The sequence below is a fragment of the Sanguibacter sp. 25GB23B1 genome, assembly GCF_040012415.1.
Classification (GTDB): domain Bacteria; phylum Actinomycetota; class Actinomycetes; order Actinomycetales; family Cellulomonadaceae; genus Sanguibacter.
Genome location: NZ_JBDYKL010000011.1, coordinates 1 through 57671 on the forward strand (window position 1 = coordinate 1; position 57671 = coordinate 57671).

The 57671-nt window shown below is 70.6% G+C and carries 39 protein-coding genes (1 of these 39 running past the window's edge); 13 read left to right on the forward strand and 26 right to left on the reverse strand.

From position 1 onward, the window contains the following. Positions 1-388: 388 nt before the first annotated feature. Complete coding sequence (ligA, locus tag ABKW26_RS08370; protein WP_348592760.1) at positions 389-2575, reverse strand: NAD-dependent DNA ligase LigA; 2187 nt, start codon at positions 2573-2575, stop codon at positions 389-391. Between the two features lie 216 nt (positions 2576-2791). Here ligA and ABKW26_RS08375 point away from each other — a divergent pair, with 216 nt between their 5' ends. Further along, positions 2792-4915, forward strand: a complete 2124-nt coding sequence (locus ABKW26_RS08375; RefSeq protein WP_348592631.1) for a prolyl oligopeptidase family serine peptidase — start codon at positions 2792-2794, stop codon at positions 4913-4915. 54 nt (positions 4916-4969) lie between these two features. On the opposite strand, the gene ABKW26_RS08380 is transcribed toward ABKW26_RS08375, so the two are convergent. From ABKW26_RS08380 to ABKW26_RS08410, 7 genes are all read right to left on the reverse strand, one after another. Beyond that, positions 4970-6331: an MFS transporter gene (locus tag ABKW26_RS08380; protein ID WP_348592633.1), complete on the reverse strand. Its 1362-nt coding sequence runs from the start codon at positions 6329-6331 to the stop codon at positions 4970-4972. Positions 6332-6421: 90 nt separating this feature from the next. Beyond that, positions 6422-7462 carry a hypothetical protein gene (locus ABKW26_RS08385; RefSeq protein ID WP_348592635.1) on the reverse strand — a complete coding sequence of 347 codons (1041 nt, stop codon included), beginning with the start codon at positions 7460-7462 and terminating at the stop codon, positions 6422-6424. After that, a complete protein-coding gene (gene mnmA / locus ABKW26_RS08390; RefSeq protein ID WP_348592637.1) occupies positions 7459-8619 on the reverse strand; it encodes a tRNA 2-thiouridine(34) synthase MnmA in 1161 nt (386 codons plus the stop codon). Before mnmA ends, ABKW26_RS08385 begins: the two co-directional genes overlap by 4 nt. Continuing rightward, complete coding sequence (locus ABKW26_RS08395) at positions 8616-9902, reverse strand: cysteine desulfurase family protein (protein ID WP_348592762.1); 1287 nt, start codon at positions 9900-9902, stop codon at positions 8616-8618. Before ABKW26_RS08395 ends, mnmA begins: the two co-directional genes overlap by 4 nt. Positions 9903-9958: 56 nt before the next feature. After that, positions 9959-12136, reverse strand: coding sequence for a PhoX family phosphatase (locus tag ABKW26_RS08400; RefSeq protein ID WP_348592639.1), 2178 nt, complete (start codon positions 12134-12136; stop codon positions 9959-9961). A 140-nt stretch (positions 12137-12276) separates the two neighbouring features. Further along, positions 12277-13284 carry an electron transfer flavoprotein subunit alpha/FixB family protein gene (locus ABKW26_RS08405; protein WP_348592641.1) on the reverse strand — a complete coding sequence of 336 codons (1008 nt, stop codon included), beginning with the start codon at positions 13282-13284 and terminating at the stop codon, positions 12277-12279. A gap of 34 nt (positions 13285-13318) precedes the next feature. After that, positions 13319-14125 carry an electron transfer flavoprotein subunit beta/FixA family protein gene (locus ABKW26_RS08410; RefSeq protein WP_348592642.1) on the reverse strand — a complete coding sequence of 269 codons (807 nt, stop codon included), beginning with the start codon at positions 14123-14125 and terminating at the stop codon, positions 13319-13321. Positions 14126-14245: 120 nt separating this feature from the next. On the opposite strand from ABKW26_RS08410, the gene glgX reads away from it, so the two are divergent. Together glgX and ABKW26_RS08420 are read left to right on the forward strand one after the other, a co-directional pair. After that, complete coding sequence (glgX, locus tag ABKW26_RS08415; protein WP_348592644.1) at positions 14246-16567, forward strand: glycogen debranching protein GlgX; 2322 nt, start codon at positions 14246-14248, stop codon at positions 16565-16567. A gap of 82 nt (positions 16568-16649) precedes the next feature. Further along, on the forward strand, positions 16650-19625 hold the full coding sequence (locus ABKW26_RS08420) for an AAA family ATPase (protein ID WP_348592646.1): 2976 nt from the start codon (positions 16650-16652) through the stop codon (positions 19623-19625). A 98-nt stretch (positions 19626-19723) separates the two neighbouring features. On the opposite strand, the gene ABKW26_RS08425 is transcribed toward ABKW26_RS08420, so the two are convergent. After that, positions 19724-20269 carry an aromatic ring-opening dioxygenase LigA gene (locus tag ABKW26_RS08425; protein WP_348592648.1) on the reverse strand — a complete coding sequence of 182 codons (546 nt, stop codon included), beginning with the start codon at positions 20267-20269 and terminating at the stop codon, positions 19724-19726. 236 nt (positions 20270-20505) lie between these two features. After that, the gene (glgP, locus tag ABKW26_RS08430; protein ID WP_348592650.1) at positions 20506-23073 is read right to left on the reverse strand and encodes an alpha-glucan family phosphorylase; all 2568 of its coding nucleotides are present in this window, start codon (positions 23071-23073) and stop codon (positions 20506-20508) included. A gap of 306 nt (positions 23074-23379) precedes the next feature. On the opposite strand from glgP, the gene ABKW26_RS08435 reads away from it, so the two are divergent. The 4 genes from ABKW26_RS08435 to glgB all read left to right on the forward strand — a co-directional run bounded on the left by ABKW26_RS08435 (position 23380) and on the right by glgB (position 30925). After that, a complete protein-coding gene (locus ABKW26_RS08435) occupies positions 23380-25395 on the forward strand; it encodes an alpha-1,4-glucan--maltose-1-phosphate maltosyltransferase (protein ID WP_348592764.1) in 2016 nt (671 codons plus the stop codon). After that, entirely contained in the window at positions 25392-27164 is a 1773-nt protein-coding gene (gene treS, locus ABKW26_RS08440) for a maltose alpha-D-glucosyltransferase (protein WP_348592652.1), read from the forward strand. Before ABKW26_RS08435 ends, treS begins: the two co-directional genes overlap by 4 nt. Before the next feature lie 27 nt (positions 27165-27191). Further along, positions 27192-28622: an aminoglycoside phosphotransferase gene (locus ABKW26_RS08445; RefSeq protein WP_348592654.1), complete on the forward strand. Its 1431-nt coding sequence runs from the start codon at positions 27192-27194 to the stop codon at positions 28620-28622. An 89-nt stretch (positions 28623-28711) separates the two neighbouring features. Further along, positions 28712-30925: a 1,4-alpha-glucan branching protein GlgB gene (glgB, locus tag ABKW26_RS08450; protein ID WP_348592656.1), complete on the forward strand. Its 2214-nt coding sequence runs from the start codon at positions 28712-28714 to the stop codon at positions 30923-30925. A 90-nt stretch (positions 30926-31015) separates the two neighbouring features. On the opposite strand, the gene ABKW26_RS08455 is transcribed toward glgB, so the two are convergent. The 3 genes from ABKW26_RS08455 to ABKW26_RS08465 are packed head-to-tail and all read right to left on the reverse strand — an operon-like array spanning position 31016 to position 34462. Further along, the gene (locus ABKW26_RS08455; protein ID WP_348592657.1) at positions 31016-31954 is read right to left on the reverse strand and encodes a tetratricopeptide repeat protein; all 939 of its coding nucleotides are present in this window, start codon (positions 31952-31954) and stop codon (positions 31016-31018) included. A gap of 43 nt (positions 31955-31997) precedes the next feature. After that, positions 31998-32990: a hypothetical protein gene (locus ABKW26_RS08460; RefSeq protein WP_348592659.1), complete on the reverse strand. Its 993-nt coding sequence runs from the start codon at positions 32988-32990 to the stop codon at positions 31998-32000. Continuing rightward, positions 32987-34462, reverse strand: a complete 1476-nt coding sequence (locus ABKW26_RS08465; RefSeq protein WP_348592661.1) for a hypothetical protein — start codon at positions 34460-34462, stop codon at positions 32987-32989. Before ABKW26_RS08465 ends, ABKW26_RS08460 begins: the two co-directional genes overlap by 4 nt. 252 nt (positions 34463-34714) lie before the next feature. Here ABKW26_RS08465 and ABKW26_RS08470 point away from each other — a divergent pair, with 252 nt between their 5' ends. Both ABKW26_RS08470 and ABKW26_RS08475 read left to right on the forward strand, forming a co-directional pair. Further along, complete coding sequence (locus ABKW26_RS08470) at positions 34715-36901, forward strand: hypothetical protein (RefSeq protein ID WP_348592663.1); 2187 nt, start codon at positions 34715-34717, stop codon at positions 36899-36901. Between the two features lie 124 nt (positions 36902-37025). After that, the gene (locus tag ABKW26_RS08475) at positions 37026-37346 is read left to right on the forward strand and encodes a hypothetical protein (protein ID WP_348592665.1); all 321 of its coding nucleotides are present in this window, start codon (positions 37026-37028) and stop codon (positions 37344-37346) included. 28 nt (positions 37347-37374) lie between these two features. Here ABKW26_RS08475 and ABKW26_RS08480 read toward each other — a convergent pair whose 3' ends face one another. Together ABKW26_RS08480 and ABKW26_RS08485 are read right to left on the reverse strand one after the other, a co-directional pair. After that, positions 37375-38175, reverse strand: coding sequence for an alpha/beta fold hydrolase (locus ABKW26_RS08480; protein ID WP_348592667.1), 801 nt, complete (start codon positions 38173-38175; stop codon positions 37375-37377). Between the two features lie 38 nt (positions 38176-38213). After that, entirely contained in the window at positions 38214-38504 is a 291-nt protein-coding gene (locus ABKW26_RS08485) for a hypothetical protein (RefSeq protein WP_348592668.1), read from the reverse strand. Between the two features lie 290 nt (positions 38505-38794). Here ABKW26_RS08485 and ABKW26_RS08490 point away from each other — a divergent pair, with 290 nt between their 5' ends. Next, a complete protein-coding gene (locus tag ABKW26_RS08490) occupies positions 38795-39724 on the forward strand; it encodes an FKBP-type peptidyl-prolyl cis-trans isomerase (protein ID WP_348592670.1) in 930 nt (309 codons plus the stop codon). Positions 39725-39867: 143 nt separating this feature from the next. Here the strand turns inward: ABKW26_RS08490 and nrdF are convergent, their stop codons facing one another. The 10 genes from nrdF to ABKW26_RS08540 form a co-directional block, all read right to left on the reverse strand. Continuing rightward, complete coding sequence (nrdF, locus tag ABKW26_RS08495; RefSeq protein WP_348592672.1) at positions 39868-40848, reverse strand: class 1b ribonucleoside-diphosphate reductase subunit beta; 981 nt, start codon at positions 40846-40848, stop codon at positions 39868-39870. A 58-nt stretch (positions 40849-40906) separates the two neighbouring features. After that, positions 40907-43051, reverse strand: a complete 2145-nt coding sequence (gene nrdE / locus ABKW26_RS08500) for a class 1b ribonucleoside-diphosphate reductase subunit alpha (protein ID WP_348592674.1) — start codon at positions 43049-43051, stop codon at positions 40907-40909. After that, the gene (gene nrdI / locus ABKW26_RS08505) at positions 43021-43437 is read right to left on the reverse strand and encodes a class Ib ribonucleoside-diphosphate reductase assembly flavoprotein NrdI (protein ID WP_348592676.1); all 417 of its coding nucleotides are present in this window, start codon (positions 43435-43437) and stop codon (positions 43021-43023) included. Before nrdI ends, nrdE begins: the two co-directional genes overlap by 31 nt. Before the next feature lie 45 nt (positions 43438-43482). Continuing rightward, on the reverse strand, positions 43483-43728 hold the full coding sequence (gene nrdH, locus ABKW26_RS08510) for a glutaredoxin-like protein NrdH (RefSeq protein ID WP_348592678.1): 246 nt from the start codon (positions 43726-43728) through the stop codon (positions 43483-43485). A 632-nt stretch (positions 43729-44360) separates the two neighbouring features. After that, a complete protein-coding gene (locus tag ABKW26_RS08515; RefSeq protein ID WP_348592766.1) occupies positions 44361-45824 on the reverse strand; it encodes a GH1 family beta-glucosidase in 1464 nt (487 codons plus the stop codon). A 55-nt stretch (positions 45825-45879) separates the two neighbouring features. After that, on the reverse strand, positions 45880-46764 hold the full coding sequence (locus tag ABKW26_RS08520) for a substrate-binding domain-containing protein (RefSeq protein WP_348592680.1): 885 nt from the start codon (positions 46762-46764) through the stop codon (positions 45880-45882). A gap of 51 nt (positions 46765-46815) precedes the next feature. Continuing rightward, positions 46816-49365 carry a sugar-binding domain-containing protein gene (locus ABKW26_RS08525; protein ID WP_348592682.1) on the reverse strand — a complete coding sequence of 850 codons (2550 nt, stop codon included), beginning with the start codon at positions 49363-49365 and terminating at the stop codon, positions 46816-46818. A gap of 46 nt (positions 49366-49411) precedes the next feature. Then, positions 49412-50233 carry a carbohydrate ABC transporter permease gene (locus ABKW26_RS08530; RefSeq protein ID WP_348592684.1) on the reverse strand — a complete coding sequence of 274 codons (822 nt, stop codon included), beginning with the start codon at positions 50231-50233 and terminating at the stop codon, positions 49412-49414. Next, positions 50230-51186, reverse strand: coding sequence for a sugar ABC transporter permease (locus ABKW26_RS08535; RefSeq protein WP_348592686.1), 957 nt, complete (start codon positions 51184-51186; stop codon positions 50230-50232). The genes ABKW26_RS08530 and ABKW26_RS08535 overlap by 4 nt, the downstream gene beginning before the upstream one ends. Positions 51187-51257: 71 nt before the next feature. Next, positions 51258-52571, reverse strand: coding sequence for an ABC transporter substrate-binding protein (locus ABKW26_RS08540; protein ID WP_348592687.1), 1314 nt, complete (start codon positions 52569-52571; stop codon positions 51258-51260). A 291-nt stretch (positions 52572-52862) separates the two neighbouring features. On the opposite strand from ABKW26_RS08540, the gene ABKW26_RS08545 reads away from it, so the two are divergent. The 3 genes from ABKW26_RS08545 (at position 52863) to ABKW26_RS08555 (ending at position 56558) form a co-directional block, all read left to right on the forward strand. Continuing rightward, entirely contained in the window at positions 52863-54140 is a 1278-nt protein-coding gene (locus ABKW26_RS08545; protein WP_348592688.1) for an ROK family transcriptional regulator, read from the forward strand. 85 nt (positions 54141-54225) lie between these two features. Next, positions 54226-55263, forward strand: coding sequence for an acetylxylan esterase (locus ABKW26_RS08550; RefSeq protein ID WP_348592690.1), 1038 nt, complete (start codon positions 54226-54228; stop codon positions 55261-55263). Continuing rightward, the gene (locus tag ABKW26_RS08555; RefSeq protein ID WP_348592692.1) at positions 55260-56558 is read left to right on the forward strand and encodes an AGE family epimerase/isomerase; all 1299 of its coding nucleotides are present in this window, start codon (positions 55260-55262) and stop codon (positions 56556-56558) included. Before ABKW26_RS08550 ends, ABKW26_RS08555 begins: the two co-directional genes overlap by 4 nt. Positions 56559-56595: 37 nt before the next feature. Here the strand turns inward: ABKW26_RS08555 and yicI are convergent, their stop codons facing one another. Then, positions 56596-57671, reverse strand: partial view of an alpha-xylosidase gene (yicI, locus tag ABKW26_RS08560; RefSeq protein WP_348592694.1) — the final stretch only. The gene runs 1219 nt beyond the window's last position; only the last 1076 of its 2295 coding nucleotides appear in the window; the start codon falls outside the window, past its right edge; its stop codon occupies positions 56596-56598.

Consider the following 57671-nt stretch of genomic DNA (forward strand, 5'->3'; position numbering starts at 1 on the left):
TATTAAGCACACTGTTGAGTTCTCAAAGAACGGACGCTCACCATTCCAGACCTTCCAGCCTGTACTCGGGGCAACCTCTCTAGCCTAACCTGCCCGATCCCGCCTGTCCAACCACCCTCACAGGCAACCGAACCACCAGAACCAAACCGGCCCCCCACGCTACACCGACAACCGGACACAGTCCGACCACCAACAACAAGCATGGGAACCAACCCCGGGACCAGCCACTTCGCGGCGGCTCTTGCGAGCTTCGCAGTGGTGTCTGTGCCTCCCTGTCGGGCTGACTTCCAGAACATTACGGGGACATGAACGCAGCCGTCAACTCGCTCGCGCGTGACCGCGGTCACGCGCGAGGCACGGAGCCCCTCCCTCCGTCCCTGGCGAGGCGTCAGACCGCGGACGGCCCTCGTTCGAGCAGCCGCACGAAGCCTGCCTCGTCAAGGATGACGAGTCCGAGCTCGCGCGCCTTCGTCTCCTTGGTCCCCGCGTTGTCCCCCACGACCACGTAGTCGGTTCTCTTCGAGACGGAACCGGAGGCACGTCCACCCCGCGCGATGATCGCCTCCTTGGCGCCGTCGCGGCTGAGCCCGTCGAGAGAGCCCGTCACGACGACGGTGAGCCCCTCCAGCGTCCGCGTGATCGACGGGTCGCGCTCGTCGCGCATCTGCACACCGGCCGAGCGCCAGGCGTCGACCACCCCGCGCCGCCAGCTCCCCTTCTCGCCGAACCACTCGGTCACGGCGGCGGCGATGGCTGGTCCCACACCCTCCGTGGCTGAGAGCTCCTCGCGCGTCGCAGCCTCGATGGCATCCATCGAGCCGAAGGCTGTCGCGAGCGCACGCGCCGCGGTGGGTCCCACGTGCCGGATGGACAGCGCGACGAGCGCCCGCCACAGCGGCTGCGTCTTGGCCTTCTCACGCTGGTCGAAGAACTTGGTCGTGGTCGCCGTGGGCTTCGGGGGGACCTTGGCGCTCCCCCTGGTCCAGAAGAACGGCACCTGCTCCCAGACCCCGGTCCCCTCGCCCGCCTTCCTCTTCTCGCGCCACACGAGCACGTCTCGGAGGTCGTCCACCGTGATGGCGAAGAATCGCGCCTCGTTCTCCAGGACGGGGACCTGCAGCGGAACGTCCGCACCCGCCGGCCGGTTCTGATCCGGGTTCACGAGCGCGACCGCCGCCTCCCAGCCGAGCGCCTCGATGTCGAAGGCACCTCGACCAGCGAGGTGGAAGATCCGCTCGCGGAGCTGGGAGGGACACGACCGCTGGTTGGGGCACCGGATATCGACGTCCCCCTCCTTGGCCGGCGCGAGCACCGTCCCGCACGAGGGGCACTCACCCGGCATGACGAACGCGCGCTCGGTCCCGTCACGGAGCTCGACGACCGGTCCGACGATCTCCGGGATGACGTCGCCCGCCTTGCGCAGGACGACCGTGTCACCGATGAGGACACCCTTGCGTCGCACCTCGCTCGCATTGTGGAGGGTGGCGAGCTCGACCGTCGAGCCGGCGACGAGTGCGGGCTGCATGAACCCGAACGGCGTCACTCGACCGGTCCGGCCCACGTTGACCCGGATGTCCAGGAGCTTCGTCGTGACTTCCTCCGGCGGGTACTTGAAGGCGATCGCCCAGCGCGGCGCGCGGCTCGTCGAGCCCAGGCGCCGCTGCACCGAGACCTCGTCCACCTTGACGACGATCCCGTCCAGCTCGTGCTCGATGTCGTGCCGTCGCTCGGCGAAGTGCGCGATCATCGCGTGCACCTCGTCGAGCGTGCCGACCACCAGGTTGTGACCCGACACGGGTACACCCCACGTGGCGAGGAGCGCATAGGCGTCGGACTGCCGTTCGAGGCGCGCGCCCGAACCCGCCGGCGCATCCGGCCAGCGCAGTGCGCCGACCCCGTGGGCGTACATGCGCAACGGCCGACCTGCCGTGACGCGTGGATCCTTCTGTCTGAGCGACCCGGCCGCCGCGTTGCGCGGGTTGGCAAACGGAGCCTTGCCGGCCTCGACCTGGGCCGCGTTGAGCGCGTCGAACTGGTCGACGAGCATGAAGACCTCGCCGCGCACCTCGATGAGCTCCGGGTGCGTCGCCGGATCACCGCCCAGCACGCTCGGGATGCTCACGATCGTCCGGGCGTTGAGGATGACGTCCTCCCCGGTGCGACCGTCGCCACGCGTCACAGCGCGGACGAGGCGCCCGCGCTCGTAGACGAGCGAGATGGCGAGCCCGTCGATCTTCACCTCGCAGAGGTAGTGCACCTCCGCATCGCCGACCTCCTTGTGGATGCGCTCCGCCCACGCAGCGAGCTCTGCCTCGTCGAAGGCGTTGTCCAGGCTGAGCATGCGCTCCACGTGGTCGACCGCGGTGAAGTCGGTCGAGAACGTCCCGCCCACTCGCTGGGTCGGCGACTCCGGGACACGCAGCTCCGGGTGCTCTGCCTCCACAGCCTCGATCTCGCGCAGGAGCATGTCGTACTCGGCGTCAGGGACGGTGGGGGCGTCCCGGACGTAGTAGGCGAACTGGTGCGCCTCGATCTTCTCCGCGAGGTCCTTCCACCGGGACCGCGCGTCGCTCACGCTGCCGTGCGCGAGGCCGGCCGAGCCGGTCTCGGCCGTCAGGATCGGAGGTGTCGTCTCGCTCACGTCCCCATCTTGCGTGCACGTAGCGTGTCGTGCTCGGTGAGGACGCCCGCCGAGAAGTCCCGGCGCGCCAGGGGTCCACGCCCGTAGGGTGGGTCCGCGCCGGCGCGGACGATCGCGCACGACCCGGCGCACCACGAGGAGGACCAGCCCATGAGCACCGACCGCCCGCACCGACCCGAGACCGGCTCCGCGAGCGTCACCTCGGCCGACGACCCGTTCCTCTGGCTCGAGGAGGTCGAGGGCGAGGACGCGCTCGGGTGGGTTCGCGAGCGCAACGCCGAGACCGCAGCGACCCTCGCAGCGACCACCGCGTTCGAGCGGACCACGGAACAGGTCCGGACGGTCCTCGACTCCGACGCGAAGATCCCTGGCGTCTCGAAGATCGGCGAGCTCTACTACAACTTCTGGAAGGACGCCGAGCACGTGCGAGGCCTGTGGCGCCGCACGACCCTCGACGAGTACCGCAAGCCCGAGCCCACGTGGGAGACGGTCCTCGACCTCGACGCCCTCGCCGAGGCCGAGGGCGAGAGCTGGGTGTGGCACGGCGCGAGCGTCCTGCGGCCGGAGTACCGGCGCGCGCTCGTCGACCTGTCGCGCGGTGGCTCCGACGCGGACGTCACCCGCGAGCTCGACCTCGTGACCCTGACCTTTGTCGAACCTGAGGACGGCGGATTCTACCGACCGGAGTCGAAGGGTGGTCTGGGCTGGGTCGACGACGACACGGTCTACGTCTACACCGACTTCGGCCCCGGCACGATGACCCCCTCGGGCTATCCGAGAGTCGTCAAGCGGTGGCACCGCGGCACTCCTCTCGAGACCGCAGAGACCCTCTTCGAAGGGCAGCCGGACGACATGTACATCCACGCCTTCCGCAGCCACACCCCCGGGTACGTCCGCGACTTCGTCGCGCGGGCAATCGAGTTCTACAGCTCGGAGCTCTACCTCCTGCGCGGCGACGAGCTCGTGAAGATCGACGTCCCGGCGTCCGCCGAGGTCGGCATCAAGCGCGAGTGGTTGCTCGTCGAGCTGCGGGACGACTGGACGGTCGGCGGGTGCACCTACGCCGCAGGCTCTCTGCTGGTCACCGGTCTCGACGCCTTCGTCGACGGGTCACGTGCGTTCGAGGTCCTGCTCGAGCCCACCGCGACCACGAGCCTCGCGGGCTCCGCGTGGACCGAGAACCACCTCGTGCTCAACGTGCTCGACGACGTGCGCAACCGTCTCCGCGTCCTCACCCCGCCCTCCACGGCACAGGGCACAGGTAGCGGCGATCGCGACGACGAGGACGGAGGCCCTCGCTGGTCGAGCCGACCACTGACAGGCGTGCCCACGATGGGCACCGTGGACGTCTCCGCGGTGGACAGCGACGAGTCCGACGACGTCTGGCTCGTGACCACCGACTACCTCACCCCGACGACCCTCTCGCTCCTGCCTCTCGGCTCGACGCCCGAGGAGCTCAAGTCGATGCCCGCGTTCTTCGACACCGACGGGCTGACGATCGACCAGCACTTCGCGGTCTCCGAGGACGGGACACGGATTCCCTACTTCGAGGTGCGTCGGGCGGACCTGCCGCTCGACGGGACCTCGCCCACGCTCCTCTACGGCTACGGCGGCTTCGAGATCTCTCTCACGCCCTCCTACTCCGGCGGCCTCGGTCGAGCGTGGCTCGAGCAGGGCGGCGTGTACGTCGTCGCGAACATCCGGGGCGGCGGCGAGTACGGTCCCCGCTGGCACCAGCTCGCGCTCAAGCAGCACCGGCACCGCGCCTACGAGGACTTCGTCGCAGTCGCGCGGGACCTCGTCGCGCGCGGTGTGACCTCGACGCCGCACCTCGGCGTGCAGGGTGGCTCGAACGGTGGTCTGCTCACCGGGAACATGCTCACGCAGCACCCCGACCTCTTCGGCGCCGTCGTCGTCCAGGTCCCCCTCCTCGACATGCGGCGCTACTCCCACCTGCTGGCCGGCGCGTCATGGACGGCCGAGTACGGCGACCCGGACGACCCGGAGCAGTGGGAGTTCATCAAAACCTTCTCGCCGTACCACCTCTTCGACCCTGAGCGCACCTACCCGCCGGTCCTGTTCACCACGTCGACCAAGGACGACCGCGTGCACCCAGGGCACGCCCGCAAGCTCGCCGCGGCGATGCTCGCGGCCGGGAAGGACGTCACGTACTACGAGAACATCGAAGGCGGCCACGGAGGCGCGGCGAACAACGCTCAGGCGGCGTACATGTCCGCTCTCGCGTACCGGTTCCTCTGGGAACGGCTCGCATAGCTCCGCTGGCCACTCTCGCTCGCCCGGCACCCGACGCCCCGCACCGGATCCCGGTCAGGGTTCGGGGTGCCGAGCGTCGTAGGAGAGCAGGCGGGGCTGCCAGCGCACGAGAGCGAGCAGCACGACGATGCACAGCAGCCCACCGACGACCGCGGCCCACCCCTCGCCCCACCACGTCGCCTGCGCACCGAGCACGAGATCCCCGAGTCGCGGCCCGCCCGCGACGACGACGATGAAGACGCCCTGCAGGCGACCACGCATGTCGTCCGGTGTCGCTGACTGGAGGATCGTCTGGCGGAACACCGAGCTCACCGCGTCCGACGCCCCGCACAGCACGAGCATGACGAGCGCCGCGACGAGCCCGACGACGAGGACGTCGCCCGGGTACGAGCGGCCGGCGAGGACGAGCACGACGCCGAAGCCGGCGACCGACAGTCCCCAGCAGATGATCGCCCACATGATGACGAGACCCTGGCGGTGCAGCCGGGTGAGGCCGCCCGAGAAGACTCCGGCGAGGAGCCCGCCCACCGCGAGCGCGGCCGTGAGCGCTCCCGTGGTCCCCTCCCCTCCGCCGAGCACGACCACGCCGACGGCGGGGAACAGCACCCGTGGCATCGCGAAGATCATGGCGGCGAGATCGACGAGGAAGGTCATACGGACGTTCGGGCGGGTCGCGAGATACCGCAGCCCCTCGACGACGGAGCCCAGGCCGACGACCCGGCGTCGAGCGCCGCCACCACGGCTGACCGAGCCAGGTCCCCCGTCGACGACCGGTCCGTCGGCAGGCTCCCCTGGCGCCTCCGCTGCCCCGGACGGCTCCGGCGGCATCCCCGGCAGCTGGACGAGGGCCCACAACGCAGCCGTGAAGCAGAGGACGTCGAGCGTGTAGACGGCTCCGTACCCCCACCGGGCGACGACGAGCGCCGCCGAGAGGGGACCCAGCGTGAGCGCGATGTTCCACGTGATCGTCATGAGCGTGTTCGCCGCGGGGAGGAGTCGGGGTTCGACGAGCCGCGGGATGATCGCCGACCGGGCGGGGTTGTTCACGGCGAACGCCGCGGACTGCAGCGCGACGAGGCCGTAGAGCACCGGCACGGAGTCGAGGCCGGCCCACGCCTGGGCCGCGAGCGCGATCGTCACGACCCAGAGCACGACGGATGCGCTGAGCGCCACCGTGCGGCGGTCGTACGCGTCGACGAGCGCGCCGCCGTAGAGGCCGAGCACGACGAGCGGGACGAGCGCGAACACCCCGAGGAGGCCGACGGAGAACGTCGACCCGGTGAGGGCGTAGACCTGGAGGCCGACGGCGACGACCGTGAGCTGTGCGCCGAGGTTCGACACCCCGAGCCCCCACCACAGGCGCCGGAAGGCCGGCGACGCACGGAGGGGCGTGGTGTCGACGAAGAGGCTGGGCACCTCGGGGATGCTACTCCGCACACCCGCGCCGCTCGGGCACCCACGCGACGTCCGCCGCCCGAGGTGTGCTCGTCGACCAGGGGCGACGAGTCAGTCGGCCGCGCGCTCCGCGAGGATCGCGGCAGCCCGCACGATCGTGCCGAGCGCACCACGTGCATGGTCGGGGCTGCCGGACGGGACACCTCGGGAGTCGACACCAGCGCCGGTGAGGACGACGTCCGCGAGATCAGAGGCCGGGAGGCCCATCCTCCGCCACGGCACACTCACCACGTCGGCGAGACCACGGACGTCCGTCCCGGCACACTGAGAGACCTTCGCCGGCGGCAGGCCGGCCCAGAAGGTCGTGCCGCGCTCGACGGCGCGGGCCACGAGCTCCCACCCGGTCGCGTTCCAGCCCTGGTCGACGGGGCCGAGGTCCATCCCGAAGCCGTCGGCGCCGGCCAGGACGACCGGGGCGATGCCCGCCCACGCCTGGCCGACGTGCACGACGCTCGTCACCCCGTCCGCGCGGGCCGTGTCGAGGACGGGTCGCAGACCACCGACGAGATCGGGGCCGTCGACCGGGCGCAGCCGCGACATGCCGGAGAAGGTCGGCAGGACCCCCGCGGCCACCTGGCCGAGGAGCGGCTCGTGGACCTGCACCGTGAGGTCGGCGCCGGGCACCTGGGCACGGATGTCACGGACGTGCTCGGCCAGGCCTCCGGCGAGCGACTCGGCGAGGGCCCGGACCGCACCGCGGTCCGACAGGACGCGGTCGCCCCGCGCGAGGTAGAGGGTCGCCGCGAGGGTCCACGGCCCGACCACCTGGAGCGTCAGCGGCCCCACGTACTCGTACGCCGCGATCGCGAGAGCGCCGAGGTCCTCCCGGAGGAAAGACCTCGCCCGGTCGCTGTCCATGCCGTCGTGGTCAGCGAGCTTCCACCCGTGCGGGCCGAGCTCGACCGGCATCTCGAGCAGCAGCGCCGCCGTGCGGGCGACCGGCTCCGCTCCTGGCCCACGCCCCGAGAGCTGCGTGAGGAACGGTAGACCTGTCACTCCCTCGGGCGCCTCGGAGAGGTCACCGAGCACAACCATCTGCGCCTCGAGCGGCTCGTGCCCGGGCCACGCTCCGGGACCGCTCGCACCCGTCACGGCGTGGAGGCCCGTCCCGCGTGCGCCGCGAGGCGTGCGGAGCTCGTCACCGTCGCCTGACCGAGCACGCGCGTGCCCGAGTATGCGACGAGGGACTGGCCGGCTGCGACGCCACGGAGCGTCGTCCCGACGAGGTCCACCTCCATGCCCGCCGCCCCGACGGCCCGCACCCGGGCGGGAACCGGCTCGCCGTGCGCACGGACCTGGACCGTCGCGTCGAACCAGCCGGAGCCCTGCGCCTCGAGACCCGCGGCGACGAGGACGTCCTCGGCGAGCCAGATCGTCTTCTCACCCTCGACGTGGTCGACCGAGAGGAGCTCGGCCGGACCCACGACGACCGTGTTCGTCACCGGCTGGACGTCGAGGACGTAGCGCGGCCTCCCGTCGGCTGCCGGGCGCCCGAGAGCCAGCCCCTTGCGCTGGCCGACGGTGTACGAGTACGCGCCGTCGTGCTCACCGACCTGGCGCCCGTCCGCATCGACGATCGCGCCGGGCTTGGAGCCGAGGTGGTCGCGGAGGAAGCCCTGCGTGTCGCCGTCCGCGACGAAGCAGATGTCGTACGAGTCCGGCTTGGTCGAGACGCTCAGTCCCCGCGCGGCCGCCTCGGCACGCACCTCGTCCTTCGTGGCGAAGTGTCCGAGCGGGAACATCGCCCGGCGCAACCGCTCTGGTCCCATGACCGCGAGCACGTAGGACTGGTCCTTGGGGGTGTTCGGTGAGCGGTGCAGCTCGCGGACCTCCTCGCCGTCGGCCGTCTGGCGCGTGACCACCTGGGCGTAGTGGCCCGTCGCGACCGCGTCGAAGCCGAGCGCCGTCGCCTTGTCGAGCAGCGCCTCGAACTTGATGTGCTCGTTGCACCGCACGCACGGGTTCGGTGTCCGCCCGGCCGCGTACTCGGACAGGAAGTCCGCCACGACGGTGTCCTCGAACTTTTCCGAGAGGTCCCACACGTAGTACGGGATGCCGAGGATGTCGGCGGCACGGCGCGCGTCGCCCGCGTCCTCGATGGAGCAGCACCCGCGCGACCCGCTGCGGAACTGGTCGCGGTTGCGCGACAACGCCATGTGGACGCCCACGACGTCGTGGCCCGCCTCGACCGCCAGAGCGGCCGCCACGGCAGAGTCGACTCCGCCGGACATCGCTGCGAGAACCCTCATGGGTGCACCTCCTGAGAACTACGGTTGCGGCTGGTCCCGAGACCTGCCGACGCGAGACCCGCCGCCGACGCCCGCGCGACCACGTCCGGGAGGACCTCCAGCAGGAGGTCGACGTCCGCGTCCGTCGACGTCTCGCCGAGAGAGAAGCGCAGCGCGCCGCGGGCGTCGTCCTCGCCCACGCCCATGGCCAGCAGGACGTGGGACGGCTGCGGGACGCCCGCCTGGCACGCCGAGCCGGTCGACGACTGGACCCCGGCGGAGTCCAGCAGGTAGAGCAAGGAGTCGCCCTCGCACCCGGCGAAGGTGAAGTGCGCGTTCCCCGGAAGACGGTGCTCGTCGCCGTCGCCCGACGGTTCAGGACCCCGCAGCGTCGCTGTCGGGACGGCGGCACGGACACCTGCCACGAGTCGGTCACGCAAGCGCGTCAGCCGCTCGGAGGTCTCCGGGACGGCGGCGACGGCCTCGCTCACCGCGACCGCGAAGGAGCGGATGCCGGCCGCGTCGAGCGTCCCCGAGCGCACCCCGCGCTCCTGGCCGCCGCCGTGGAGCACGGGCGTGAGGTCGAGCGTCCGCTTCGCGACCAGAGCCCCCACACCGACCGGGCCCCCGAGCTTGTGTGCGCTGACCGTCAACGCGTCGAGACCGCTCGCCGCGAAGTCCACCGGGACGTGGCCCACCGCCTGGACGGCGTCCGAGTGCACGGGGATGCCGTGGCTGCGAGCGGCGGCGACCACCTCGCCCACGGGCTGGATCGTCCCCACCTCGTTGTTCGCCCACATGATGCTGATGAGCGCCGTCTCGTCCGCGTGCGCCGCGAGCTCTGCGCGCAGTGCAGCGACGTCGACCACGCCGGCCGCGTCCACCGCGAGGAGGACGATCTCCGCTCCCGCGTGCTCGGCCATCCAGAACGCCGGGTCCAGCACGGCGTGGTGCTCGACGGCAGAGATGAGGATGCGGCGCCGTTCCGGGTGCGCGACCCTGCGCGCCCAGAACAACCCCTTGATCGCGAGGTTGTCCGCCTCCGTACCCCCACCCGTGAAGATGACCTCGCTGGGCCGGGCGCCGATCGCCGCCGCGAGCTGCTCCCGGGACTCCTCGACCACACGTCGGGCACCTCGCCCGGCCGCGTGCAGAGAGGACGGGTTCCCGGTGACAGCCAGCTGCTCTGTGTACGCCTCGATCGCGGCCGACGACATGGGGGTCGTCGCAGCGTGGTCGAGATAGGCGGAGCGGGGAGGAGTCACGATGACCCAGTCTACGAGCCGTGCCGGGTGACGACGCATCGTCGTGTCGCACGCCACCCGGCACCTCTCGACCCCTCACACCGCGGAGCCCGGGCTCAGGCCTTCCACACCTGGACGACCGACGGCCGCGGACCGGACGACTGGCCCGGTCCCGGCGTCACGCCAGCGGGGACATAGTCCGGGAAGAACGACCGCGGCGCGGCCACCGTCCCGTCCTCACCCGGGTGCTGCACGGCGACGAAGACCATCTCGTCGTCCTCGTGGATCACCGGCCCGCAGGTCTCTGCGTCGACCGGCACCGCGAGGAACTGCTGGACCCGCCCACGGTCCTTCCCCTCGAGCGGGACCTTGAAGAGACCGTCCGCGTACCCGATCGTCCCGGGCTGACCGTCCGTGGAGATCCACAGGTTGCCCGAGTCGTCGAACGCGACGTTGTCCGGGCACGAGATGGGTGAGACCTTCTCGCGCGGAAACCCTGCGAAGTACGTCGAGACGTTCTTCGCCGGGTCGCCGCACACGAGCAGGAGATTCCAGGAGAACGTCGTCGCCGTCGCATCGTCGCCGGTCTCCGCGATCTCTACCACGTGACCGTCACGGTTGCTCAGGCGCGGGTTGACCTCGGTCGCCCCCTCCTTGCCCGCCTTGCCACGGTCCGTGTTGTTCGTGCACTCCACGTACACGCGACCAGTCGTCGGGCTCGGCTCGACGTCCTCGCAGCGGTCCATCTTCGTGGCGCCGAGCGCGTCGGCCGCGAGGCGCGCGTTCACGAGCACGGAGGCGTCGTCGAAGCCCGGGACCTGGCTCACACCGTCGATCGTCAGCGCCAGCCACTCCCCCGTGCCGTCGAACGCACCGTCGGACGGGAGCGAACCCGTTCCGTCGATCTCTGCCGCCGGCGAGTCACCGGTGAAGCGCGCGACGTACAGCGAGCCCTGGCTGAGGAGCGTCCGGTTGAACGCGCGGTCCTTCTTCGACGCACCGTTGCGCATGGTGCTCGTCGAGACGAACTTGTACAGGTAGTCGAAGCGCTCGTCGTCACCCATGTAGGCGACGGCCTGGCCCGAGGGCGCGAGGAGGACGTTCGCGCCCTCGTGCTTGAAGCGACCGAGAGCGGTGTGCTTGACCGGTGGCGTCTCGGGCTCGTAGGGGTCGACCTCGACGATCCAGCCGAAGCGGTTCGGCTCGTTCTCGTAGCCGGGGTTGCGGGCGTCGAAGCGCGGGTCGAGGTGCTCCCAACCACCGGACGTCTCCGCGTCCCGCAGGCCGTAGCGCTTGTCCGCGTCCGACGTCCCGGCGGTGCGGAAGTAGCCGTTGAAGTTCTCCTCGCCGGACAGGACGGTGCCCCACGGCGTGGTGCCGCCGGCACAGTTGCCGAGCGTGCCGAGGACAGTGCGACCGGCGGGGTCCGCGACCGTCGTCATGAGGGGCGAGCCCGCAGCCGGGCCGTCGACCTCGAAGGCCGTCCCCGTGTGGATCCGACGGTTGTACCTGCTCACCGGGGAGTACACCCACGGCTTCGTCTTGCGCTTGCGGGTGAGCTCCACGACGGCCATCCCCTGCGCCGCCATCTGGATCCGCCGCTGCTCGGCGAGGGCTGCCGGGTCGCTCGTGGGCTCGAACATGATCGCCGGGTTGACGTACTCGTGGTTCGCGACGAGCAGCGCCTTGCGCGCCGCGTCGCGTCCCTTCGGGTCGCTGTTGCGGCCACGACCCTTCTGACGCGTCCGCCCGAACTCCTGGCCCGTGCCGTTCCAGAAGGCCACACCACGGGTGTCGTCGAGCGGGAGAATGTCGAGATAGTCGTTGTTGTAGCCGAACTGCAGGAGCTGCTGCTCGGCGCTCTGGGCTGCGGCGTCGAACGCTGCACCGCCGGCGAGGACCGGGTCGCCCCAGCGGATGATCGGGCTCCACCGGTAGCCGGCCGGGACGGTGAACGCGTCGACCGTCGCCGCCTGGGCGGGGATGGCGCCGAACGCCAGGCCGCGGCCGCTGCCGCCACCCTTCGCGTCGAGCGGAGCGGCGACCGCAGCGCCGGGAACCACCGACGGTCCGACCGCGATGGCCACCGCGCCGACGGCCGCCCCTCCGAGGACCGCCCGACGGCTGAGCGCGCGTTCCGCGACGTCACGGAAGTACTCGTTCGCGCTGCGGTTGGGGACGGGGTGGAAGCAGGCGTCGGCGCACTTGAGGTGGCAGGTGACGGCGCTGCGCTTCCCCTGCGTGTGGGATGCCATCGGCAGGAGCGAGCGGGCAGGGGGTGACGAGATCGTCATGGCGTTCTCCAGTCGAGGAGCGGGACGGACCTCGCGAACGCTATGCGCCGATCGTTATCACTCGTCCGTCCCATGGTGGACGGAAGGTGAACACCGGATGAAACCACCCAAACCCGTCGGATGCTCCCCCCTCGGGCCGGTCACCCCTTGTGACGGCGGATCTCCTCTGCAGCCTGCGGGAGCACGTCGGCGAGGTCGCCGACGACGCCGAAGTCGGCGATCTCGAAGATGGGCGAGTCCGGGTCGTTGTTCACCGCGATGATGACTCCCGAGGCCTGCATGCCACCGCGGTGGTGCGGTGCGCCAGAGATCCCAGCACCGATGTACACCCGCGGGGCGATCGTCACACCCGTCTGACCGATCTGCGCGTCGTGTCCCACCCAGCCCTCGTCCACGGCGTCGCGCGTCGCGCCGACCGCTGCCCCGAGCGCGTCCGCCAGGTCCTCGACGGGACCGAAGTCTCCCAGGGTGCCTCGACCGCCGGCGACGACGTACGCCGCCTCGGCGAGCGCAGGACGACCCGCGCCTCCGGGCGGCGCCTCGTGCTGCACCCGCGCGACGAGCGACGCGGCGGTGGCCGCAGGGCCGGGCGAGACCGCGAAGCGCTCGACCTGCACCTCGCTCGGCTCCGCAGCCACGGCGGGGACCACGGCGTTCGGACGCACGGTGAAGACCGCCACGGGCGTCGTCACGGCGCAGGACACGTCCCACGAACCGGCGAAGACACGCTTCGACCCGACGAGGCCGCCGGCCTCCGTCGCCTCGGACACCTCGGCGACGTCGAGCACGAGACCAGACCGTGTCGCGCGGGCGAGCCGGGCCGCGACCTCCCTGTTGACGAAGGACGACGAGAGAAGGACGACGTCGGCACCGGCCGCAACGAGCGCCACCTCGAGCGCCTCGGCGGCGACCGGCGTCAGGTGGACGACGGACGGGTCCAGCGTGCCGAGGTCGGCGACGAGCACCCGGTCGACGCCGTGGGCGGAGAGGTCCGACAGCGTCTCGCTGCTCGGGTCGCTCAGTGCGACCGCCGTCGTCGGGCCGAGCGTCCGGGCGAGCGTCAGCAGCTCGAGCGCCGGTGAGCGCAGGCCCTCCGCCGGGGTGTCGAGCAGGACGAGGACGCTTCGAGCGCCACGCGGATCAGCCATTTCAGTCCCGTTTCGTGGTTCAGGCACGGTGGATTCAGACAAGGTCGTTGCGGATGAGGTAGTCGGCGAGGGCGCGACCGCCCTCGCCCTTGTCCACCACGAGCTCGGCGGGCTCACGTGGCGGCCGCGGCGCGCTGGAGACGACGCGCGCGCGAGCCCCGGCCTCCCCCACGGTGCCGGCGGCGAGGCCGACAGCGGCGAGGTCCCAGGCCACGATCTCCTTCGACCGCGCCGCCATGATGAGCTTGAAGTTCGGGTAGCGGGGGGTGTTCACGTGGTCGGTGACGCTCACCACGGCCGGGAGAGGCGCTGTGAGCGTCTCTGTCACGCCATCGAGGTCGCGGTCGATCTCGACCTGGCCGTCGGCGACCGACAGGCGCGACGCGAGGGTGAGCTGCGGGAGCTCGAGCTCGGCGGAGAGCAACGCCGGCACCACGGAACCGAGGCCGTCGAGCGCAGCCATCCCGGTGATGACGAGGTCCACGGGTCCGGTCTGCGCGAGGGTGCGCACCGCAGCCGCGATCGCGGCCGCCGTCCCGAAGACGTCCGAGCCTGCGAGCGCGTCGTCCGTCAGCCGGACCGCGCTGTCGACGCCCAGCTGGTACGCCTTGCGCAGCGCGGCGTCGGCCTCGACCGGCCCGACGGTGAGCGCGACGACCTCGCTCGCCGCACGACCCTCCTCGCCGAGCGCCTCGACGAGCTGCAGCGCAGCCTCGATCGCGTTCTCGTCGAGCTCGTTGAGGGTGCCCTCGTCGGCTCCGCGCGCGACGCGGCCGTCGGCGCTGAACTGACGATTCGAGTGGATGTCCGGGACATGCTTCACCGGAACGACGATCCTCATGGCAAGCAGCTCTCTCTTCCATCGCGACACGACCGCATGCAGCCTACAACGCCGCCACGACGATCCCTCGACCGGTCCACGTGTGCACGAGCAGGACGGAGACGAGCGAGAATTGTCTCCATGACCGAACCATCAGGCGGATCCGCACACAGTCCCGTCCCTCCGTTCGGAGTCCATCTCGAGGGCGACGGAGTGCGTGTCGCCGTGCTCGCCTCGCACGCCACGGGCGTCGACCTCTGCCTCGTCGACCCCGCTCCGCCGACCGGGGCGGACGACGCGCCGTCGTACACGGAGCGCCGCATCCCGCTCGTGGAGAAGAGCTACGGGGTGTGGCACGGGTTCGTGCCCGGCGTCCGCGAGGGTCAGCGGTACGGGTTCCGCACCCACGGCGCCTGGGACCCGCACGCGGGGCTGCGGCACAACCCGGCCAAGCTCCTCGTCGACCCCTACGCGCGCGGCCTCGTCGGCGAGCTCGACTTCGGGCCCGTCACGTACGGGCACGTCGCCGACGGCCATCCCTCCACGGGCGGCGTGACCGGAGACCCGTGCGGTCCGGCAGACGACCGGGACTCGCTCGCGCACGTGCCGCACTCCGTCGTCGTCGCGCCGCGCGTCGGCCACCCGCCGGTGTCCCGTCCGCACGTCCCGTGGCGGGACACCGTCATCTACGAGGCGCACGTCCGTGGTCTCACGCGCCAGCTCGACGCCGTCCCCGAGCACCTCCGCGGCACCTATGCAGGACTGGCTCACCCCGCGACCATCCAGCACCTCCGCGATCTCGGGATCACCACCGTCGAGCTCCTGCCGATCCACGCGTTCGCCGACGAGCCGCACCTCGTGGCCAAGGGGCTGACCAACTACTGGGGCTACAACACCCTCGGCTTCTTCGCCCCGCACGCCGACTACGCCACCCGCGCCGCCCAGGAGGCCGGGCCGGGCGCCGTCCTCGACGAGGTCAAGGGCATGGTCCACCTGCTCCACGCGGCAGGCATCGAGGTCATCCTCGACGTCGTGTACAACCACACCTCCGAGGGTGGCGCGCCCGGACAGCACGTCTCCTGGCGAGGACTCGACAGCTCGGCCTACTACCTGCACGACGGCGGCTCCCCCGCCATGCTCGTCGACGTCACGGGCTGCGGGAACTCGCTCGACTTCCGCCGACCGCGCGTCGTCCAGATGGCGCTCGACTCGCTGCGCTACTGGGCGCAGGAGATCGGCGTGGACGGCTTCCGGTTCGACCTCGCCGTGACGCTCGGGCGCGACAGCGCCGGGTTCACGACGAACCACCCGTTCCTCGTCGCCCTCCAGACAGACCCGCTCCTCAGCCGGCTCAAGCTCGTCGCCGAGCCGTGGGACGTCGGGATGGGCGGCTGGCAGACAGGCCACTTCCCACCGCCGATGGCCGAGTGGAACGACCGGTTCCGCAACGCGGTGCGGTCCTTCTGGCTCTCCGACCCTGCACAGGCCGCGCACGGCCGCCCCGGTCACGGCATCCGGGAGCTCGCGACCCGGCTCGCCGGTTCCGCCGACCTCTTCGGCCACAGCGACCCACCCCACGTCCGCGGGCCGGTCGCCTCGATCAACTACATCACCGCGCACGACGGCTTCACCCTCGCCGACCTCGTCGCCTACGAGCACAAGCACAACCAGGCGAACGGCGAGAACGGACAGGACGGCAGCAACGACAACAGGTCGTGGAACCACGGGATCGAGGGACCCGTCCAGGCCGACTCCGTGGGGATGGAGATCGCCCCGATGCGCCGCCGGTCCGTCCGCAACCTCCTCGGGACGCTCCTGCTCTCCGCCGGAACCCCGATGATCACCGCCGGGGACGAGATGGGACGCACCCAGCGCGGCAACAACAATGCCTACTGCCAGGACAACGAGATCTCGTGGGTCAGCTGGGACCTGTCGCCGTGGCGCAAGGACCTTCTCGACACCACGCGCTACCTGCTGGCGCTGCGCCGGGAGCACGCGGCCCTGCGAGCCGACGAGTTCTTCCTCGGGAGCCCTGCGCCCCTCGACGGCCCCGACCAGCCGGACCTGGCGTGGTACGACAGCCGCGGGCAGCACGTCACCCACGCGCTGTGGCACGACCGTGAGGTCCGTACCCTCCAGATGCTGCGTCGCGGACGCCGGGCGCCCGGCGCTCCGCGCGACGAGGCGCACGTCCTCCTCGTGGTCAACGGCACGCTCGACGACGCCCACGTCCACCTCGCGGGAGACGGCAACAGCACCCGCACCTGGACGCTGGCGTGGGACAGCGCGTGGGAGAACCCTGCGGACGGCGACGGGGACGACGAGAACGGGCAGTCGGCTGACGGTGCGAGCCAGGGGACGGGCGAGCTCGCTGCCGGAGCCCTCGTCCAGCTCCAGCCGCTCTCGACGCAGGTCTACCTCGCCTTCCCTCCGCAGGACGCTCCGGGCGTCGCCGACGCCTGAGGTCCTGCACCTGAGGTGCCACGTGCGGCGTTGCCCCAGACATCCCGGTGACGATGTCGGTGGACCGGTCCATCATGGTGAGATGCTGCCCCACGACGCGCCGCCGCGATCGCTCGTCGGGCGCGCCGACGAGCTCGCACACCTCGAGGCGCTGCTCGGCCTCGAGGGTGCGCCGCGCACGGCGGACGCGGTGCTCCTCGCCGGCGACGCCGGCGTCGGCAAGACCCGCCTGCTCACCGAGCTGCACGCCCACGCGCGCGCGGAGGGCTGGCGCGTCCTCGTGGGCCACTGCGTCGACCTCGGCGACAGCGCGTTGCCCTACCTCCCGTTCACGGAGATCCTCGGCCAGCGCGAGCCTGGGCTGGACGCTCCCGGGTCACCGGGCGCCGGTGCCGACGGTCCCGTCGGCACCGGCGGCGCCCGCACCTCGCTCGAGCGTCTGCACCCGGCGCGCCGCATCCTCTCCCACCTGGCGGCCGGCGAGTCGGTGAACACCGACCGTGTCGCCCTCTTCGACGCGGTGCACGCTGCGCTCGACGGCCTCGCCCAGGACGTTCCCGTCCTCCTCACCGTCGAGGACCTCCACTGGGCCGACCGCTCGACGTGCGAGCTCCTCGGGTACCTCTTCACCCGGGGCTTCGCTCACCACGTCTCGATCGTCGTCTCCTACCGGGGCGAGGACCTGCACCGCAAGCACCCGCTGCGCCCCACGGTCGCCGAGTGGTCGCGGCTCCCCCGCCTGGTCCGCTGCACGCTCGACCCCCTCCCGGACGCCGCGGTCCGCGCGATCGTCCGGTCGCTCGCCCCCGCGCCGCTCACGGAGCACCGGATGCACGCCATCGTCACGCGCGCGGAAGGGAACGCCTTCTTCGCCGAAGAGCTCGTCGCAGCCGCCCCCACGAGCACAGACCGGCTCCCGGACGACCTCGCGAGCCTGCTCCTCGTCCATCTCGACCAGCTCGAGGGGGCAGCCCGCGAGGTGACGCGGGCCGTGGCGTGCGGTGGGCGCCGCGTCCCGCACGCGCTCCTGGCCGAGGTAGCGGGACTCGACCCCGCGACCCTCGACGCAGCTCTGCGCGCCGCCGTGGACGCCCACGTCCTGGTCGCGATCGGCCACGACGGATACGGGTTCCGGCACGCACTCCTGGCCGAGGCCATCTACGACGACCTCCTGCCGGGCGAGCGGTCACGCCTGCACGGCGCGTACGCCGCAGCACTGACCCGGCACGGAGCCAACGGCACGGCGGCCGAGCTCGCCCGCCACGCTCGGAACGCCCACGACACCGAGACGGCTCTCGCCGCGAGCATCGTCGCGGGCGACGACGCCATGCGTGTCGGTGGGCCCGACGAGGCCGCGCAGCACTACCAGACCGCCCTCGACCTGCTGCGCGCCAGGCCACAGGACGCCTCGGCCGTCGATGCGGTGGCACTGACGACGAAGGCCTGCGACGCGCTCGTCGCCGCCGGGAACCTGCACCGTGCCCTCGCCCTCGTCGAGGACGCCCTCACCAGCCTCCCCGCGGACGCTGAGCCGAGCGACCGCACCGCGCTCCTCGTCGCCCTCGCGGGCGCGGCGCTCCTCACCGACAGCACCGTCCACGCCGTCGACGCGACGACCGAGGCGATGGCCCTGCTCCCTGCGGGCGACACACCGCTGCGCGCACGGCTGCTGAGCATCCACGCGCGCGCGACCGCCGACTGGCAGCGGAGCGACGAGGCCCGCCGGTGGGCGAGCGAAGCGCGCCGCCTCGGCGCGCAGCTGGGGTTGTCGCAGGTCGTCACCGACGCCACCACCACCCTCGCACGGCTCGACGAGTGGGCGGGCGACCCGTCGAGCGCCCGGACGGTGTTCGAGCAGACCGTCGCCCAGGCCCGCGCCGAGGGCGACAGCCTGGCCGAGCTGCGCGGGCTGCACCACCTCGGCGGGCTGCACTTCGAGGCGGGCCGGTACGACGAGGCCCTCGACGCCTACCGGTTCGCCACCCGACGCGCGCACGAGACGGCCCGCCCCTGGGCCCCCTTCGGGCTCGACTCACGGCTGCTCGCCGGCATCAGCGCCCACATCCTCGGCCGGTGGGACCTCGCTCTCCGGATCGTCGACGTGACCGGCGAGTCCCCACCCCCGATCGCCGAGGCGCTGCTCGCCGCCGTCGGGCTCCAGGTCGCCGCGGGTCGCGGCGACGCAACCGCCCTCGACCTCGTCCCTCACCTGCGTCCGTGGTGGGAGCGCGACGGTCTCGTCGCGGTCCTCGCCGCAGCCGCAGCGATCGACCTGCACGGTGCCGCCGGTGACCTCGAGGGGGCCGTCGAGGTCCACGACGACGCGGTCCGCACCCTGAGAGTCCTGTGGCAGGTCGACGCGTTCCATGCGCAGATCCGGCTCGGAGCACTCCTCCTCGGCCAGATCTCCGCCGCCGCCCGACGGCCGGGGGCGGACCTGGCGGTGCTGACGACAGTGCGGGACGCTGTCCTCGTCGACGCACAGGCCGTCATGGCCGACGTGGCGTCGCGCCCCCAGCCGTTCGGCCCGGAAGGGCTGGCCTGGTGGGACCGGCTCGTCGCCGAGCACACCCAGGCGCGGCGGCGGACCGAGCGCGACGGGCCGGACGAGGCGACCCTCGTGACGACGTGGGAAGCCTCGGTCGCCGCCTTCGACGCCATGGGGAACGTCTTCGAGTCGGCGAGGTCGCGGGCACGCCTGGGCTCCGCCCTCCAGGACGCCGGTCGGATCGAGGAGGCGGGGCGCGTCCTCTCCGAGGCCTACGACACCGCTCGGCGCCTCCAGGCCCGTCCCCTTCTCCGCGAGCTCGCGGAGCTCGGCACCCGCAGGGGCTCCGCCGGCAGCACGAGCCCCTACCGCCCCGCCCTCACCTCCCGCGAGGTCGAGATCCTCACGCTCGTCGGCACCGGCCGGTCGAACACGGACATCGCCCGGCTCCTGTCGATCAGCCCGAAGACCGTCAGCGTGCACGTGTCGAACATCCTCGCCAAGCTCGGCGCGAGCAACCGCACCGAGGCGGTAGCCATCGCTCGGGCCGACGCCCTCCTCCCCCTCTGACGCACGGTCGACCTCCCACGGTCGATGGCGCACGCACGACGAGGGCCCCGCCGTCCGGCGGGGCCCTCGTCGTGCGTGTCGTGCGAGCTGCTGGTCGGTCAGACCGCAGCGGCCACGGGCTCGCGGGTCGCGGTAGCGACGTTCTCGGAGCGGGCCTGGGCGAGGAGCCACTGGCTCCAGCCGAGGAGGATGAACATGACGCCCAGTCCCATGACCAGCGCGGAGACTCCGTAGGCGACGACCGAGGTGAAGAGCGACGCCCGGAGGAAGGAGCCGTTCATCACGGTGGTGCGCTGCTCGCCGAGCGCCTCGATCTCGTCAGCGTTGCCCTCGGCGTCGGCGGCCTTGAGTGCGGCGACCTCTGCACCGATCTCCGCGTACGTCTTGCCGTCGCTGCCGGCGAGTGCGTGCTCGTTGATGGCGTTGGCCTGGGCGAAGGCGGTGAACGGGCCGGCGACGGGCTTGCCGGCGAGTGCGCCGGGCTCCTCGTCGCTGACGGCGGAGACGGTGATCTCTTCGGCCTTGAGCTGCGACGAGATCATTCCCCAGACCACGCCACCGGCGATGACGAGGACGAGGCCGGCGACCATGGAGAGGATCGCGATGATGGCGATGGGCTTGCGGGACGTAACGGTGCTCGACATTTCAATACCCCTCAGTATTTTCCGGGCTTTCGGTATCCCGGTTCGCTGTGCGGCGATGAGACAACCGTATGGGCACTGAGGTGCAGTTCTCCGGGACTTAAGACTCACTCTGTCAGATCCCTGCGGGTGACTCTGGCGGGCCTCCAGCCAGGGACGGCCCCGGCGCGCGCGGGCCTCCAGCCACCACGCACGTGTGGCCCGTGCCCCACGGGGACACGGGCCACACGCAGCCGCGATCAGGCGTTCGCGACGAGCCCCAGCTCGGCGACGTTCGCGAGGCCGTCGTGCTTGGGCACGATGCGGACGGTGTACCCGAACGGTCCGGAGGAGTCGAGGACGACCTCGCCACCGAAGGAGTAGCGCCCGCCCTCCAGGGTCTCCAGCACGCTCAGAGGCTCCGCGACGAACGACGACATCTCGTCCGACTCGGAGACCTTGCCGTGCACGACCTGCACGTCGACGTCTGCCGGGGTCAGGGCGCCGAGGGAGACGTACGCGTGGACCGCGAGGCGGTCACCCACCTGCGGCGCCTCGCCGAGGCCCGCCGACTCGACGTGGTCGACCCGGACGTGCGCCCAGTCACCTCGGATCGTCTGCTTCCACTGCGCCAGCTGGCGTGCACCCGAGAAGTCTGAGCCGTGCAGCGTGCGGCCCGCACGAGCAGCCGGTGCGTACAGACCCTTGACGTAGTCCGCGACCATCCGCGTCGCCTGGACCTTCGGCCCGAGCGTCGCGAGCGTGTGCCGCACCTGCTGCATCCAGTGCTGCGGCACGCCGTCGGCGCCACGGTCGTAGAAGCGCGCAGCGACCTGCGACTCGATGAGGTCGTAGAGCGCGGCGGCCTCGAGGTCGTCACGACGATCCGCGTCCTCGACACCGTCGGCCGTCGGGATGGCCCACCCGTTCTCGCCGTCGAACCACTCGTCCCACCAGCCGTCGAGGATGGAGAGGTTGAGACCACCGTTGAGGGCCGCCTTCATGCCCGAGGTACCGCACGCCTCGAGCGGGCGGAGCGGGTTGTTGAGCCACACGTCGCACCCGGGGTACAGCGTCTGCGCCATGCCGATGTCGTAGTTCGGGAGGAACACGATGCGGTGCCGCACAGCGGGGTCGTCGGTGAACTTCACGAGCTGCTGGATGAGGCGCTTGCCCTGGTCGTCGGCAGGGTGGGACTTGCCGGCGATGATGAGCTGGACGGGGCGCTCGGGGTCGAGCAGCAGCGAGCGCAGGCGGTCCGGGTCGCGGAGCATGAGCGTGAGCCGCTTGTAGGTCGGGACGCGCCGGGCGAAGCCGATGGTCAGGACATCGGGCGAGAGCGCCTCGTCGATCCAGCCCAGCTCGGCGGGGCTGGCGCCGCGCTTGCGCCACGACTTGCGCAGGCGGAGCCGCGCGTCGTCCACGGTCTGCGAGCGCAGCGCGCGGCGGACGTCCCACAGCTCGGCGTCGCTCACGGCGTCCGTGCGGAGCCATCCGTCGGCCGACTCCAGCTCGTCGACGCTGAACCGGGACTCGGCCAGCTCGCTGATGCGGCGGTCGACCCAGGTCGGGGCGTGGACGCCGTTCGTGACGGATCCGATGGGGACCTCGGTCTCGTCGAAGCCCGGCCAGAGCCCGTTGAACATCCCGCGGGAGACCTCGCCGTGGAGGAGGGAGACGCCGTTGGCGCGACCGCCCAGGCGCAAGCCCATCAGTGCCATGTTGAAGACGGTGGGGTCGCCGCCCTCGAAGTCCTCGGCACCGAGAGAGAGGATCCGGTCGAGCGGTACGCCGTGGATCTCGTTGGCACCGCCGAAGTACTGGCTGATCGTGTCCACGCCGAAGCGGTCGATCCCGGCGGGCACAGGCGTGTGCGTCGTGAAGACGGTGGCGGAGCGCACGGCTTCGAGAGCCTCGTCGTAGGACAGCCCGTGGTGGTTGACGAGCTCGGCGATGCGCTCGACGCCGAGGAACCCGGCGTGGCCCTCGTTCGTGTGGTAGACCTCGGGCTCGGGTGCCCCGGTCAGCCGGGACCACAGACGCAGCGCGCGCACACCGCCGACGCCGAGGAGGAGCTCCTGCTGGAGGCGGTGCTCCCCGCCGCCGCCGTAGAGGCGGTCGGTGACCTTGCGAGCGAGGTCGTCGTTCTCGGGGATGTTCGAGTCGAGGAGGAGCAGCGGGACACGACCGACGGCCGCCATCCACACGTGGGCGTGCAGCGTCCGGCCGCCTGGCAGCGCGATGCTCACCGTCGCAGGGAGCCCGTCGTCCTCGCGGATGAGGGTGATGGGGAGCCCGTCCGGGTCGAGCAGAGGGTAGTCCTCGACCTGCCAGCCGTCGCGCGTGAGGGACTGGACGAAGTAGCCGGCGCCGTAGAGGAGGCCGACGCCGACGATGGGGACGCCGAGGTCGGAGGCGCTCTTGAGGTGGTCGCCCGCGAGGATCCCGAGCCCTCCGGAGTACTGCGGCAGGACCTTCGTGATGCCGAACTCGGGCGAGAAGTACGCGATGGCTGCGGGGAGGTCTTCTCCGGCGCTCTGGTACCAGCGCGGGCTCGTCATGTAGTCGCGCAGGTCCGATGCTGCGGCGCGGACGGCACCGACGAGGTCCTCGTCGCGGGCGAGCGTCGCCAGCTTGTCCGGCGTCAGCGCACCGAGGAGGGCGACCGGATCGCCCTTGACCTCGTGCCAGACCTCCGGGTCGAGGGCCGCGAAGAGATCGCGGGTCGGAGCGTGCCACGACCACCGAAGATTGTGGGCCAGCTCGTCCAGATCCTGGAGAGCGGCGGGCAGGACGGTGCGGACGGTGAATCTACGGATGGCTTTCACGGTCCGACAGTACCGAGCAAAAGTGGATTGCACACCTATTTCTGAGAACGCGTCTGAAACGGGTGCAAGAACTTTCCGGATCGTCGTCGCGGCGCGCCCGGCGAACACGTTCGAGTGTCCGGACACCCCCTGAGTAGGTAGGTTCGGACAGTGACCTCCAAGCGCACCTCCAAGACCTCGGGCCGGACCGCCCCCGCGGCCGACCTTCCCACAGCGCCCCCGACCGCCAGCACCACGAAGGCGCCCCCCGCCGCAAAGGCACGAACAGCACCCAGGAGCACGAAGCGCTCCGCGCAGCAGCCCGCCGTGCCGACCCCGTCCTCGTCCCCCGTCCTCATCGGCCGTATCCCCGTGCTCGACGTCGGTCCCGCGATCAACGAGGGCCGCTGGCCGACCAAGGCGACCGTCGGCGAGGTCGTGCCGATCGAGGCGACCGTGTTCCGCGAGGGCCACGACGCCGTCGCGGCGACCGCGGTGCTCGTGGCTCCTGACGGCCGCGAGATCACCTCTCCGATGGTCGACGTCGCACCCGGTCTCGACCGCTTCCGCGCCCACCTCGTCCCCGACACCGAAGGCCCGTGGGGCGTCCGGGTCGAAGGATGGTCCGACCCCTACGCGACGTGGGAGCACGACGCGACGATCAAGATCCACGCCGGCATCGACGTGGACCTCATGCTCCAGGAGGGGGCGGCGTTCTTCACCCGCGCTGCAGCCCGGCCAGACCTGCGACCCGACGAGGCCACCACGTTGCGCGACGTCATCGTCGCGCTCGGCGACGCGGCCCGGCCTCCGCTCGCCCGGCTCGCAGCGGCGACCTCGCCCGAGGTGCAGGCCGTCCTCGCGGCTCGCCCGGTGCGTGACATGGTCTCGGCGTCGGTCACCTACCCGCTGGTGGTGGACCGTCCCCTCGCCCTCACCGGTGCCTGGTACGAGTTCTTCCCCCGCTCCGAGGGCGCGCTCCTCGACGAGGAGACCGGCGAGTGGACCTCGGGCACGTTCGCCACCGCGGCCGAGCGTCTTCCCGGCATCGCCGCGATGGGCTTCGACGTCGTCTACCTCACTCCCATCCACCCGATCGGGACGACCAACCGCAAGGGCCGCAACAACACCCTCACGGTCGCGCCCGGAGACCCGGGCTCGCCGTACGGGATCGGGTCCGCCGACGGTGGGCACGACGCCATCCACCCCGAGCTCGGGACGTTCGACGACTTCGACCGGTTCGTCCACACCTCCCGCGAGCTCGGCATGGAGGTGGCGCTCGACCTCGCGCTCCAGTGCTCGCCCGACCACCCCTGGGTCACCGAGCACCCCGAGTGGTTCACGACCCGGGCCGACGGATCGATCGCCTACGCGGAGAACCCCCCGAAGAAGTACCAGGACATCTACCCGCTGAACTTCGACAACGACCCCGAGGGCATCTACCAGGAGATCCTGCGCGTCCTGCACGTCTGGATCACCCACGGCGTCACCGCGTTCCGCGTCGACAACCCGCACACGAAGCCCCTGCCGTTCTGGGAGCGCCTCCTCACAGAGATCCGCTCGACGAACCCGGAGGTGATCTTCCTCTCGGAGGCGTTCACCAAGCCGGCGATGATGCACGCGCTCGCGAAGATCGGCTTCCACCAGTCGTACACGTACTTCACGTGGCGCAACACGAAGGAGGAGCTCGCCGAGTACCTCGAGGAGGTCTCCGGTCCGTCAGGGGCGTACATGCGCCCGAGCTTCTGGCCGACGACCCACGACATCCTCCCGCCCTTCCTCCAGCACGGTGGGATCGCAGGCTTCGCGATCCGGGCGGTGCTCGCTGCGACCGCCTCGCCCACCTGGGGCATCTACGCGGGCTACGAGCTCGGCGAGAACGTGCCGAGGCCCGGGGTCGAAGAGCAGATCGACAACGAGAAGTACGAGTTCAAGCCACGCGACTGGTCCCGTGCGAGCGAGGTCGGCATCGCGCTCCTCCTCACCCGGCTCAACGAGATCCGGCGTGCGCACCCCTCCCTGCGGCAGCTGCGCAACCTCACGGTCCACCCGACGAGCGACGACCAGATCCTCGCCTTCTCGTCGCACCTGGCGGCCGAGCACTCCCCGACCGGGGAGGCCGACACGGTCATCACCGTCGTCAACCTCGACCCCCACAGCACGCGCTCCGCGACAGTCTCCTTCGACCTCGCCGCGCTCGGCCTCGGGGAGGCCGGCGAGCACCACTCCTTCGCCGCGCACGATCTCCTCACCGGAGCCACCTACCCTTGGGGTAGCCAGGCATTCGTCCAGCTCGATCCGTTCGCCAACAGCGCGCACATCATCCACGTGAGGCCTCTTTGACGACCCGCCCGACCCCCAGCCCGATCACCGCGCCCATCCCCATCGCCGCGCTCCCCCCACGACGCCAGCCGACCGCTCCGGGTGGTGGCACCAGCGACCACCCGGACGAGCGGAGCACCAAGCAGCTCGGCCTGACGGAGGACCCCGAGTGGTTCAAGACGGCCGTGTTCTACGAGGTCATCGTCCGTGCGTTCTCGGACTCCACGGGGGCTGGCTCCGGCGACATCCGCGGGCTCATCCAGCGCCTTGACTACCTCCAGTGGCTCGGCATCGACTGCCTGTGGCTCCCGCCGTTCTACCCGAGCCCGCTCCGTGACGGCGGCTACGACGTCGCCGACTACACGGCGATCGCACCCCAGTACGGGTCGATGGCGGACTTCACCGAGCTCATCGAGGAGGCCCACCGGCGCGACATCCGCGTCGTCATCGACCTCGTCATGAACCACACGAGCGACGAGCACCCGTGGTTCCAGGCGTCCCGCTCGGACCCCGAGGGGCCGTACGGCGACTTCTACGTGTGGAGCGACGACAACACCAAGTACCCCGACGCACGCATCATCTTCGTCGACACCGAGACGTCCAACTGGACGTTCGACCCTGTGCGCAGGCAGTACTTCTGGCACCGGTTCTTCTCGCACCAGCCGGACCTCAACTTCGAGAACCCGAAGGTCGTCGACGCGATGCTCGACGTCGCGCGGTACTGGTGCCAGGTGGGTGTCGACGGGTTCCGTCTCGACGCCGTGCCGTACCTGTTCGAGTCCGAGGGCACCAACTGCGAGAACCTCCCGGAGACTCACCAGTTCCTTCGGCGCGTCCGCACGATGATCGACCAGGAGTTCCCCGGGACGATCATGCTCGCCGAGGCGAACCAGTGGCCGGAAGAGGTCGTCCAGTACTACGGCACCGAGGAGGACCCGGAGTGCCACATGTGCTTCCACTTCCCGGTCATGCCGCGGATCTTCTTCGCGATCAAGGACCAGCGGGCGAAGCAGATCCTCGACATCCTGGCCGACACGCCGGAGATCCCGGCGGGGGCACAGTGGGGCACGTTCCTCCGCAACCACGACGAGCTCACGCTCGAGATGGTCTCCACGGAAGAGCGCGCCTCGATGTACGGGTGGTATGCACCGGACCCGCGCATGCGTGCCAACATCGGTATCCGCCGCCGGCTCGCCCCCTTGCTCGACAACTCGCGCAAGGAGATCGAGCTCGCGCACGCCCTGCTCCTGTCGCTGCCGGGCAGCCCCTGCCTGTACTACGGCGACGAGATCGGGATGGGCGACAACATCTGGTTGCCCGACCGCGACGCGGTCCGCACACCGATGCAGTGGACGCCCGACCGCAACGCCGGGTTCTCCACGGCCGACCCGGGCAAGCTGTACCTCCCGCTCATCCAGTCGCTCGCGCACAACTTCCAGTACGCGAACGTCGAGGCGCAGTGGGCACAGCCCACGTCCCTCCTGCACTGGGTCCACGGGATGCTCAAGGTGCGCAAGCAGCACCCCACGTTCGGGACGGGCACCTTCGTCCCGCTCGTCGCCGACAACGAGTCGGTCCTCGCGTTCCTGCGAGTCTCGCCGGAGGAGACGATCTTCTGCGTGACCAACCTCGCAGCGACCGCGCGGTCCGCCTCGGTGACGATCCCCGGACACGCTGGTGGGACGCTCACGGACGTCTTCGGCGGTGCGACCATCGCGTCGCTCAGCGCCGACGGTGAAGTCGTGATGACATTGGGCTCGCGGGAGTTCTTCTGGCTCAAGGTCACCTGAGCTCCCATCGACGAGAGACGGACGGGTGTGGCACTGGTGGTTCCGGAGACGAAGCACGACGGCGTGACGATCGACCTCGACGAGGGCGAGCTCCTCAGCCTGCTCGAGAGGTGGTTGCCCTCCCGCAGGTGGTTCCCCGCCAAGGGGGTCGACGTCACGTTGTCGAGCACGGCCCGCATCCCCCTGTCCTCCGAGGACGGCGGGCGACGCCAGTCGTTCGTCGAGCTCGTCCGGGCCCGGCGCGAGGGGGCCGGCGGCGTCGACGTGACGCTCCAGGTCCCGCTCGTGCTCGAGCGGGACCTGCCTGGGGCTGCCGCCCTGTCGGCGGGAGCCGTCGACGAGGCCTCGGCGCTCGTCGGTCGGACCTCGGACGGTCGTCTCTACGACGGCGCCCAGCACCCCGCGTTCTGGGCGGCGTGGCTGGACGCCGCGTCTTGGGTGGACGGCGACCGGCCCGCCCGCGCGCCGTACGACTTCACGGGCGCCCACATCCTGTCCGTGGAGCAGTCGAACAGCTCCGTGCTCCTGCCCCGCATCGCGGGCGGCACGATGCTCAAGGTGCTCCGCACCCTCGCGCCGGGTGACAACCCGGACGTCGTGGTCCCGCTCGCCCTGACGCGCGAGGGCTGGCACGGCGTCCCCACCCCGTACGCGTGGCACGAGATCGCCGTCGACGACGCCGACGGCGCGTGGCGTGCGCACGCGGGCGTCCTTGCCGAGTTCGTCCCCGACGCCAAGGACGGCTTCGAGCTCGCCTGCGCCCACGCGGCCGACGGGCGCCCCTTCAACAGCCCGGCACGCGAGCTCGGGACCCAGGTCGCGCAGATGCACAGCGCCCTGCGCCGCGCATTCGCGGCCGAGGTCCACGACGCCGACCCTGCGTGGCTCCTCGACGCGCTCCGTCGACGGGTCCGTTCCGCGGCGTCCGCGAGCGCTGCCGTCCGCGAGCGCGCGGCGGACATCGAAGCCTTCCTCACGCACATGAGCACCGTCACGGACGAAGCGGTCCAGCAGGGACGGCCCCTCCCCCCGCTCCAGCGCATCCATGGCGACCTCCACCTCGGTCAGGCCCTCTACAGCCCTCAGACGGGGTGGCGCATCCTCGACTTCGAGGGTGAGCCGCTGCGACCGCTCAGCGAGCGCACACGGCCCGATCTCGGCGAGCGCGACGTGACCGGCATGCTGCGGTCCTTCGACTATGCTGCGGCCGTCGGCGGCGCGACCTCGACCGAGTGGGCCCGTGCCGCCCGCCGTGCGTTCCTCGAGGGCTACAACGGATACCTCAGCGTCCCGGGCGCTCTCGGGTTCGGTCAGCCACCCTCGCTCGCGGACCGACGGCTCATCCTCGACTCCTTCGAGCTCGACAAGGCCCTCTACGAGGTCGTCTACGAGGAGCGAAACCGGCCCGACTGGATCGGGATCCCGCTCGCTGCGATCGACCGCATCCTCGGCCGGTAGGCCCGGCCGCACGCGTGTGACGACGAGGAACGCGCCGTGTCCGGGCCCGTGTCCATGCGCAGCGACCCAAGGCGTGGAATGGTAGGGCCATGACGGATCCGACCCTGACCCCGCTCGACTCTCCCCTGCCGCTGCCCGTCTCGGCCGACACGCTCTCTGCGGTCGCGCACGGCACCTTCCACGACCCCCACGGCGTCCTGGGGGCGCACGTCCACCCCTCGGCCGACGCCGTCACCCTCCGAGCGTTGCGCCCGCTCGCCGACGAGGTCTCCTTCGTCACGGCGACCGGGGAGCACCCCGCAGCCCACGAGCAGGACGGCATCTGGGTCGTCACGCTGTCGGCACCCGACGGAACGGTGCCCGACTACCGGATCGGCGTGCGCTACGGCGACGTGTCGTCGATCGCGGACGACCCGTACCGGTTCCTCCCCACGGTCGGCGAGGTCGACCAGCACCTCATCCGCGAGGGACGGCACGAGCAGCTGTGGAAGACGCTCGGCGCCAACACCAAGACCTACCCCAGCGTCCTCGGCGACGTCCACGGGACCGCGTTCGCGGTCTGGGCCCCGAGCGCACGGGCAGTGCGCCTGCTCGGCGACTTCAACAGCTGGGGCGGCTCGTCGCACTCGATGCGGTCGATCGGGTCCACGGGAATCTGGGAGCTCTTCCTTCCCGGTCACGGCGCCGGCACCCGCTACAAGTTCGAGATCCTCGGCCCGGACGGCTCGTGGCGCCAGAAGGCCGACCCGATGGCGAAGGGCACGGAGATCCCGCCCGCGACCGCGTCCGTCGTCGTCGAGTCCGACTACACCTGGCAGGACGACGAGTGGATCGCCCGCCGCGCAGCCACCGACCCGCACAACGGCCCCATGAGCATCTACGAGGTGCACCTCGGGTCGTGGCGCCAGTCGCTCAGCTACCGGGAGCTCGCGACCCAGCTCACCGAGTACGTCCTCGAGATGGGCTTCACGCACGTCGAGCTCATGCCCGTGGCCGAGCACCCGTTCGGTGGGTCGTGGGGCTACCAGGTCACGTCGTACTACGCGCCGACCTCCCGGTTCGGTCACGCCGACGACTTCCGCCACCTCGTCGACACTCTCCACACGGCGGGGATCGGCGTGATCGTCGACTGGGTGCCCGCCCACTTCCCCAAGGACGAGTGGGCGCTCGCCCGCTTCGACGGCACACCGCTCTACGAGCACCCGGACCCGCTGCTCGGTGAGCACGCCGACTGGGGCACGTACGTCTTCAACTTCGGTCGGCCAGAGGTCCGCAACTTCCTCGTCGCGAACGCCACGTACTGGCTCGAGGAGTTCCACGTCGACGCGCTGCGCGTCGACGCCGTCGCGTCGATGCTCTACCTCGACTACTCGCGCGACCCCGGCCAGTGGCGACCGAACATCCACGGCGGCCGCGAGAACCTCGAGGCGATCGGCTTCCTCCAGGAGACCAACGCGACGGCCTACCGGCGCAACCCGGGCGTCATGCTCATCGCCGAGGAGTCGACCGCGTGGCCCGGTGTCACCCGTCCGACGAGCTCCGGCGGGCTCGGCTTCGGCCTCAAGTGGAACATGGGCTGGATGAACGACACGCTCCGGTACCTCGCGGAGGCCCCGATCAACCGGCGCTACCACCATCACGAGGCGACGTTCTCGATGGTCTACGCGTACTCGGAGCAGTTCGTGCTGCCGATCAGCCACGACGAGGTCGTGCACGGCAAGGGCTCCCTCCTGCACAAGATGCCTGGGGACGAGTGGCAGCAGCGCGCCGGTGTCCGCGTCCTCTTCGCCTACCAGTGGGCGCACCCGGGCAAGAAGCTCACGTTCATGGGCAACGAGATCGCCCAGCCGGCCGAGTGGGCAGAGTCCGGGACGCTCGACTGGGGCGTCCTCGCCGACGAGGGCCACGCCGGGGTCCAGCGCCTCGTGCGCGACCTCAACGCCGTGTACCGCGAGCACCCTGCGCTGTGGGCGCTCGACCACCACCCCTCCGGGTTCGAGTGGCTCGACGAGAACGACGCCGACCACAACGTCCTCTCGTTCCTGCGCAAGGACTCGAGCGGGAACGTCGTCGCGGTCGTCGTGAACTTCGCCGGAACTCCCCACGAGGGCTACCAGGTACCGCTCCCGTCCGGCGGGGTGTGGCGCGAGGTGCTCAACACCGATGCGACCGCGTACGGCGGGTCCGGAGTCGGGAACCTCGGCTCGGTGACCGCAGAGAAGGCCCCCGCTGCTGGCCGCCCGTACTCCGCGCGCCTCCGGGTTCCGCCTCTGGGTGCGGTGTACCTCACCCCGGAGGCCTGACCACCGGTCGACGCCCACACGCCGGTACAACTCGAGGCCGGACCCCACAGGGTCCGGCCTCGAGTCGTACGTGCTGTGGGGCAGAGCGGGTCAGTAGAGCGCGTTGGTCAGCGCACGGCGTGCCGGCCCCACCCGAGGGTCCTGCGGCCCGAGCAGGTTGAAGTACTCGACGAGGCGCAGGCGCAGGACCTCGCGGTCGGGCGCCTCCGGGACGAGAGCGATGAGACGGCCGAGCGCATCCTCCACCTTCCCGCCCAGGAGGTCGAGGTCGGCGACCGCGAGCTGCGCCTCGATGTCGGAGGGCGCGTCCGCCGCGGCGGCGCGGACGGCGGCGAGGTCAGCGTCCCTCGTCCGCTGGAGGAGCCGCACCTGCGCGAGCCCCGCCGTCGCGAGGTCGTCCCGCGGGTTCTCCCGCAGCGCCTGCTCGTAGGCGGAGACCGCCGTGTCGAGGTCGTCCGCGTCGATCGCGTCGAAGGCCTTCTGGTGCAGGGGCGGCAGGTCCGGCTCCGGTGGTGCCTCCGGCGGTGCCGCCGGGTCGGTGCCGTCGGCCGAGAGCACGCCCGTCACACCGTTCTGCTGAGCGGCCTCGAGGAGCTGGTCGAGCACGCCACGGACCTGCTCACGCTCCGCCGTCCCCTGGAACAGGGGCACGGGCTGCTGGGCGAGGATCGCGACGACTGTCGGGAACGACTGGACCTGGAAGGCCTGCGCGACCTGGGGAAAGTCGACGACGTTGATGCGCGCGAGCAGGAAGCGCCCTGCATACTCCTGCGTCAGGGCCGCGAGGTCGGTCGCGAGACGCACGGACTCCGCGTCCGTCGGCATCCACAGCAGTGCGACGACCGGCACCTGGGCGGACTGCTGCACGAGCGACGGGAACATCTCGTCGGTGACGTCCACGACGAAACCACCCGCGGGTGGCGCTCCACCGGGCGCACCGGGCGGCGGGGCGGTCGGCTTGCCGAACGCAGAGAGGTCGACGGCTCCACGCACGTCGAACTGTGAACCGGAGGGACCAGGAAGACTCATGCACTCATCTTTCCATCAGTCGGGGGTCCTGCAGGTCGGGCCGCTACGGGACCGAGGCGGACGTGGTGAGCAGCTCGCTCCCGACCACGGAGATCGGTTCGGTGGAGCCGGCAGCGGGGACGTAGATCCCGACGAGGGCCGTCCGGCCCACTGTGAGGGAGTTGGACGGGGCGGCACCCGCTGTGAACGCGCTCTCGGTCGCCGTCGGGTTGATCACCGCGCCCGGCTCCCCCGCCAAGGTCTCCGACGACGTCAGCTGGGCGATGACGAGCGCTCCGCCCTCGGCAGTGCGCAGCGACCGCACCGCGCCCTCTGTCGGAGTGAAGACGAGCGTGTAGGTGCCCGCGCCGGTGGCTGCGAGGGCCGTCCGGTCAGCGCGTCGGGCGTTCATCTGGTCGCGGAGCGGGTCGGCCGCGAACTCGGCCGCGAACGCGGACGCGTCCCCGGAGTTGAGCACGTCCGCATAGTGCGCGACAGCGTCGACGGGCGAGAGCACGAGCGACGCATCGTCGGGAGCGATCTCCTCGGTGCCGATCGCCGCCGAGGGGAAGGCAGGGAGCGTCACCCCGGGGAAGAGCCTGAGCCAGCCCCAGAGCTTGTACTGCTCGCGCGGTGCGGCCTGCTCGGTGACGAGCAGGCGCTCCGTCTGGAGGTTCTGGGGCCGCTCGCTCACGGCGAAGGTCCAGCGCGGCCACGTGTCGGTCGCCGGGATGACCTCCGACTGGACGGCCATCGGCACCTCGGTGATCGCGTCCTTGACCCCGGTCGCTGCCGCGACCGTCAGCTCGGCCGTCCGGAGCGCCAGCGCAGGGCCGGTGAGGCGAGGGGCGAGGACGGCCGGATCGAGGGTCTCGGTCCCCGCAGCGAGCACCTCGGCGATCGAGGCGTGGATCTCCTCGTTCTGTGACGGGGACACGACGGGGGCTACGACGGTCTCGGCATCGACGGTGACCGTCGGCAGCTCGGGCGCGCACGCAGACAGGAGGAGCGCACCCGCGGAAGCGAGGACGGCCGCGCGGCGCAGTGGGCGCTTCATCGGTCCTCCTCGTGGTTCTCGGCGGGTGTGCGGTCGGGCTGGACCGGAGGACGGCGGCGGACGCCGCCCCCACGGGGTGGTGGTCCCTGGACCCGTCCTGGGTCCGGCGCGGGCCAGGGCTCGTGGGGATCGCGGGGCGTGGTCTCCGGCCGAGCCGGGGGAAGCCCGTGGGGTTGGGTCGCGGGTCGCGGGTCGAGCACGCGGGGCGCCTGGCCACCAGGGTTCTCGCCCGCCGTCGGGAACGCGACGGCGGGGTTCGCAGCCGTCGGGTCCGCGGCGTCGGCGGCAGATCCGGGCCGGACACCCCACGCCTGCCGCCAGCCGGAACCGGACGCGGAGGCCGTCCCCTCGCTCAACCAGCCGGGCCGGTGAGCCTCCGGCTCGGTCGGCACGACCGGTACGGCGGCAGTCTTCGGCCGTCCCTCGCCGCGGGGCGAGACCGCCGGGATGGCCCCGGTCCACGGCCAGGACCGGCGCGGCTTCGACGTGGCCTGCTGCACGTCGGGATCCTGCTGGAGGTGTGCACGCTCCGCCTGCTCACGCAGCTCGCGTCGGGTCAGACCCGACGCGCTGGCCGCCGGCGCGAGGTCGGCGTCACGCCCTGCGCCGTTGGCGTCGTGGAGCGCAGACGACGAGGACCCTGGAGACCCGTCGGCAGCGGGGGACGCAGCACGCGCCGTGCGGGACGTCGACGCAGCCCCGGTGCGTCGCTTGTCACGCCGTGGACCTGCCACGAACCAGAGGTACCCGAGCACGACCCCGACGAGGACGAGGAGGCCGCCGAGAGCGACGCCAGGGAGGACCCACGGGGTCGTCACCTCGCGTGGCCACGTGAGTGTGACGACCGGTGCCTGGGTCGTCTCGCCGACGGTCGCCGCCAGCAGGACCTGGTCGCTCGACGAGGCGGACCACTCGAGCTCGGCCGATCCTTCGCCCACAGCCTCGACCATCCACATGTCGGAGCCGGCTGGGTCAGGCGACACCACGACCGGGACCTCCCCGGGAGCAGCGTCCTCCGGGACCGCGGGGTCTGCCGGTACCGCTGGGTCAGCGGGAGCCGCAGGTTCAGCGGGAGCCGCAGGCTCCGTCGCGTCTTCCGGTGGAGCTGGATCGGTCGGTGCCGCGGTGTCGGTCTCGGCCGGCACCGGCTCGTCGACGGACAACGTCTCCCAGTCGGTCGCGCCGGTCACGACGACAGCCGGGTCGGCGCCGATCCAGCCTTGGACGTCCGACGCCCGACCGATCGCGAGCACGACTGTGGCTCCCTCGGGCCCCGACGCACCGATGGTCACGGACTCGTCCACGAGACCGAGCACACCCGGCTCGGTCATGAGCAGCGTCGCGGAGTCGTGCTCACCGCTGCTGAGGGTCACGGTGTCGCTGGGACGCCATACCGTCCCCGAGGCGACTCCTAGCCCGGCGAGGACGAGCCCCGTCAGCACCAGGGCGACCGTCACGATCTTCTGCAGCACCTATCGATCCCTTCGACAAAGAGATTCCAGCCTAACGCGCCGAGCACAGGCCGAATCCTGCACAGACGGACGAAACGTACCCTTCCGGATCATCTCGCCGCTCGTTCCCCACCTTGGCCAGACCCGATAGGCTGGGCCAGAACGCGCGCTCGAACGCGCAGCACTGCGACGTATCCACGCTCATCAGGCCCGGTACGGGCGAGCATGTGAAGGTTCAGTGCAGCATGTCCACCCCGATCCCGGAGGCCTGTTGTGTCCGACGAACGCCCGATCTTTCCCGTAGTGATGCGCGGCTACGACCGCGCTCAGGTCGACGGACGTGTCCAGGCGCTCGAGTCGAGCCTCGCCGAGACCCGGACCAGGCTGACGACGCTCGACTCCCAGGCCGCCCAGATGGCCGCGGCGCTGGCCGACGCGCAGGAGAAGCTCCGCGAGACCGACCGCCCGTCCTATGCCGGTCTCGGTTCCCGCATCGAGCAGCTCATGCGCTCGGCAGAGGAGCAGTCGACCGATGTCATGGCCCAGGCCGAGGCACAGGCGGAGGAGATCCTCAGCCGCGCGAAGCTCAGCGCGGGCCAGATGCGGTCCCGCGCCGAGAACGAGGTCGCCGAGATGCTCGCCGCCGCTCGTCGCGAGGCGGAGGAGACCCGCTCCGCCGCCGCGAACGAGGCCGAGACGACCGTCGTGTCAGCCGAGCGACGCGCCGAGGAGCTCGTCGGTTCGGCCGAGCGCGAGGCGACCCGGATCCAGACGGCGATCACCACCGAGGAGATGGAGCGGCGCACCTCGCTCGAGCGCGAGCTCGGGACGCTGCGCGCCACGACCGAGCGGGAGACGACCGAGCTCCGCGTGACGACGGAGCGCGATGCCGACGCACTGCGGTCGAGCACGGAGGCACTCACCACCGCGCAGCGTGAAGAGGCCGAGCACTACGCAGCCGAGCTGCGAGGACGGACCGACGCCGAGACCGCCGCGCTGCGTCACCGCACCGAGACCGAGACCTCCACCGCCCGCACCGAGACGGAGGCGTACGTCGCCGAGCTGCGCGCGACCACCACGCGGGAGACCGACGAGCTGCGCCAGCGCACCGAGACGGAGGCTGCAGCCGTCCGCGCTGCCGCCCTCGAGGAGGTCGAGCTGCGACGTGCCGAGCTCAACCGCGAGCTCGCGACGCTCCGCCAGACAGTCGAGGCCGAGCTCGAGGCCCGGCGTGTCCAGGCAGGGCTCGACCTCGACGAGCTCCGCACGGCGACCGAGCGCACCACGAGCGAGCAGCTCAGCGCCGCGAGCCTCGAGGCGTCGCACCTCGTGGAGACGGCGACGCGAGACTCCGCCGAGCTGCGCGAGGTCACCGAGCGGGAGACCACCGCTCAGCGAGAGGCAGCCGCACGCGAGACCGCTGAGCTGCGCGAGCAGGCCCAGATCGAGTCGGACAAGCTGCTCGCCGACGCGCGACGCACGGCGTCGGACATCGTCAACGAGGCGCGCACGGAAGCGGCCCCGCTCGTCGACGAGGCCCGGGAGCGGCTGGCGCGTGCCGAGCTCGAGATCGCCGCCAAGCACGAGCTGGCCCAGGTGGCCGACACCGAGGTCCACGCGAAGACGCGCGCGGAGACGGACAAGCTCCTCGGAGACGCCGAGCGCCACGCGGCCGAGGCGGAGAAGCGTGCCGCCGACGCTCTCGTCCAGTACGAGCAGATCCGCAAGGACAGCGACGCGTACGCCAAGGAGTCGGCCGAGGCCGCCCGCAAGTCCGCCGCAGGGATCACCGCCGCGGCGCGCGAGCAGGCCGACCAGGTCGTCACCGACGCCCTCATCGAGGCGGAGCGCGAGCGCAGCAACGCACAGCGTCAGGTCGACGACCTCAACCGCCAGCGCGAGTCCATCACGACGTACATCGACGAGCTCCGCACGCTCATCGGGGCCGAGGCCATCCCCAGCGCCTCGACTCTCGAAGCTGCTGCCGCAGCCGAGGAGTCCTTCGTCGCATCGCGCGAGCCGGCTCCTTCGCCCGCTCCCGCGCCGGCCAAGAAGTCCCCCAAGGGCAAGGGGCGACCAGCCCCGCTGTCCGCCTCGGGAACCCCTGCGCAGCAGGCGCGCAAGGCCGCGTCCGGACGGGTCCCCAACCGGCCCGCCCAGGCCGGGAGCGCGCCCGCCGGCTCGGCCACCGCCGGCAAGGACGAGGCCGCGTCGGAGCCGGTGTCTCCGGACGACGCCCCGGACGCGACCTCCACCCCGCCGAACGCGGCCGACACGACCTCCGCAGCCCCCGTCAGCACGGATCCGCGCGACTCCGAGGAGACGAGCGAAGACACCGTGACCGAGCAGGAGACGACCTCGACCGACGCGGACGCCTCGACGAACGGCGCATCCGAGGAGGAGTCGCCGGTCGCCGTGGCGGAGCGGGACGACGTCGACGATGAGTCCGTCGTCCGCTGACCACGCACCTGGTGCCCCGGAGGCCCCGGGTCCGTCCTGGCGGGAGCAGAAGTCTGCGAACGCTGCACACCAGGCGGCCGAGCTCGAACGTCGGCGGCTCGCGCGGTCTGCTCAGGCTCGCGCGATGATCGCCGACTTCGTCGTCGCGGCGCGCGAGGGTGGGGTCCCGACCGAGCGGTTCACGGCGCGGTCCTACGACGGCCGCGCGACCTACCGGACCACGGTCGACGGATGGTTCCTGCGTAAGAACCGCAGCGTCGGCATCGGCGTGGACGGGGAGTTCTACGTCCTCACCGTCCAAGGATCGTTGCGCGCACTGCTCCGTGGCGCCGTGCTCACACCCTCCGACCCACCGCTCGTGCTGGGCGAGGGGGCTCGCGACGGCGAGTCGATCGACCTGCGCGAGGCTCTGGACCGGGCGCTCCACCCGGAGCGCCCGGTCTAGAGGGACGCGTCGCACCCGGGACGGTGCGTCAGTATCGCGGAGGGACGCGGCGCACGACGTCGACGATCGCGGTCGCCACGGCGGCCGGCGTCTCGACGGCGCTCATGTGGCCGGCGCCCGGCACGAGCACGTAGTGGACGTCCGTCAGCTGCGCGGCCATGTGCTCGGCCGCTGCGGGAGGCGTGAGCCCGTCCTCCTCGCCCACGACCACGGCGGCCGGCCCGGCGAACGCGGCGAGCACGTGGGTCCGGTCCGGCCGCGCGGCCATCGCCCGTTGCGACCACGCAACGCCCTCGGGTGACTGGTCGCCGACCCACGCCGCCAGCCGCTCGACCACCTCGGGCCGTCCGTTCGTCGTGGTCGGGCCGACGAGGCCGGAGACGTCGCTCGCTGCAGCCACGCTGCCGCTCCGCTCCACCTCGTCGGCGACAGCCAGCCGTCGCGCCCGGGCGTCGTCGCCGTCCGGCGTGGACCGGGTGTCGATGAGGGCGAGCCCGACGACGAGCTCCGGGTGCCGCTCAGCAAGCGCGAGCGCCACGTACCCGCCCATCGAGAGACCTGCGACGACGATCTCGTCGACGCCGCTCGCACGCACGGTCGACGCGACGGCGTCGGCGGCCACCTCGAGCGACGGGGGCTGCGACGCGTCCAGAGGCGAGCCGCCCAGGCCGGGGAGGTCCGGTGCGATGACCACGACATCGTCAGGAAGGAGGCGGGCGACGTCGTCCCACATGCGGTGGTCGAGCGGGAAGCCGTGCAGGAGGACGACGCAGGGCGCGCTCCCGGCCTGCATGAGATCGGGGTGCGAGCGGTTCGGGTCGAGCGTCATGGAGGATCTCCTTCGTGGGCGGGTTGCGTCCCACGGGTCTACCGGCCGCTGTCCCAGCAGCCGGTGTGCCAGTGGCGACGGGCGTCGAGCGCGGCCTGCGCACCGAACAGGGAGTCGTTCGCCCAGGCGACGACGTGCGGCGTGCCCGGCGCGACCTCCCGGTTGCACCACGGGCAGCGGTAGGCCTTGTCGCTCGAGCGGACGGACTGCACGGTCCAGCTCACGCCGTCTCGGACATCCTGGCGACGTCCGCCGCTCGCTCGCTCAAGGTCGAGCGGGCGGTACTCCTGCTCGTACGGGCGGCGCCTGGACCTGCGGGACGACGGCATGCGTCCATTCTCCACCGGGCCCGGTGCCGAGCGCACCCGGCCCGGGCCTGGGCGCCGTCGCGCCGGCGGAGCGCGGCTCGCTCCGCGCGAGCACGAGGATCCGCGACGTCCCAGGGCGCTCCCAGATTCACCCGATAGAGTGTGCGCGCCCAACGCTGCACACGACATACGACCGATCGTCGTGAGCTGGTCGCCGAGCGCACCGGGTCAGTTCCCACCCGCGCCGGTTCCGACCGCAGCTGGAACCGACGACCGAAGGACCTGTCTTGAAGCACCGCACACTTCGCGGGATGACCGCACTCACGCTCGGGGCCGCACTGCTCCTCTCCGCCTGTGGTGGGGACTCCGACTCGGAGGCCACGCCGTCCGAGACCTCCACGGAGACCGCTGCGGCGGAGCCGACGCCCACCGCTGAGGACATCGCCGCGCTCGAGGCCGTGACGCTCACCGGTGACCCCGGCGTGAAGCCGGCACTGACCTTCACGGCTCCGTTCGCGACGAGCGCCGCCGCGGTCCGCGTCATCAACGAGGGCAGCGGGGAGGACCTCGTCGCCGGGGACATCGTCTCCCTGCACTCGGTGCTGTACACCGGCACGGACGGCGTCGAGGCGCAGTCGAGCTGGGAGACGGTCCCCGACGAGATCACGATCGGCGACCCGCAGATCATCGGCGCGCTGAGCGAGGCGCTCGAGGGACAGAAGGTCGGGGCGCGCCTGCTCCTCGCCAACCCTGACCCCTCCACGGGCGAGACCCTGCTCATGGCGATCGAGGTCGTCTCCACGCGGACGATCCCCACGCGCGCCGAGGGTGAGGCCGTCGCGCCTGTCGACGGGCTCCCGTCGGTCACGCTCGACGACACGGGCAAGCCGAGCATCGAGATCCCCGAGGGCTACACGGCCCCGGCCGAGCTCGTCGCCCAGACGCTCATCACGGGTGCGGGTGCACCGGTCGCTGCCGGTCAGAGCGTCACGTTCCAGTACTCGGGCTGGAAGGTCTCCGACGGCGAGCAGTTCGACTCCTCCTGGGAGAACGGTGCACCGTTCAGCACGACGATCGGCACGGGTTCTGTCATCGCCGGCTGGGACCAGGGTCTTGTCGGCCAGACGGTCGGCAGCCAGGTGCTTCTCGTCATCCCGAAGGCGCTCGCCTACGAGGGCCAGGGCAACGACCTCGCCGAGGAAGACCTCATCTTCGTCGTCGACATCCTCGACGCCAAGTAGCCTCGACACTCCGGCCTACCAGTCGTCCCGCCTGGGCGGGACGCACGAAGGGCCCCGGCTCCCCCACCTCGCGGTGGGAGGGCCGGGGCCCTTCGTCATGCTCGTCGGACGTCATGCTCGTCGAACGATCGCCGAACGACTGGTCAGAACTCCCAGTCCTCGTCCTCGGTGTTGACGGCCTTGCCGATGACGTACGACGAGCCGGACCCGGAGAAGAAGTCGTGGTTCTCGTCGGCGTTCGGGCTCAGGGCTGAGAGGATCGCCGGGTTGACGTCCGTCTCGTCCTTGGGGAACAGACCCTCGTAGCCGAGGTTCATGAGCGCCTTGTTGGCGTTGTAGCGCAGGAACTTCTTGACGTCCTCGGTGAGACCGACACCGTCGTAGAGGTCCGCGGTGTACTGGACCTCGTTCTCGTAGAGCTCGAAGAGCAGCTCGAAGGTGTACGCCTTCATCTCCTCGCGCTCGGCCGGGGAGAGCTTCTCGAGGCCCTTCTGGTACTTGTAGCCGATGTAGTACCCGTGCACGGCCTCATCACGGATGATGAGGCGGATGAGGTCGGCCGTGTTCGTCAGCTTGGCTCGGCTCGACCAGTACATGGGCAGGTAGAAGCCCGAGTAGAAGAGGAACGACTCGAGCAGCGTCGAGGCGACCTTCCGCTTGAGCGGGGAGTCCCCGTGGTAGTAGCCCAGGACGATCTCCGCCTTGCGCTGGAGGTTGACGTTCTCCTCCGACCACCGGAACGCGTCGTCGATCTCCTGCGTCGAGATGAGGGTCGAGAAGATCGACGAGTAGCTCTTCGCGTGGACCGACTCCATGAACGCGATGTTCGTGTAGACGGCCTCCTCGTGCGGCGTGATCGCGTCCGGGATGAGGCTGACGGCGCCGACGGTCCCCTGGATCGTGTCGAGGAGCGTGAGGCCCGTGAAGACGCGGGTCGTCAGCTCCTTCTCGACCGGCGTGAGGGTCGCCCACGACTGGATGTCGTTGGACACCGGTACCTTCTCGGGCAGCCAGAAGTTGCCGACGAGACGGTCCCAGACCTCGGAGTCCTTGTCGTCCTCGACGCGGTTCCAGTTGATCGCCTGGACCCGGTCGATCAGCTTGAGCTTGCCGGTGGGGGTCATCACTTCGTCTCTCTCGTCGAGCAGTCGTCGGTCCGTCGGGGTGTCACAGCGTCGAGCGTCACAGCATGCAGGAGACGCAACCCTCCACCTCGGTCCCCTCGAGGGCCATCTGGCGCAGGCGGATGTAGTAGAGCGTCTTGATGCCCTTGCGCCACGCGTAGATCTGCGCGCGGTTGACGTCGCGGGTCGTCGCCGTGTCCTTGAAGAACAACGTGAGCGACAGGCCCTGGTCGACGTGCTGCGTCGCCGCAGCGTACGTGTCGATGATCTTCTCGTAGCCGATCTCGTACGCGTCCTGGTAGTACTCGAGGTTGTCGTTCGTCAGGTAGGGCGCCGGGTAGTAGACGCGCCCGATCTTGCCCTCCTTGCGGATCTCGATCTTCGACGCCACCGGGTGGATGGAGGACGTCGAGTTGTTGATGTAGGAGATCGACCCGGTCGGCGGGACGGCCTGGAGGTTCTGGTTGTAGATGCCGTGCTCCATGACCGAGGCCTTGAGCTGCAGCCAGTCCTCCTGCGTCGGGATGTGCACGCCGGATGCTGCGAACAGCTCGCCGACGCGCTCGGTCGCCGGCGCCCAGACGTTCTCGGTGTACTTGTCGAAGTACTCGCCCGTCGCGTACTTCGAGTCCTCGAAGCCGCCGAACGCGCGAGCGCGCTCGATGGCGAGCCGGTTCGACGCCGCGATGGCGTGGAACGCCACCGTGTAGAAGTACATGTTCGTGAAGTCGATGCCCTCGTCGGACCCGTAGTAGATGCGCTCACGGGCCAGGTAGCCGTGGAGGTTCATCTGGCCGAGGCCGATCGCGTGGCCGAGCTCGTTCGCGTGCTTGATCGACGGGACCGACTCGATGCTCGTCTGGTCGGAGACCGCGGTCAGGCCACGGATGGCCGTGTCGATCGTCTTCGCGAAGTCGGGCGAGTCCATCGTCTTCGCGATGTTCAGCGAGCCGAGGTTGCACGAGATGTCACGGCCGACCTCGGCGTAGGAGAGGTCCTCGTTGTACGTCGACGGGGTCGAGACCTGGAGGATCTCCGAGCACAGGTTCGAGTGCGTGATCTTGCCCTTGATGGGGTTCGCCGCGTTGACCGTGTCCTCGAACATGACGTACGGGTAGCCGGACTCGAACTGCAGCTCGGCGAGGGTCTGGAAGAACTCGCGCGCCTTGATCTTCGTCTTGCGGATCCGGGCGTCGTCAACCATGTCGTGGTACTTCTCGCTCACCGAGACGTCGGCGAACGGGAGTCCGTAGACGCGCTCGACGTCGTACGGGGAGAAGAGGTACATGTCCTCGTTCTTGCGTGCCAGCTCGAACGTGATGTCCGGGATGACGACGCCGAGCGAGAGCGTCTTGATGCGGATCTTCTCGTCGGCGTTCTCACGCTTGGTGTCGAGGAACCGCATGATGTCGGGGTGGTGTGCGTGGAGGTACACCGCGCCTGCCCCCTGTCGCGCACCGAGCTGGTTGGCGTAGGAGAAGGAGTCTTCGAGGAGCTTCATCACGGGGATGACGCCCGAGGACTGGTTCTCGATGTGCTTGATGGGCGCGCCGTGCTCACGGATGTTGCTCAGGAGGAGGGCGACGCCGCCGCCACGCTTGGAGAGCTGCAGCGCGGAGTTGATCCCGCGCGCGATGGACTCCATGTTGTCCTCGATGCGCAGGAGGAAGCAGGAGACCGGCTCGCCGCGCTGCGCCTTGCCCGAGTTGAGGAACGTCGGGGTCGCGGGCTGGAAGCGCCCGGAGATGATCTCCTCGACGAGGTTCGTCGCGTGGGCCTCGTCGCCGTCGCCGAGGGTGAGCGCGACCATGCAGACACGGTCCTCGAAGCGTTCGAGGTAGCGCTTCCCGTCGAAGGTCTTGAGCGTGTAGGACGTGTAGTACTTGAACGCGCCGAGGAACGTCTCGAAGCGGAACTTCTTCGAGTACGCGAGGTCGAAGAGCGACTTGACGAACGCGCGGTCGTACTTCGCGAGGACCAGGGGGTCGTAGTACTTGTTCTCCACGAGGTACTCGAGCTTCTCGTCGAGACTGTGGAAGAAGACCGTGTTCTGGTTGACGTGCTGGAGGAAGTACTCGCGCGCCGCCTGGCGGTCCTTGTCGAACTGGATCTCCCCGTCCGGCCCGTACAGGTTGAGCATCGCGTTGAGCGAGTGGTAGTCGAGGCCTGTGTCTAGGCCGGGATCTGTAGCTGTCGTAGCCAAAATTGAGCCAATCCTTCGCGGACGCGCGCGACGTCCTCGGTGGTTCCGAGCAGTTCGAAGTGGTAGAGGTCCGGGACCTGGCACTTCGTGGAGACGATGTCACCGGCGAGGCAGTACGCCGAACCGAAGTTCGTGTTGCCGGCGGAGATGACACCGCGGATGAACGAGCGGTTGCGCTCGTCGTTGAGGAACTTCACGACCTGGCGGGGTACGGCGCCGCCCTCGTTGCCGCCGCCGTACGTCGGGACGACGAGAACGTAGGGCTCGTCGACCCGGAGGAAGCCGTCCGCGGGGCGGACCGGGATGCGCTGGGCGGGGATCCCGAGCCGCTGCACGAACCGGTGGGTGTTCTCGGACGTGCTCGAGAAGTACACGAGGTTCGCCATGTCAGCCCACCGGTCCTTCCTGGTGCTCGCGGCCGTCCGTCACGATCAGGCGACGGCGGTGGAGACCTTTGCTGCGAGGGCGTTGATCTGGTCGGGACGGAACCCGGACCAGTGCTCGTTGCCCGCGACGACGACGGGGGCCTGCAGGTAGCCGAGGCCGCGCACCATCTCCAGGGCTTCCGGGTCCTGGCTGATGTCGACGATCGAGTACTCGATGCCCTTCTTGTCGAGGGCCCGGTAGGTCGCGTCGCACTGCACGCACGCCGGCTTGCTGTAGACCGTGATGCTCATAGTCCGTCTCCTGGGTTTGTAGGGCTGCCGTGCAGCCGTCGTCGTCGTGCGGGTCGTCGTGATGCCGTCGTCGTGCGGGTCGTCGTGATGCCGTCGTCGTCGTGCGGGTCGTCGTGATGCCGGCGTCGTCGTGTGGTCCGCACAGTCCGAATGCGGCCTGTGACCTCGAACGACGTGCCTGTAACTACGTCTGTGTCATTCCCCCGGACGCTTCTCGGCGTCTGGCGTTGAACCACTATACCTAGGGGTGAGGCCGGCGGTCGACCCCTAGGTGTTGCGATTCGCTGTTCGGTGGAGCACACCCGACAACACGCGTCGCACACCCTGTGGACGACGTGTGGACAAGCAGCCTCGACCCCTCGCCGCGTCGAGCACGCCACCCGTCGAGCGACTCCATCAGTCTCCTCCGGACCACTGACATCAGGCGGAAGGCGCTGGCGCCGACCCGGTCGCAGGGCACCGCGCGCCACGCACGAGGGCCGCCCACCGGCTGTGGACGACCCTCGTCCACAGCCGGTGGGCGACCCCCGTGGAGCTCACCTTTTTCACCCGCTCGCCGCACCGTACGGCGTGTCGCACGTCACACCTGCGCCGGTCGCCGTCGAGCCGAGGCTCGTCGGGCGCGGCACGGCTCAGCGGTCTGCGTACTCGACCTCCGAGATCGCCGGGAGGCGGCCCGACGTCGCGAGGGACCGGTACCAGAACGCCGAGTCCTTCCACGTGCGCTCGAGCGTGGTGTAGTCCACGCGGATGATCCCGAAGCGACGGTCGTACCCGTAGCCCCACTCGAAGTTGTCGAGGAGGGACCACGCGAAGTACCCGCGGACGTCGGCGCCCGCATCGATCGCCCGGCCCACCGCATCGATGTGGTCGTGGAGGTAGGACACGCGGTCGGCGTCGTGGACGCGACCGTCCGCGCTCACCTCGTCGTGGAACGCGGCGCCGTTCTCGGTGACCATGAGCGGCTGCTCCGGGTACGCCCGGTGCACGGACAGCAGCAGCTCGGTCATGCCGGCCGGCTCGATGTTCCAGCCCATCGCCGTGTACGGGCCCGGCTGCTGGACGAACTCGATGTCCGTCACGCCGATCCACGGGGTGGCCGCAGCCGCACCGTGCCCGTCGTTGCGCGCGAGCACCGGCTCGCCGGCGGGCACGCGCCGCACCTGGACGGTCGAGTAGTAGTTGATCCCGAGGACGTCGAGCGGGATGTTCGCGATCGCGGTGTCCCCCTCCTCGACGAAGGACCAGTCGCTCACGGCCGCGGTGTCGGCCAGGAGGTCCTCCGGGTAGGCGCCGTCGAGCATCGGGCCGAGGAACGCGCGGTTCGCGAGCGCGTCGATCTGGCGGACGGCGTCGACGTCGGCCTCGCTCGACGGGTCGGACGGTCGGATGACGTGGAGGTTGAGCGTCACCGACAGCCTCGCGCTCTCGCCGAGGACCTCGCGGATCGCCCGGCCGGCGAGGCCGTGCGCGAGGTTGAGGTGGTGGACGGCCTTGAGCGCGCCCTCCGCCTCCGTGCGCCCGGGGGCGTGGACGCCCGAGCCGTACCCGAGGTACGCGGAGCACCACGGCTCGTTGAGCGTGGTCCACACGTCGATCCGGTCGCCGAGCTCGACCGCCATGCGTCGCGCGTACTCGGCGAAGGCGTAGGCCGTCGCGCGATTGGTCCACCCGCCCTCGTCCTCGAGCTCCTGCGGCAGGTCCCAGTGGTAGAGCGTGACGACCGGCTTGACGCCGGCGGCGATGAGCGCGTCCACGAGGGTCGAGTAGAACGCGATGCCCTCGGCGTTGAAGTCCCCGGAGCCGCCCGGCTGGACGCGCGACCACGAGATGGAGAAGCGGTAGGCGCCGAGACCGAGGCGGCGGATGTGCTCGACGTCCTCGGCCCACCGGTGGTAGTGGTCGTCCGCGACATCTCCGGTGTCCCCGTTGAGGGTCTTGCCCGGGGTGTGGGAGTACGTGTCCCAGATGGACTTCCCGCGGCCGCCCTCGTCGGCAGCCCCCTCGATCTGGTAGGACGCCGTCGCGGAGCCCCAGAGGAAGTCGGCGGGGAGCTGACGGTGGTGGGCGAGCCCCTGCGGCTCGACGGATGGCACGGCGTTCACGATGGAGTTGCTCCTTGGCTCGTTCGGTTGAGAGGTCAGAAGGTCGTCAGGCGGTCGCCGGGGCGCCGGTCGAGCCCCGCACGATGAGGTGGGCTGTGAGGACCGCGTCGTGCACCGGCGGACGGCCCTCGATGGTCTCGAGCACCGCTGCTCCCACGAGCCGGCCCATCTCGTGGACGTCGAGGCTCATCGTCGACAGCGGCGGCTGTGTGAGACGGCACAGCCGCGAGTCGTCCCAGCCGAGCAGGGAGAGTTCGCCCGGCACCGGCACGCCCAGCTCGTGGGCCACGTGCAGCCCGGCGACGGCCATGACGTCGTTGTCGTAGACGATGGCGGTCGGCCGCGCCGTGCGCGCGAGGAGCTCGCGGGTGATCCGCTCCCCCGCGTCGTCCGAGTAGTCCCCCTCGACCGTCACGGGCTCGACACCGTACGACGCGCACGCCTCCGCGAGGGCACGGACCCGGGCCTGCGTGTGGAGGTAGGCGCTCGGACCCGTCACGTGGGCGACGGCCCGGTGCCCCAGCCCGAGAAGGTACCCGGCAGCCTCCTCCATCGCGGCGACGTCGTCCGCACGCACGACGGGCAGCGACGGCTCGCCGTCCCACCGGCCGACCATGACCGACGGGATGCCGTGCGCCGCGAGGAGGGCCGGTCGGTCGTCGTCCTCACGGACGTTGACGACCATCACCGCGTCGACCAGGTCCGACTCGGCCCAGCGCTCGTAGGTGTGCCGCTCGGCGCCGGCGTCCGCGACGACGGCGAGGAGCACCGAGAGGTCGTGGACGGCGAGGATCTCCTCGGCTCCGGCGATGAACTCCATGAAGAAGGGCTCGACGCCCACCACCCGGCGGGACGCCGTGCGGACCATCCCGACGGCGCCGTGCGGTCGGGACGGAGGCGTTGACTGACCCGTGGTGGCGTCGCTCGACATCTCGCTCCTCGCATCCCGGCGCCCTGGCGGCGCCGGACGGTCCAGGTGACACTACCGCCTCGCACCCGCCCGGCGAGGGAGCGAGCCGTTGACGGACCGCAGGACGAGAGCGAGCGTCTCCGGCGCGGAGAGCTCGGCCAGCCGCGCCTGGTCGACGGGTTCAGCGGTGGTCACCGAGAAGGTCCGGGACTCCCCCGCGAGGAGCGTGACGAGCATGTCGTCGACGACCGCCTCGGGACTGATCCGGTCGGCCATCACGGCGACGTCGAGCGCGAGGCTCGAGGCGCGGACGTCGATCGCCAGACCGGTCTCGGTCGCCCGGACGGTCACGCCGAGCGCGTCAGGATCGAGGGCGAGGTCCTTCGGCTCGACGAAGCGGTGGACGGTACGCACGCCCTCAAGCTCCGCGACGAGCACCTCGCGCGTGGGGTCAGCGGGCGAGACGAGCTCGCCGGGCAACGCGAGCGTGATCGCCCCGCGCGCCTCGACATCGACGGCGATCTCCGCACGGGCGAGCTCGGTCCCGGCGAGGTCCGTGCGTCGCAGGACGACCGTCCCGACCCACCGCTCGGCGGAGTCGTTGACGACGACGAGCGCCGGCGCACCGTCGCGCGGCTGCACCGTGAGGAGGCGGTCGGCGTAGGCGTGGCGGAGCGCGTAGAAGAGCGGCTTGGGCCGCTCGTCGCCGTCGATCGCCGCCCAGGACGTGACAGGCCAGCAGTCGTTGAGCTGCCAGACGATCGCGCCGGCCGTGCGGGGCCACCAGGACCGGAAGTGCTCGATGCCGAAGGCGACGGCGTGGGCCTGGTTGAGCTGGGTGATCCAGTGCCAGTCCTCGAACGTCTCGGGGACGGGCAGGTGCGGTGCCAGGCCGCGGTCGAGCTTGCCGTTGCCATCCTCGGCCTTCTGGTGGAGGAGGAACTCCGGCGACTCCTTGTGGAGCGCCGCCGCAGGGATCGAGCGCGTCAGGGTCGTCCACGCCGGAGGGCCCTGGAAGCCGAACTCCGAGCAGAAGCGCGGCACGGCGTCGCGGTACGCCGAGTAGTCCTGGCGGTTCCAGACCTCCCACTCGTGGCGCGTCCCGTGGTTCTCGTCGTTGGGGTGGATCGCCGGAGCGCCCTGGGCCACGTCGGCGGAGGATCCGGGGCTGTACGGGCTGCCGTCGCAGTACGGGCGGGTGGGGTCGAGCTCGGCGACGATCGCCGGGAACAGCTCGGTGTAGTAGCGCTGTCCCCACGTGCGGCCCGCGAGGTCCTCCTGCCAGCCCCAGTCCATGAAGCCCCAGAGGTTCTCGTTCCCGCCGTTCCACACGACGAGCGACGCGTGCGGTGTGAGCCGGGCGACGTTCTCCCGAGCCTCCGCCTCGAGCTCGCTCCACAGCGGTTCTTCCTCGGGGTATGCCGCGCACGCGAGCAGGAAGTCCTGCCAGACGAGCACGCCGCGCTCGTCGCACACGTCGTAGAAGTCCTCGGTCTCGTAGATCCCGCCACCCCAGACCCGCAGGAGGTTCATGTTCGCGTCGATCGCCTGGTCGACGCGTCGGGCGACGCGGTCGCGCGTGATCCGTGTGAGGAGGTGGTCGTCCGGGATCCAGTTGGCGCCCTTGACGAACACGGGCTGCCCGTTGATCACGAGCGTGAACGGAGTGCCCGTCGCGTCCGGCGTGGTGTCGAGCTCGACCGTGCGGAACCCGACGCGCCGGGAGTAGGAGTCGAGCCGGTCGCCGTCTGTGGTCCCGAGCGTGACCTCGAGGTCGAACAACGGGTGCTCGCCGTAGCCGACCGGCCACCACAGCGGAGCGCCGGGAACCTCCACGTGCACGACGGCCGAGCGGGCGTCGGGACCGAGCGCGACCGTCGCGACGTGGTCGCCGAGCCCGTGCGCGGCTGCGAGCGCGGCGGTGACCACGGTGTCGCCGTGGTGGTCGAGGCCCGCGGACGACGTCCGGTCGAGGTCGACGTGGACGTGGACGTGCCCTGTCCCGTGCTCGTCGACCGTGACGAGGGGACGGACCTGAGCGAGGCGGGCCGAGGACCACCGCTCGATCCGGACCGGCTTCCAGAGCCCGGCGGTCTGGAGGTCGGGTCCCCAGTCCCACCCGAAGCTGCAGGCCATCTTGCGGACCATGTTGAAGGGGTGGTCGTAGGCACGCGGGCGCAGCACGAGCGCATCGGACTGCTCCTCGGCGTGCTCGACGGCCGGGCGCAGGTCGACGACCAGGTGGTTCTCGCCCGGACGGACGAGGGACGTGACGTCGAAGCGGTAGGACCGGTGCTGGTTGGCGGTGCTGCCGATCTCGCTCCCGTTGAGGCTCACGCGGGCGACCGTGTCGATTCCGTCGAACGCGAGGTCGAGGTGCTCGTGGAGGCCCGCGGGATCGGTGTGGAACGTCAGCTCGTAGCGCCAGGCGGTCCGATGCATCCACTCGAGGGTTCGCTCGTTGAGGTCGAGGTAGGGGTCCGAGATGAGGCCGGCGGCCAGGAGGTCGGTGTGCGCGGTGCCCGGGACCTGGGCCGGGACGGTGCGCCCGACGATCTCGGCGGGCACGGGGCCATGGGTCGCGCGGAGGGTCCAGCCGTCGTGCAAGGTCTCGCTGATCATCGGTGATCGCTCCTGGATCGCTGGGTCGTGGTCGTGGTTGGGCGGACTACTTCGTGGCGCCCGACGTGAATCCGTTGTAGATGAACCGTTGCAGGGCGAGGAAGACGATGAGCGTCGGGATCATGACGATGATGACGCCTGCTGCGATGATCTCCCACTGTGCCCCGAACGGACCCTTGAACCGGAACAAGGAGGTCGAGATGACCCCGAGGTCGCGACCGGGCATGTAGAGGAACGGGATGTAGAACTCGTTGTAGATCGCGATGCCCTTGATGATGATCACCGTCGCGATCGCCGGCTTGAGCAGCGGCAGGATGATCCTGCGGTAGATCGTCAGGTGGTTCGCGCCGTCGAGCACCGCGGCCTCGTCGAGCTCCTTGGGGATGCTCCGCATGAACTGGATGAAGATGTAGATCGAGACTATGTCCGTGCCGAGGAAGAGCGCGATGACCGCGCCCCGGGTGTTGAACAGTCCGAGGTTGTTCACCACCTGGAAGGTCGCCACCTGCGTCGTGACGCCCGGCACGAGGGTCGCCAGGAGGAACGCGACGACGACAGTCTTCTTGAACCGGAACTCGAATCGGTCGAGGGCGTATGCCGCCATCGTCCCGATGATGATCGTGCCGGTGACCGAGACGAGCAGGATGAACGTCGTGTTGACGAACGCCTCGAGCATCCGACCCTTGGTGAACGCCGTCACGTAGTTGGCGAAGCTCAGGCTGCCGGGGAGGTCGAACGGACCGCTGTCCTGGAACTCGTCGGTCGTCTTGAACGACGCCATGACGATGACGACGATCGGCAGCAGGGTGAGGATGGAGGCGAGGACCAGGGACAGGTACTTGCCCGTCTTCGCGGAGAGCGCGGTCACGTGAGGTTCACCTTCTCTTCGGGGACGAGCTTGCGCTGGATCCAGGTGATGACGAGGACGATCGCGAGGAGGACGACGGCCATCGCCGAGGCGAGGCCGACCTTCGAGAACTTGAACGCGGAGTTCACCGTCTGGATGACGAAGGTCTCGGACCCGTTGGAGCCGCCGGTCATGATGAAGGGGATCTCGAACACGGCGAGGCTCCCGGAGATCGCGAGGATGAAGGACAGGCCGATGATCGGCTTGATCCCCGGCGCGATGATGAAGCGGAACTGCTGCCACCGGTTCGCGCCGTCGAGCTCCGCCGCCTCGTAGAGCTGGTTCGGGATCGACTGGATCGCCCCGAGGAAGAGCACGAAGTTCAGGCCCATGTACCGCCAGATCGAGGTGCTCGCGAGCGAGAAGTTCACGACGTCGCGGTCGCCGAGCCACGGGCGGCTGAGGTCACCGAGGCCGACGATGTCCAGCAGCGCGTCGAGCGTGCCGTCGGGCCGGAAGAAGTACAAGAAGATGAAGCCGATCGCCACGCCGTTGACGAGATAGGGGAAGAAGAGGATCCCCTTGAAGAGGTTCCGGAACCGCGTGCTGAAGCTGAGGATCGTCGCGAAGTACAGGGCGAGCGCCATCTGGATGAACGACGCGGCGAAGTAGTAGAGGCTGACGAAGAACACCCGGAAGAGCTCGGGCCGTGTGAAGACGGAGACGTAGTTGTCGATGCCGACGAAGGTCTTCGTCTTGTCGAGGCCGTCCCAGTCCGTGAGGGAGTACCAGAACATGTTCGCCACGGGGACGTAGGTGAACAGGACGAGCAGGAGGACGGGGAGGGCGAGGAACACGTACGGGGTCCCTCGCCACCCCCATCCCGTCCGGCGACGTCTCGAGGTGAGGAGGGCGCTCTTCTTCTTCAGCAGCGGTCGGGCCGGCGGCTGCGCCAGCTCACGTGTGCTTGTCATTCGTCGTTCTCCCACCTCGTGCGACACACGACATCGTGCATTCCGGGTTCCGGCGTTCCAGGTGCTGCCGGTCAGCTCATGACGTCTGCGCGGGCCTCGGCCCAGCGGGTGTTGAGGTCGTCGAAGAACTCGTCCTTGGTCTCGTCCGTCTGGCCGCGGGCGGCGTCGATGAGCGCCTTGCGGTAGATCTCCTTCTGGAGGCCGATCTCGGCCGCGTTGTCGATGTCCGTCACGAGGGTCTCCTTGCCGGGCTCGGCCGGGAGCTGCTCGAGGTAGACGAGGTCGTCCCCGAGGGCTTCGAAGTCCGCGAGAGTCTCGGGCATGTCACCATCGAGGAGCGGCGAGAGGCCGCCCTGCGACTCGGCGTAGCCGGACTCGGCGTTGAACCAGTCGATCCAGGCGCGCGCCTCCTCCTTGTGCTCGGAGTGGACGTTGATCGCCTGGTTGTAGTCGCCCCCGATGATCGAGTGGAACGTGCCGTCGACCTGGTTCGGGAACGGCATGTAGCCGATGTCCGCAGGGTCGTCGGCGGCGTCCTGCATCTGGCCGATGGCCCAGGACCCGAGCGCCATGGTGGCGATCTTGCCCGAGCCGAGCATGCCCTTGGACGCTTCCCAGTCCGTGGTCGTCGGGTCTTCTTCGATGTATCCGCCCTCGACGGCGTCCCAGAGGAGGGAGTCGATGACGTAGAGGTCCTTGCCCTCGCTCCACGGGGCGTCGTCCTCAGGGAGCGAGCGGTTGAACTCCTCGTCGGCCGTGATCGAGCCGCGGTGGGCGTCCCACTGCGTGACCGGCCAGTTGGCGGCGTAGTTCGTGTAGAGGGGGATCGCGTCGGTGGTGGTCGCGATGGCGTCGAGCGCGTCGAGGAACTCCTCCGGCGAGGTCGGCAGGTCCGTGACGCCCGCCTCGGCCCAGACCTTCGTGTTGTAGACGAGGCCCTGGGCGTTGCCGACCACGGCGATGCCGTATCCGTTGCCGTCGTAGGACTTGTCGTTGATGAAGCGGTACTCCTTCGCCAGCTCCTCGGTGGTGCCGAGCGGTTCGAAGAAGTCGGGGAGCTGCTCGGGGGTGATGGTCCCGGGGATCCCGAGGACGTCGCCGTAGTCCTCGGTGTTCATGCGGGTGCGGACCTCGCCCTCGTAGTCCGTGATGCCTTCGAACTCGACCGTGATGTCGGGGTACTTCTTCTCGAACTCCGCCTTGTAGCCGTCGAGGGTGCCGTCCTCGAGGAGGTCGGTGCGCCACGTCAGCACGGTGATGTCGCCGGCCATGACGCCGTCGTCGTTCGACTCGCCGCTGTCGGCGGAGCACGCGGCCGTGAGGCCGATGACCGAGGCCAGGGCGGTGAACGCGGCCGCTCGCCTGCGTCGTGAGTGAGGGAACATCGTTGATCCTCTCTGCGTCGGCACTGCTGTGTGCCGAGGGAGCCTGTGACCCCGGAGGGCCGAGGCCGTGAGCGGCCCTGGACGACATTCTTAAGCAGATGAAGAAAGTAAGTCAACACCTCGAGGTCCGTCCGTGTCCGAAACGCAACTCTTGCGGCGTCGGTCGCCCCGCGCCCTTGCCACATTCTTAAGCAGCCGAATAAAGTAAGTGTGAGGAGACGCAGCAGCTGTCGGTCAGAACCCGGCAGCTTCTCGCTATCGTGTCCACAGACGGTCGTGAGAGGGAGAGCTGTGAGCGGACCAGAACCGAAGCGCCACCCCGGGGCGAGCACCTCCGCGGTGCTCGACGCGATCCGGGCAGCGGGCACCATCAGCCGCGTCGGGCTCACCCGCGTCACAGGACTCACGGGAGCGACGGTCTCCACGGTCGTCCGACGCCTCCTCGACGAGGACCTCGTCGTCGAGATCGGCCGCGCAGAGTCGACCGGCGGCAAGCCCCGGGTCCTCCTCGAGCTCAACCCGTCGGCCCGCTACGCCGTCGGCGCACACCTCGACCACTCCGGCATCACCTACGCCGTGACCAACCTCGCCGGCGCCCCGGTCGCCCGCATGACACGCCCCGGCCCCGGCGACGCAGAGCCGGCCCAGGTGCTCGAGCGCATGGCCGGCGAGATCGACCTCCTCATCACGGGCATCGGCGTCGACCGCTCCAAGATCCTCGGTCTCGGCCTCGTCTCCCCCGGCCCCCTGACCTCGACCAACGGGATGAACCGCACACCCCCGTTCATGCGGTCCTGGGAAGACTTCCCGCTCGACACCGAGCTCGAGATCCTCACCGGCCTCCCCGTGCTGCTCGACAACGACGCCACCGCCTCGGCCATCGGCGAGTACTGGTCCGGCGGCACGAGCGGCGAGACGACCTTCGCCGCCCTGTACATGGGGACCGGCATCGGCGCCGGCGTCCTCCTCGACGGCGTCGCCTACCGCGGAGCGAGCGGCAACGCCGGAGAGATCGGCCACACGAGCCTCAACATCGACGGCCCGGTGTGCTGGTGCGGGATGCGCGGGTGCGCAGAGGTCCTCGCCGGGCCCGCCGCCGTCGTCGAGGCTGCTCGCGCCGACGCCCGCGTCGCCCAGGCAGCCGGGCTCGACCGGCTCCCCGAGGGCGCCTCCATCGCCATGCAGTTCGCCGCGATCGCCCGCGCCTCGCGCAACGGCGTCGTCGGCGCACGGCAGATCCTCGAACGCTCCGCGCGATACCTCGCCGTCGCCGCGCACACGATCGTCAACCTCCTCGACGTGCGGCTCCTCGTCCTCACCGGAGCGAGCTTCGCGGCCGCCAGCCACATCTACGTCCCCGCCGTCCGCGAGCTGCTCGAGCAGTCCTTCTTCGCGCGCACGAGCCACCCCGTCGACGTCCGCCTCTCGCACGCGGCCGACACCGCGCCCGCGATCGGCGGCGCCGCGATGGTCCTCCAGTCCGAGCTCGTCCCCCAGCGCGTCACCCCCCTGACGACCGTCGACCGCGACGGGAGCCCTCGCTCCGAGCTCAGCTCGCTCTCCCGGTAGACGCTCCCGCCGCACCCTCACGCCGCTGCCCACCCACCCGACCACCACGCGCACGCCCGGCACCCCCGGACGTCAGGAGACGCCCATGGCCTTCTACGATCTCGACGCCACCGCACTGACCACCTACCTGCCCGACGTCGACGAGCCGGCAGACTTCGACGAGTTCTGGTCCGCCACGCTCACCGCGACGCGATCCTTCCCGATCGACGTCCGCGCGACACCGGTCGACGCAGGGCTCGACCTCGTCGAGATCTTCGACGTCTCCTTCAGCGGCTTCGACGGCCACCGCATCAACGCCTGGCTCACGCTCCCGCGCAGCGGCACCGACCTGCCGGGCATCGTCACGTACAACGGCTACGGCGGCGGGCGCGGGCTACCCCACGACCATCTCGTGTGGGCGGCCGCAGGCTTCGCGCACCTGTTCATGGACACGCGCGGGCAGGGCAGCCGGTGGGGCCACGGCGGCGACACCCCCGACCCCGTGGGCAGCGGACCGGCCGCACCCGGCTTCATGACCCGCGGCATCCTCGACCCGGCCGAGCACTACTACCGGCGCGTGTTCACCGACGCCGTCCGGGCCGTCGAGGCGCTGCGCGACAACCCACGCGTCGACGCCACGCGTGTCGCGGTCGGCGGCGCCAGCCAGGGAGGCGGGATCGCCCTCGCCGTCGCCGGGCTCGTCCCGGACCTCCTCGCCGTCATGCCGGACGTCCCGTTCCTCTGCAACTACCGGCGCGCCGTCTCGCTCGTCGACACCGACCCCTACGGCGAGATCACCACGTACCTCTCGGTCCACCGGGAGCACGCCGAGCAGGCCTTCCGCACGCTCTCCTACGTCGACGGCGTCAACCACGCCCGCCGTGCCACCGCGCCGGCGCTCTTCTCCGTCGCGCTCATGGACCCCATCTGCCCGCCGTCCACCGTCTACAGCGCGTACAACCACTACGGCTCGCGTGCCGCCGCGGCGGGCGCCGCCGTCGACACCTCGATCGAGGTGTACCCCTTCAACCAGCACGAGGGCGGCCAGGGCTACCAGCTCGCCGAGCAGATCCTCTGGTTGCGTCAGCGCGCCGGGCTCGTCCGCCTCCCGTCCGCCACCGAGACAGCCGGAGCACCCCTGTGACCACGACCGCGCCTCCCCACACCGGCTCGCCGACCCCGCCGCAGCCGACGTGGCTCGACAGCGACCTCCACCGCGTGTGGCTCACCGGCCACGCCCACGACCTGCTCGCGTTCGGACGCGACGTCGGGTCGAGCGCCGGCGGCGCCGGGTGGCTCGGGGACGACGGCGTCGTCGACGCGACGCAGCCGGTCTTCACCTGGATCACGTGCCGGACCGTGCACGTCTACGGCCTCGGGCACCTCATGGGCGTCCCCGGCTCCGCGCGCCGGGCCCAGGCCGCCCTCGACGCGCTCCGCGGGCGCCTGCACGACGACGTGCACGGTGGGTGGTTCGCCTCGATCGCCGCGGACGGCACGGTCGACGACTCGAAGAGCGCGTACGCGCACGCGTTCGTCGTGCTCGCCGCGAGCACCGGCGCCGCGGCAGGGCTCGACGGGGCCGAGGAGCTCCTCGCCGACGCGCTCGCAGTCCTCGACGAGCGGTTCTTCGACTCCAGGTCCGGCCTGCACGTCGACGAGTGGGACGCGAGCTGGTCGACCCTCGACCCCTACCGCGGCGTCAACGCGAACATGCACTCGGTCGAGGCGCTCCTCGCGGCGGGCGACGTCACCGGAGACCGCCGCTGGACGGAACGAGCGCTGGGGATCGCCCGGTACGTCGCCTGCGACTGGGCGCCGCTCCACGACTGGCGGATCCCCGAGCACTTCGACGAGGCGTGGGTGCCGCTCCTCGACCTCAACGCCGACTCGCCCGACGACCCGTTCAAGCCGTACGGCGCCACCGTCGGCCACGGCATCGAGTGGTCCCGTCTCCTCCTGCACCTCGACGCGGCGCTCGGGACCGACGCGCCCGACTGGACCGTGCCTGCGGCGCGTGCGCTCTACGCCCGCGCGATCGAGGACGGCTGGTGTGCGAGCAGCACAGGCGCGCACGGCTTCGTGTACACGACCGACTGGGCCGGGACCCCTGTGGTGGAGACGCGCATGCACTGGGTGGCGGCCGAGGCGATCGGCGCCGCCGCAGCGCTCTTCCGGGCCACGGGCGACGAGGAGTACGCGCTCGACTATGCCCGCTGGTGGGGGCACGCGGAGGACGTCTTCATCGACCCCGTGCACGGTTCCTGGCACCACGAGCTCGACGCGACGAACACCCCGTCCGCTGCGGTGTGGCCCGGGAAGCCGGACCTCTACCACGCCTTCCAGGCGACCCTCGTCCCGCAGGCGCCGCTCACACCGTCGCTCGCGACGGCGCTGCGTGCCGGGCTGATCCCCCTGCGACCCGCCCGGCACGCCTGATCCCGCAGGTGCGAGCACCCACGGGCACGTGCGGCGTCTAGCCGAGGACGACCTCGACGGAACCGGCGAGGTCGTCCGGGACCACCACGTGGTCCCCGAGCTGCACCCGCCACGGAGCCGGCCGCTCCGCGCCGGAGCTCCGGCGCACGGTCACCGTCTCGCCCGAGCGCTCGACCTCGAACACCGCCGCAGCGCGCGAGGGGTCCTGCGCGTCGGGGATGCGCACCGTGCTGCGGTGTCCGTCGGCGATCTCGAACAGGCGCAGGGTCACGCCGTCGGCCCAGTCGTAGTCCGGGCGGTCCGAGGTCGCACCGACGGGGAGGACCGTGCCCGGTCGGACGAGGAGCGGCAAGGAGTCGAAGCCGTAGCGCCCCTCGAACCAGCGAGGACCGGCGAACGTCTCGCCCGAGAGCAGGTGCGTCCACGTCCCCTCGGGGACGTAGAACCGGACGTCCCCCTCGGCTGAGAACACGGGTGCGACGAGGAGGCTGTCGCCGAGCATGTACTGCGTGTCGACGGTCGCGGCCGTGCGGTCGTGCGGGAGCTCGAGGACCATCGGCCGCATGAGCGGGGTCCCCTCGGTGTGGGCCTCCTCCCCCAGCCTCGCCAGGTACGGCATGAGGGACATCTTCAGCCGCGTGAAGGATCGCGTCACCTCGACGGCCTCCTCGTCGAACACCCAGGGCACACGGTAGGAGTCCGAGCCGTGCAGCCGGCTGTGCGACGAGAGCAGGCCGAACGCCGCCCACCTCTTGAAGACCGCGGGGTCGGGCGTGCCCTCGAAGCCCCCGATGTCGTGGCTCCAGTAGGCGAAACCGCTCAGCGCGAGCGAGAGGCCGCCGCGCAGCGACTCCGCCATCGACACGAAGGTCGACTCGCAGTCGCCGCCCCAGTGGACCGGGAACTGCTGCCCACCGGCCGTCGCCGACCGCGCGAAGAGGACGGCGTCACCCTCGCCGCGCTCCGTGCGCAGGAGGTCGAAGACCGCCTTGTTGTACAGGTGGGCGTAGTAGTTGTGCATCCGCTGCGGGTCGGAGCCGTCGTGCCACACGACGTCGGTGGGGATGCGCTCGCCGAAGTCCGTCTTGAAGCAGTCGACCCCCATGTCGAGCA

What these genes read in the sequence shown, in the direction of transcription:
- ABKW26_RS08375 (WP_348592631.1), top strand. Translation starts at nt 2,792, where the DNA reads ATGAGCACCGACCGCCCGCACCGACCCGAGACCGGCTCCGCGAGCGTC.
- mnmA (WP_348592637.1), bottom strand. Translation starts at nt 8,619, where the DNA reads ATGAGGGTTCTCGCAGCGATGTCCGGCGGAGTCGACTCTGCCGTGGCG.
- ABKW26_RS08395 (WP_348592762.1), bottom strand. Translation starts at nt 9,902, where the DNA reads ATGCGTCGTCACCCGGCACGGCTCGTAGACTGGGTCATCGTGACTCCT.
- ABKW26_RS08400 (WP_348592639.1), bottom strand. Translation starts at nt 12,136, where the DNA reads ATGACGATCTCGTCACCCCCTGCCCGCTCGCTCCTGCCGATGGCATCC.
- ABKW26_RS08405 (WP_348592641.1), bottom strand. Translation starts at nt 13,284, where the DNA reads ATGGCTGATCCGCGTGGCGCTCGAAGCGTCCTCGTCCTGCTCGACACC.
- ABKW26_RS08410 (WP_348592642.1), bottom strand. Translation starts at nt 14,125, where the DNA reads ATGAGGATCGTCGTTCCGGTGAAGCATGTCCCGGACATCCACTCGAAT.
- glgX (WP_348592644.1), top strand. Translation starts at nt 14,246, where the DNA reads ATGACCGAACCATCAGGCGGATCCGCACACAGTCCCGTCCCTCCGTTC.
- ABKW26_RS08420 (WP_348592646.1), top strand. Translation starts at nt 16,650, where the DNA reads ATGCTGCCCCACGACGCGCCGCCGCGATCGCTCGTCGGGCGCGCCGAC.
- ABKW26_RS08425 (WP_348592648.1), bottom strand. Translation starts at nt 20,269, where the DNA reads ATGTCGAGCACCGTTACGTCCCGCAAGCCCATCGCCATCATCGCGATC.
- glgB (WP_348592656.1), top strand. Translation starts at nt 28,712, where the DNA reads ATGACGGATCCGACCCTGACCCCGCTCGACTCTCCCCTGCCGCTGCCC.
- ABKW26_RS08455 (WP_348592657.1), bottom strand. Translation starts at nt 31,954, where the DNA reads ATGAGTCTTCCTGGTCCCTCCGGTTCACAGTTCGACGTGCGTGGAGCC.
- ABKW26_RS08460 (WP_348592659.1), bottom strand. Translation starts at nt 32,990, where the DNA reads ATGAAGCGCCCACTGCGCCGCGCGGCCGTCCTCGCTTCCGCGGGTGCG.
- ABKW26_RS08475 (WP_348592665.1), top strand. Translation starts at nt 37,026, where the DNA reads ATGATCGCCGACTTCGTCGTCGCGGCGCGCGAGGGTGGGGTCCCGACC.
- ABKW26_RS08480 (WP_348592667.1), bottom strand. Translation starts at nt 38,175, where the DNA reads ATGACGCTCGACCCGAACCGCTCGCACCCCGATCTCATGCAGGCCGGG.
- ABKW26_RS08485 (WP_348592668.1), bottom strand. Translation starts at nt 38,504, where the DNA reads ATGCCGTCGTCCCGCAGGTCCAGGCGCCGCCCGTACGAGCAGGAGTAC.
- ABKW26_RS08490 (WP_348592670.1), top strand. Translation starts at nt 38,795, where the DNA reads ATGACCGCACTCACGCTCGGGGCCGCACTGCTCCTCTCCGCCTGTGGT.
- nrdF (WP_348592672.1), bottom strand. Translation starts at nt 40,848, where the DNA reads ATGACCCCCACCGGCAAGCTCAAGCTGATCGACCGGGTCCAGGCGATC.
- nrdI (WP_348592676.1), bottom strand. Translation starts at nt 43,437, where the DNA reads ATGGCGAACCTCGTGTACTTCTCGAGCACGTCCGAGAACACCCACCGG.
- nrdH (WP_348592678.1), bottom strand. Translation starts at nt 43,728, where the DNA reads ATGAGCATCACGGTCTACAGCAAGCCGGCGTGCGTGCAGTGCGACGCG.
- ABKW26_RS08520 (WP_348592680.1), bottom strand. Translation starts at nt 46,764, where the DNA reads ATGTCGAGCGACGCCACCACGGGTCAGTCAACGCCTCCGTCCCGACCG.
- ABKW26_RS08525 (WP_348592682.1), bottom strand. Translation starts at nt 49,365, where the DNA reads ATGATCAGCGAGACCTTGCACGACGGCTGGACCCTCCGCGCGACCCAT.
- ABKW26_RS08535 (WP_348592686.1), bottom strand. Translation starts at nt 51,186, where the DNA reads ATGACAAGCACACGTGAGCTGGCGCAGCCGCCGGCCCGACCGCTGCTG.
- ABKW26_RS08540 (WP_348592687.1), bottom strand. Translation starts at nt 52,571, where the DNA reads ATGTTCCCTCACTCACGACGCAGGCGAGCGGCCGCGTTCACCGCCCTG.
- ABKW26_RS08550 (WP_348592690.1), top strand. Translation starts at nt 54,226, where the DNA reads ATGGCCTTCTACGATCTCGACGCCACCGCACTGACCACCTACCTGCCC.